This is a genomic window from Arthrobacter sp. TmtSoilC77, from assembly GCF_059739415.1.
The window spans coordinates 4757314-4813311 of record NZ_AP046050.1 but is presented as its reverse complement, the minus strand read 5'-3'; the positions used below and the strand labels follow the sequence as shown (position 1 = coordinate 4813311).

Sequence of the window (55998 nt, the reverse complement as noted above, 5' to 3'; positions counted from 1 at the left end):
GGGGTCTCTGAAACGCGAATTTAGAAAAACTTTGGCTAAATAGTGAATTGCACTGGTCAAGACTCCTATTCATGGGGTAGCTTATATCTTGTTCCCAGAGCGACCCGCCGGGAACAAGGCGCGCATTTACCCCGGTTAATCAGTCGGGACGTAATGCCACAGCGGAAAAGGAGGTTGGGAAAAATGATTACTTTGACTAGCGGATGGAATGTGACCGTCACTGCTACCCCGGCCTCCTGCGCTGATCGACGCCATTTTTCGAAGCATTTTTCGAACCACTGACCACTCCCTGAACCACCGGACCGGCTCCAACGCCGGCGGTCTTCATGGCCACCCCTCAAGGGTGGCATTCTGAGCGGTCAGTTGTAGGCGCAGACCCACGCAACAAGCCACGGGTGCGCAGTTTCCCCAAAGTTCGGAACCAGCTTCTTGTTGGGGACGACTGCAGGAAGCACACGCAATTGTGCACGGTCATTCGCTGCTCCCGCACAGGTCTACTCACACCCCTTATTAGCGTCGGGCTATTTGTGCGCTCTTTTATGCCTTGATTTCCCTGAATTCAATTGGCTCTATTTGTTGTGCCCAATTCCGGCAATTTTCTGCAATGAAAGGAGGTGAACCACATGCCAAAGCGCCCTAAGGACCTGCGCTTCTACAAGAGCAGCGATGCTCCCAAGGAACGCACGCTGTTCAACGACCAGTTGCTCAAGCAAGGCCGTGAAGACGTCTTCGTCGTTCTGCACCAGATGGGACTCATCCGTTGATGCCCTTCAGCCCTTCCGAAGGAGTTTCCGGTGCCGCACATGCATGCTGAACCGCAGGAAGCCCACGCGGCTACGCGTGGGCTTCCCCCTTTTAACCGGTCGGCCAGAGCTGCTCCAGTGGCGTTACCCAAGCTGCCTGACGGTAAGCTCGATTTATGCAGGAGACGAAGCCGCACCGGCAGCGAAAACGTGCCCGCTTTGTGGTTCCAAGCCGCAGCGACTCCCTGCTTCGTAACTTCACGGAGGTTGTAGGTGGGCCCTTGGGCCGCCACTCTGCTCCAGGACAGATCTCCCCCGCGCCGTTCACGGTTGAACGCGTCCTCGTTGTCCTCACAGTGATCGCTGCCCTGCTTGCCGTGCTCGCGAAGGACTATTGCCGCGTCAATGGCTGGGAGACGCCCACACAGTTTTACGCCACGTGCTACTCCGACTTCCCTGAGCTCTTCCGCAACCGTGGCCTGGGCGATGGCGTGTTCCCCTTCTTCACGCAGGGCAGCTTGTTTGAGTACCCGGTCCTCATGGGGATCATCGCAGGCTTGACCGCGCTGCTCGTACCGGGACAAGGGCCGGGCGCGGAACGCATTCTGGGCTACTTCGACGTCAACGCAATGCTGATTGTTGCCGTATGGATAATTACCGTCCTCCTGACCGCCCGGATGAACAAGCGTCGCCCCTGGGATGCCGCCATGGTGGCCCTGGCCCCCGGAATCGTGCTTGCGGGGTTCATCAACTGGGACATGTGGGCTGTGGCTCTGCTCGCGTTGGCCATGTACTTCTTCTCCCGCGACAAGTTGATCCTGGCGGGAATCTGCATCGGGCTGGGAACGGCCACCAAGCTGTACCCCGTCCTCATTCTCGGTGCCATTTTGGTGTTGGCGCTACGCACTGGTCGTCTTCGGACCTTCTGGATGACTGCCGCTGCAGCTGCCGGGGCATGGCTGGCCGTCAACCTGCCCATCGCCGCGATGAACCCATCAGGCTGGCGCTACTTCTTTGAATTCACCCAGGAACGGCCCGCCGGATACAGCTCGCCGTGGTTCGCGTTCAACCTCGTGGCCGATCGGCTTCATTGGACCCAACTTGACGCCGCCACTATCAACTCGCTTGCGCTGAACCTCTTTGTCATTGCGTGCGCATTGATCGGTGCACTGGCTTTGACGGCGCCCAGGCGCCCCCGCATCGCCCAGCTGGCCTTCCTGATTGTGGCGGCGTTCATCCTCACAAACAAGGTGTACTCCCCCCAGTTCGTCATCTGGCTCATTCCCCTCCTTGCCCTTGCGAGACCGCGCTGGCGGGACTTCCTGGTTTGGCAGGCGGCTGAAGGCCTGCACTGGGCTGCCATATGGATGTACCTGGGCATGGCCACCAGCGGTGGATCCGTGCAGCACAACATTGATATGTCCTACTACGTCCTGGCTGTGGCGCTGCACATGGTTGCAACGGCGTACCTGATGGCCAGGGTGGTGATGGATATCCTGGATCCATCGCAGGATCCCCTACGCGCTTTGGGCGAAGACGATCCCCATGGCGGGCCTTTCGAAGGCACCAGGGATTGGCTCAGGATTAACCTTCTTCATCCGTCCATGTCGGTTCTGCCCTGGCGTTCAATGGTTGAGCCTGCCGCACCCAAAGCACCCCAACAGTCGGAGGTGGGTAGCGATGGCTGATGTCGCCGTCGTTGGTTCTGGTCCCAATGGTTTGGCCGCGGCAGTGACCATGGCCCGCGCCGGGCTGGAGGTGCATCTGTACGAGGCCGCCGATGCCATCGGAGGCGGGACCCGGACAAGCGAGCTGATCGAACCGGGATATCTGTACGATGTATGCTCCGCGGTGCATCCAATGGCATTGGCGTCTCCTTTCTTCAAGGAATTCAACCTGTCGCAGCGCATTGAGCTGCGCGTGCCTGACGTCCAGCACGGCACGCCGTTGGACGTGGGAGGTGCCGCCCTCGCGTACCAGTCGTTGGAACGGACCACCATGGAGCTGGGGGCGGACGGCCCAGCGTATCGTCGCCTGATTGCGCCGCTCCTGGCACGAGTGAATGGCGTCGTGGACTTTACGTCGAACCAACTTCTCCGCGTGCCCAGGGATCCCCTTGCTGCTCTGTTGTTTGGTCTCGCGACCCTTGACCAAGGAACACCGTTCTGGGGCCGGCGCTTCCGTGAAGAAGCTGCTCCGGCTTTGTTGACCGGCGTAATGTCCCACGCGTTGGGTTCCCAGCCCGCGCTTAGTTCCACGGGTGCCGGACTCTTGCTCGCCGTCCTGGCCCACGCCGGCGGATGGGTGGTGCCCGTGGGCGGATCCGCGGCTATCGCAGGTGCGATGGCCGAGGACCTCATTGCCCACGGCGGCACCATCCACACCGGTGAGCGCGTGGATTCTTTCGACCAGGTCAGGCCGGCAAAAGCCATCCTGCTGGATGTTGCTCCTCCGACGCTCGCACGTCTGGGTGGTGCTGAAATACCGGACAACTATCGTCGGGCATTGGGTGCATTCCGCTTCGGGAATGCAGCCTGCAAAGTCGACTACATCCTCTCCGAGCCTGTTCCCTGGCTTGCCCCTGGCCTGAAGCGGGCGGGGACTGTTCACGTGGGCGGTTCGCGAATGGCCATGGCCGAATCCGAGAACCTCGTGGACATGGGCAAACACCCAACGGAGCCCTACGTGCTGGTTTCCCAGCCGTCCCTCGTGGACTCATCGCGGGCACCGGCCGGGCGACACGTTCTGTGGACGTATTGCCATGTGCCGGCTGGCTCAGATGTGGACATGGCCGAAGCCGTCACTGCACGGATTGAGCGATACGCCCCAGGCTTCCGGGACGTGGTGGTTGCCTCGAAGACCACGACGGCGGCTGATCTGGCCGCGTACAACGAAAACTACGTGGGTGGCGACTTCAGCGCAGGTTTGTTGGATATGCGGGGACTGGTGCAGAGGCCAGTAGTGTCCAATGTTCCGTGGCGTACACCGATGCCGGGCGTCTACTTGTGTTCTTCATCCACCCCGCCCGGGCCCGGTGTTACAGGGATGCCCGGGTACCATGCGGCGAAGCATGCCCTCAAGGACATATTCCAGATGCCGGTACCCGGGCTCGGCCTGACCGTGGGTTAGCTGGTTTGCAGCCGCGGAGCGTTAGTTTGCAGCCGTGAAGCGTGCCCGGCGGTGGGCCGGGCTTTCGATTTCATCCAGCATGGCGACAGCGTAGTCCTGCGAGGAAATGGTGGTGCCGGCAGGAGTGTCCTTGGCCACGTTGTATTTGCCGGTACGCTCACCGGGCTGGATAACGGGAGCGGGGGCAAGGACCGTCCAGTCGACGTCCTCGGGAGTCTGCTTGACCGCTTCCAGTGCCTTCGCGGCGGTGGTGGCTTCCGCCTTGTATGCCTCGGGGAAGTCCGGGGAATCGAGAAGTCGGACGCCGTCCACCTCGAGAGTGCCTGCACCGCCAACGATCATGAGGCGGGTTCCTTCGGCGTTGCTGTATGCAGTGGCCATGGCATCGAGCCACTCTCCATGGTCGCCGCCGGTGCGGCTGGGACCCGTAGCCAGCACAACGACGTCGTGGTCCTTTGCAATGGAGGCGAAGACCTCCGCGTCGGCCAAATCGGCTGCCTGGGCCGTTGCGCCGGTGATCTCGGCGCCCTTGCGGGAGATGGCCGTGACTTCGTGGCCGCGGGTGATGGATTCATTGACGATTTCACTGCCGACCATGCCCGTTGCGCCGTAGACTGCGATTTTCATGACTCTCCTTTGGGTTGCTATCCTTGCGATAACACGAAGGTATCTATTGGATACTGATAGCTTCAAAGGAACTGAGTTACCTGATGGATACTAATGCCCTGCCAGGGAACATCCTGGATCCCAATTGCCCATCCCGCGTGATCTTCCAAAGAATCGGCGACAAGTGGGCGTCTTTGGTGATCCAAGTCCTCGGTGACGGGCCCGTGCGGTTCTCGGAGCTGCGCAAGATGGTCCACGTTGTCACGCCGAAGGTCCTGACGCAGACGCTGCGTGCCCTGGAACGCGATGGGCTCATTACCCGGACTGTCCACGCCCAGGTGCCGCCGCGGGTGGATTACGAACTAACGCCGATGGGTGAATCCCTCCTGCAGCCCCTCACCCTTCTACGTCAGTGGGCGGAGAGCCACGTCCCTACGATTCTCGAAGCCCGCGATACGTACGACGAGGCGCAGGACGATCTGTTGCTCGGCTCACCCAACTAAGTAGCAGTTAAGCGCGTTCTGAACGTCCAAAACGCGTGTGAAGTCTCAAGACTTAATGGACACTTATGTCTCATGACTTCGTGGACAGTGTGTCTCAGGACTTCGTAGACACTCGGTGCGGGTTTGCTCGGTTTCATGAGCAAACCCGCACCGAAGTTGAGCGTCCGTCAAGCAGTCGCGTTGTGGCCGACTGATGCCCCTCGGGGTGAAGTCAGCAAGTTCTGCAAGAAGCACGGGGTCTCACGGGCTTGGTTTTACAAAGTCCGGGCAGAAGCCGAAATTGCGGGCCCGGTGGAGGCCTTGGCAACGAAGCGGCCAGTTCCGTTCACGAGCCCCACGGCGACGGCCCCGGCGATGATCGAACTCCTCTTGGCCACACGGGCAGCGTTGGAAAAAGGAGGCTACGATCACGGCCCTTTGTCGGTGATCGCGACCCTGTCCCGCAAAGGCTTCGCGCCACCATCCAGAGCGACCGTGGCCAGGATCTTCAGCCGCGCCGGTGTCGTCATCCCCGAGCCGCGGAAGAAGCCACACAACGCTCAGAAACGGTTCGTCTACCCGCAGCCGAACGCATGCTGGCAGATCGACGCAACCGAGTGGCCGCTCGCGAACGGGAAGAAGGTGGCGATCTTTCAACTCATCGATGACCACTCCCGCTTGGCCTTGGCATCTCTGGTCGCGACCGGGGAAACGAGCGAGGCCGCCATCGCCGTCGTGTCCCTGGCCATCGAACGTCACGGCGTGCCGGAGAAATTCCTCTCCGACAACGGTGCAGCGCTGAATCCAACCCGCCGCGGACGCACCGGAGCGCTCGTGGAATACCTCAAATCCCATGGGGTCGAACCCATCACCGGCAAACCTGGGAAGCCGACCACCCAAGGCAAGAACGAACGCTTCCACTTCACCCTGCACCGCTACCTGCGTAAGCAGCCACCGGCCACGACCATGGCCATCCTGCAAGCCCAGATCGACACCTTCGACCAGTACTACAACACCGAACGCGAACACCAGGCACTGCCAGGGAAACAGACCCCGGAGGAAGCCTGGCACGCGACCCCGAAGACTCCTGCTCCCGCCCTGCCCGAGCCTGCGGTGACCATCCATGAGCAACGTCAAAGCGAACAACGCCGCGTCACCAAGGGCGGCCGTGTCACCGTGTTCGGGACGGCCTTCAACATGGGCAAGGAACTAGCCGGCACCGCCGTGCACATCATCTACGACAGCACCACGGTGATGTTCTTCGATGCCCACGGCACCGAGATCATCACGCACCCCATCCCCGTCAAAGGCACGCTCTACGTCGGCAACGGCAAACCCTCAGGAGTCGCTGCTGACCCTCGAGGCACACGAAGCAAACGAACCAAATACCCGCCACTAAAAGACCGCCGGAAACCGCTCAACCACGAAGTGTCCACGAAGTCCTGAGACATGAAGTGTCCACAGTGTCATGAGACATGAAGTGTCTACGAAGTCCTGAGACATCACAAACGTCCAAAACGCGCTCTACTGCGACCTAGTTGGGCAGAACGGACGGGAGGATGGCGGGGCTGATTCGTCCGTCACGCATGGTGGCCACTGAGTCTGTGAGGGGCAGGAATTCGGCGTCGTGCGTGACCATCACAGTAGCGGTGGAGAAGTCGTCCGTAATCCGCCGCAACAACCTGACGATCGATTCACTGCGTTCGTGGTCCAGGGCTGCGGTAGGTTCGTCCACCAGCAATACGGTGGGCCGACCCATGAGCGCCCTGGCGATGTTCACCCTCTGACGCTGCCCGCCCGATAGCTGGTGCGGCCTCTTGTTTGCCGATGCGGCCAAGCCCACGATCTCCAGTAGTTCATGCGCTTTGCCAAGGGCCCCTCGGACAGCCTTGCCGCGCAGGTGGTCCCGGATCAGCAGCTGCTCGACGGCGGTCAAGGACGGAAGAAGATTGGGCTGTTGAAAGATGATGCCCACCTTGTCGCGCCGCAGGGCTGTGCGTTCGGCATCCTTGAGCGCGGAAACGTCCTGGCCATCGATGACGACGAGTCCGGAGGTGGGCTTCACGAGCGTGGCCGCAACAGCCAACAGCGAGGATTTGCCGGAACCGGACGGACCCACCAATGAGAGGAACTCGCCGCGCCCAACTGCAAGGCTTACAGCGTCCAGGGCCTTGAGCGTGGAATCGCCGTCGGGGTACTCCAGAGTGATGTTGATGAGGTTCAAAGCAGGGGTCACCATTTATGCCTTTCTGGGAATATTCAAGACCTAGTTACCGCCGAGGGCAAACAGTGGATCGACTTTGGTGACATTGCGGACCGCGAGGACAGCGCCGCCCAGGCCCAGGACAACGACGCCGGCAACGGGCACCAAGGTGGTCAAAGGCGTGACGAGGAAAGGGGCCGCGCTGGCCGCGAAAAGTCCGCCCGCCAAGCCCAGCAAACCGCCACATGCTGCTCCGGTCAGCAGCACGATTGCGGCCTGGCCCAACGCATCACGGAGGACGTACCCGGAAGAGCCGCCGAGTGCTTTGAGGACCGCGATGTCACGAGTCCGCTGCACTGTCCACACGGTAAGGAAGGCCACGATCACCAAGGCAGAGATTCCGTAAAGAAATGCCTGCATGAGCATGAGTGAACCGTTCTCACTCTTGTACGAGGCCAGAGCCTGGAACGAGCCGACGGGATCCATGCTCACCGTGCCGGCCGCAGCGTTGGCGGCATCAACGCTGACTGAAGCACCGGCGTCGTAATTCACGGCCAGGACCGTGGCGGTGCCCTCAGGAGCGTGGGCGATCTTCCGCCAGGTATCGAGCGTCGTCCAGGCAACGCCGGTGTGCGAGTACCACTGGTCCTGCACAACTTCTGAAACAGTCAGCTCCGTCCCGCCGACGCGGACACGGCTGCCGACCTGGAGCCCCAGGTCCTTGGCCACGGTTTTGCCGATCACAGCCGTCCCGTCCTGGACGGGGGCAGGAGCCGTCAAACCGCCAAAGATTGCGACATTTGCGGTCCCGTTCGGAGCACCACCGCCAGCCAAGGATTGGATGCGGGTTTGGCTGATGCCAACCGCGTGTGCTGATGAAACGCCGGGTTGCTCCCGCCAGGCCTCGAGCTGGGCATTGGAAACCTCAGACTCGGTGTAGGAGGCCTTCGGCTCCCCGCCCGCCGGTGCACCGAAGACGATCTGCTGTGCGGGCAGTGATTCAATAGCCGATGTCGACTGGTTTCCGAGTCCGGCTGTTAGCCCCGAAAGCATGACCAGCAGCAGGGTAATAAGGGCCACAACACTTCCCATGAGCGCGAAGCGGCCCTTGGCGAAGCGGATGTCGCGGATGGCTAGAAACATCAGAATCCTTTGCTTGGATGCGGGCTTGGTCCCGGCTGAATCCACTCTTCCGTCCAATGGATCCGGGCACATCGGGAACCTGGTGGATTCGCGCACTTCAAGGGGTTGAACCGGCCATCATCCGATTGGTTGATTCCTGCCCCGGGACGCGGAATTTCGAGGGAGTGGAGTGACGGGCGGGGATAGGCTGGGACGCATGCAGGAGACTCCTACCGGCACCGCCACCATCCTCCGTGTGCTGCGGATAAGTCTCCATGTAGGCTTCGCCGTGCTGCTGCTGGTGGCAGTGGTGCGGCTCCTGGCAGGCACTGCGGGCAGTCCGTCGCCGTTGGCGGTCATTGCTGGACTGGCACTGTCAGCCGCCTTGGCCCTGGTCTACCTCGTGGGAACCGTCCTCGAGAAACGCCACGCCGGCAACGTCACCCGGTTCGATCCCACACCTTACTCAGGCTGGTGGCTTGGTGCCGTGATGGTCCTATGGCTGTTGCTTCTGCTGGTCAGCGGCGATTTCACATGGGTTGCCTTCCCACTCTTCTTCCTCCAATTGCACATACTCCCCCGGCGCCTCGCCTTGCCGGCAATCGTGGTTAGCACGGCTCTGCTGATTGGTGCCCTCTGGTTTCACAGCCGGGGCCCGGCCGACGGCGGTCTGCAGCTCGCGATGGTCCTGGGACCCATGTTCGGGGCTGGTTTTGCTGTGGTCACCGGACTGGCATACCGTGCCTTGTTCCTGGAGGCCGAGCACCAACGCATTGTTGCTGACGATCTCCGACGAACACGGGCAGAATTGGCCAAGACCCAGCACGACGCCGGGGTCCTGACAGAGCGCGAACGGCTGGCCCGGGAAATTCACGACACCTTGGCGCAGGGATTCTCCAGCATCATCCTGATGGGCAGGTCTGCGGGGAAAGCGTTGGACGAGGGGGACATGAAGACCGCGAATGAACGGTTGAGGATCGTACAGGAGACCGCGTCGGCGAACCTTGCCGAGGCCCGGAGCTTTGTCCGTGATCTTCGGCCGCCCGCTTTGGAAGAGTCTGATCTGGTGGATACGTTGCGGAGGCTTTGCGAAAAGACCGAGACCGAAGCAGCCGCCCGGGGAACAGCACTGCGCTGCCGTTTCGAGCTTGTGGGCACGCCCTTGGACCTGCCCAATGCTTACCAGACCACCCTGCTCCGGGCCGCCCAGGCTTCCCTTGCAAACGTGTGGGCGCACGCCCGCGCAAGTGCCGTCGTCGTGACTTTGTCCTTCCTCGACTCGGAGGTAACCCTGGATGTTTTCGACGACGGCATCGGTTTTGAACCGTCGACGGCGGCCGGTACAGCGCGCGGCGACGGCACCGGCGTCGGGCTTCAAAGCCTTCGCGAACGCCTGGCTGCGCTGGATGGCAGCCTGGATATCGAATCGGCGCCTGGCGAGGGAACAGTGGTTGCCCTTCGGGTGCCGCTGCCTACCCGGGAGGGCGGGGCATGAGTGACATCCGCATCCTCCTGGTGGACGACCATCCTGTTGTGCGGGCCGGACTCCGGGCGATGCTCGCCGATTTTCCTGGTGTCAGCGTGGTGGCCGAGGCCGCGGACGGTGACGCGGCGCTGGCCGAACTGGGCAGGTTGAACACCCTGGGTGAGCCTGTGGACCTGGTGCTGATGGACCTGCAAATGGGTACCGGTATGGACGGCGTTACCGCCACAGGCAGGATCAAAGCAGGGCTGGCCGGGACTCCCCCGCCGCCCGTCCTTATCCTCACCACCTACGACACGGACGCTGACATCCTCGCCGCTGTTGAGGCCGGCGCCAGTGGCTACATGCTGAAGGACGCCCCGCCTGAACAGATCCAGCAGGCTGTGTTATCCGCGGCCGCCGGTCAAACCGCGCTGGCACCGGAAGTGGCGGCCCGGCTCATGGGCAGGATCCGAAATCCGTCACCTGCATTGAGCCCGAGGGAAGTCCAGTTGCTGGAACTCCTGGCCACCGGAATGGGCAACCGCGCCATGGCGAAGCAGTTGTTCATTTCCGAGGCAACAGTGAAGACGCACCTGGTGCATATCTACTCCAAGCTGGGCGTTGATAACCGAACGGCGGCGATAGCGGTGGCGGCGCAACGCAGGATCATTCGCGGCCACTGACGGCCACTGACGGCCAGGCGGCTTGAGGGACACTAGACGTCCCAATGAGGCCCCAGCAAGGCAAGTGCCGTCCCCAGTGGCGAAGAAATTCTTTGTTAAACGATTGACCTTTTGCCTTTTTGCAGTGACGATTAGTGCACGTTTCGCCATGAGTTAGATCACAAAAAGTCACTCGTCGAAAGTTGGCCCCCATGTCCGCACCCCTCAAGGGCTTATTCAGTGCTGCGCCCAACAGCCCTGGATGCGTCCGCAATTCCTTCCTCAAGAAAGCAGCGTCCCTCGGATTGGCGTCGCTTCTGCTTGCTGGCGGCATCCCCGCCCTGACCTTCGCAACGGCAGCAAATGCCGCTCCCGGCGACCCCTCCCCCATCAAGGCAGTCACCCCTGAAGTACCTGTCGATGCAGCGGGAGTACCCCTCGGAGCGGTAACCGGATTCACCCAGTCCGGAAACGTCGTCGACCTCTCCACCGAGCGAGGCGCCATCCGCGTCACCTTCCTGGACGACGGCAACTTCCGCCTCGAAGCCGATCCCAGCGGCAAGTTCACCGACCCCGCCAACACCGATCAAGGGGACCCGGCACGGACTGCCAACATCGTGGTGGGGAAGGACAAGTTCCCCGGCAGCGCACCAACAGTCACGGACGGTGACTGGCTGGTCCTGAAGACTGCCAAGATCAGTGTCGAGATCAACAAGGCCACCACCCAACTCCGGCTGCTGAGGGCCGATGGGTCCCTGGTCTTCCAGGAGTCCGCCCCCATCACCTTTGGTGCGAACTCGGCAACACAGCACCTGGCCCCGCAGGACGGCGAGCAGTTCATCGGCGGCGGCATGCAAAACGGCCGCTCCGTCCACACCGGCGCGCTGATCAACATCGCCCGGAATTTCGACTGGGACGACGACGGCTATCCCAATGCGGTTCCGTACTATATGTCTTCCAAGGGATATGGCGTCCTGCGGGACACGTTCGCCCGCGGCTCCTACAATTTCGGCGGGCAACCCAGCACCACCCATGAGGAAAAGCGCTTCGACGCCTACTACTTCGTGGGCGACTACAAGCAGTCCCTGAACGCTTACACCACGTTGACCGGCAAGCCGATGATGCCGCCGGTCTACGCCTTGGAATATGGCGACGCCGATTGCTACAACCGCTCCAATCCCGGCTATTCGTCGTCTGGATTCGGCGATCCCGACGGCGCCAAGCAGCGCACGCCCGACGCCATCAAAACGGCACGGAAGTTCGTTGAGAACGACATGCCTGCGGGCTGGATGCTGGTCAATGACGGCTACGGCTGCGAGTATCAGCAACTTCCCGAAACCGTGAGCAACATCGAGGAAGAAACAGACCTCAAAGTTGGTCTGTGGACCCAGCGCTCCTTGACCAATCAAGAGTACGAAGTTGGCGATGCAGGTGTACGGCTGCGCAAGCTCGACGTCGCCTGGGTGGGCCAGGGCTACCGTCAGGCACTCACCGGCTGCGAAGCTGCGCATGGAGGGATCGAGCAGTACTCGAACGCCCGCGGCACGTCCTTGATGGTTGAAGGTTGGGCCGGCTCGCAGCGTTGCGGCATGCAGTGGACGGGTGACCATTCAGGAAACCTCGACGCCGTTCGCTGGCAGGTCCCGGCCCTCACCGGTGCCGGCAACTCGGGCCTGGCGTTCACCACCGGCGACGTGGATGGCATCTTCGGCGGATCCCCGGAGTCTTACGTCCGCGACCTCCAGTGGAAGGTCTTCGCCCCGGCGCTCTACTCGATGTCCGGCTGGGCAGCGACGGACAAGCGTCCATGGCTTTACGGCGAGGAAGCCACTGCCATCAACCGTCAATACCTTCAGCTTCGGCAGCAGCTCATGCCCTTCATCTACTCACTCGCGCACAACGCTTCTGACACAGGCGTCTCCATGATGCGTTCCATGGCCCTCGAATTCCCTGACCAACAGTGGTCTTACGGCGCCGAGGCGAATAACCAATTCATGCTCGGATCCGACTTCCTGGTGGCCCCGGTCTTTACCCAGACCGACGTCCGCAACGGCATCTTCCTTCCTGCCGGCGAGCAGTGGGTGGACTACTGGACAGGCAAGCTATACCAGGGTGGCCAGATCCTCAACGGCTACAACGCGCCACTCGACAGGCTGCCGGTTTTCGTTCGCGCAGGTGCGGTGATCCCACAAGGTATCGTGGCCCGCAACGCCTCCTTGGTTCCCGAAGATTCCATGATCACTTTGGATATCTACGCCAAGGGGCAAAACACTTTCACCCTGTACGAAGATGACAAAGTCACGCGGGAATTCAAGGACGGAAAGTCTTCCACCCAGCTCCTCGCCGTGGAGGCACCCGGCACGGGCAACGGCAGCGTTATGGTAACTATCGGTGAGCGAAAGGGCGAGTACACGGGCAAAGCTGCCGCCCGCCCCTACCAGCTCAAGGTCCATGCAGGTGCGGCGCCCAAAGACGTCAAAATTGGAGGCACCACACTGGCCCGGCACGGCACCAGGGACGCCTACGATGCCGCTGCCGCCGGCTGGTTCTTCGATGAGGCCAACAACGGTACCGTCCTCGTGAAGACAGGTGTGATCGCCTCCAACCAGTCAGCCACCATCCAGCTTCAGCAGGCCGGACCCCTGGGCGGCAAGAGCCAGGAAGATACGGCAGCCGAGGTGCGCGTAAGCACTGGCCAGCAGGTATTCCAGGACCAGGAAACCACCGTCACTGCAGCTTTCGTAAACACCGGGATCAAGGCCAAGACAAACGTTGTGCTGACGCCGGTGCTGCCCGACGGGTGGACCGTCATCTCCTCCTCCGGGGCAACTGCCGCGAAGGTTGAGGGCGGCGCAACAACCACGGCGACATTCGTCATCAAGCCCGGCCCCACCGCGAAGGCGGGTCAGCAGACCGTGCAGGTCTCGGCGTCATACGCTGCTTCTGACTCAAGCGAGCAGTCGGTGACTGGGGGCAACCAGATCTACGTGGCCTATGGCTCCTTGGCAGCTGCATACAACACCGTCGCCGTGACCACAGTGGCGGGGAAGGCGCTCGGAAACTTCGACGGCGGAGGGGCCACCTTCGCTGCCGAGCAGCTGGCTGCCGCTCCCATCCCGGCAGGCGGCGTACGGCCGGGCAGCACTGTGACAGTGGAAGCGGGCACGTCCAAGCAGGTGGACTACACGTGGCCAGCGGTGGGCCCCGATGTCCCCAACTCGGTTGCACTGTCCGGACAGACCATTGCGGTCAAGGGCAAGGGAACACACCTGGCTGTTCTCGGATCAGCGGCTGTTGGCAATGGAACAAGCCCTGAGTTGACCCTGACATATGCCGATGGAAGCATGGAAAAGCAGTCGATCTTCTTCCCCAACTGGTTGCAGCCCTCAGTGCTGAACGGCGCTGTGGTGGCGGTGTCCGAACAAGGCCGCAACAACGCCAACGGACCGTCCCCGGAATACACGCAGTACAAATACCAGGCGTTCTCCAACACGGTCCGGCTCAACCCCACGAAGGAACTTGCCTCTGTCGCGCTGCCTACAGACGCGCGGGTGAAGTTCTTTGACTGGAAGGTCACGTCGCAGCCGCTGCCCGACGTGCCGCACGGATCGGTCTACGCGTCTGAAACTCCGTGGATCCAGGCCATCAACGGCTACGGCGTGATCGGCAAGAATGTGGCAAACAAGGATTCGGCGTCATCACCGGACAAACCGCTGACCATCAACTACACCGATCCTGCAACAGGCCAGCAGCCTTCCTTCGCAAAGGGTCTGGGCGTTCACGCGGCCTCCAGGATCACGTATTACCTGGGCGGAAAATGCACGTCGTTCACCTCGCAAGTAGGCCTGGAAAGCGGCTTCGGTGGCAACATCATCTTCAAGGTCAATACCGACGGCGTGAACAAGTACCAGTCGCGAACGTACACGCCCGGGTTCGCTCCGGAAGCCGTTTCCGTAGACCTGACGGGTGCGGCATACGTGGAACTCGTGGTGGACCCCTCCGGATCCATCAACGGCGCGCACGGTGTCTGGGGTGATGCCAGGTTCACGTGTGCCCCGTAATCTGACTCGCCAGAGCCCGCCCCGCCCAGCTCCTTTGGGTGGGGCGGGTCCGGGTTGTGGTCGCGGAGAGAAACTGTCGGGGGAACGGGGCATAATGTCGCAAATGGGGAAAATGAGAACACGGAATCTTGTCCTTGGCTTGGTAGCGCTGGTGATGGTTGGTTCGCTGACGGCCTGCGATGACGGCCGCGCCGGTGCGGAAAGTGCAGCGAAGCAGCTCGCCTCCTCTCTGGCCGCGCTCGACGTCGGTTCACTCGCCGTAGAGGGCAAGGACGCTTCCGCGGCCAACGATCAACTCAAAGCGGTGTTTGAGGGACTCGATGCCAAGCCATCGGTTCAGTCAGGTGACGTGAAGCTCGACGGCGAGACCGCCACCTTCCCTTTGAACTACAGCTGGAACATTGGCTCAGCAAAATGGGAGTACAGCTCCGAGGCTACGTTGAAAAAGTCCGGCGATAAATGGGCTGTCCAATGGAATCCCCAGCTCCTTGCCCCGGAACTTTCGGACGGCGAGACGCTCTCCGTCAAGACGGTTCCTGCCCAGCGCGGACAGATCCTCGGCGCAGGGGATGCCCCCATTGTCCAAGACCGTCCGGTTTTCCGCGTTGGTATCGACAAAACCAAGCTTGCCGCTGATCAGGCGGATTCCGCCGCGCGGGCAATGGCTGCTTTGCTCGGCCTTGACGTTGAAGAGTATGCCAAGCAGGTGGCAGCCTCGGGTCCACAGGCTTTCGTGGAGGGCATCGTCCTCCGCGCTTACACCCCCGAAATTACCGAAGCAAAGATCACTGCCATTCCGGGAGGCGTGAGCATTCTGGACTCCATGGCGTTGGCACCAACACGCACCTTCGCCAGAGCACTCCTGGGAAGTGTGGGCCAGGCCAGTGCAGAGCAGATCGAAAAGTCCAACGGCGCCTTGCGGGCGGGGGACACCACAGGAACCGGCGGCCTTCAACAGAAATACGATTCGCTGCTCCGCGGGAAGGACGGCGTGGAGGTGGTCGCCAAGCAGGAAGCGAAGTCGGAAGGCGAGACCCCTGCAAGCAAAGTATTCTTCTCGTCCCTCCCTGTGCCCGGAACAACCCTCAAGACCACGCTTGACCTGAAGCTGCAACAACTGGCCGAAGAGACTCTTGCCGGGGTTGGGCCGGCGTCCGCCATTGTGGCGCTTAAGCCTTCCACTGGAGCTGTTCTCGCGGCGGCATCAGGCCCCGGCAGCAACGGCTACAACACGGCGATGCTTGGCCAATACGCTCCGGGGTCCACGTTCAAGATCGTCGATTCCCTGGCGCTGTTCCGCGACGGCGCGACGCCTGATTCCAAGGTCGAATGCACCCCGACGCTGACAGTAGACGGCAGAACCTTCAAGAACTCCGAGGGCTACCCGGAAAGCTCCTTGGGTTCCGTAACGCTGCGGGACGCTTTTGCCCATTCCTGCAACACCGCTTTCATCAATGCCCGTGACACGGTCAGCCAGGACCAGCTCGAGTCTGCCGCCATGGCATTGGGCGTGGCCGTGGAAGCGCCCAAGCTGGGCGCCGACGCCTTCCTCGGTTCAGTCCCCGGCGCCGCAGAGGGAACCGAGCACGCGGCATCCATGATCGGCCAGGGGAAGGTGCTCTTCTCCCCACTGTCTGCGGCGATCATGGCAGCCTCCGTTGGCAACGGCGCTCCGGTGTCCCCTCAACTCGTGCTGAACCCTGAAGCCGGGAACTCCAGCGCGGCAGCTACGCCCACGGAAAGTGGCAGCGCGCCGGCGTCGTCCGCTTCCGTTAGCGCAGCGCCCGCGTCACCGCCCTCAAGCAAGCCGATCACCAAGGAAGAAGCGGCCGCGCTATCCGACATGATGCGGGCGGTGGTTACCTCCGGGCATGCTGGATTCCTCGCCCAGGTGCCGGGAGCGCCCGTCGGGGCAAAAACGGGTACTGCTGAGTTCGGCAATGAGGACCCGCCCAAGACCCACGCGTGGATCGTTGCCGTTCACGGAGACCTGGCGGTTGCTGTGTTCGTGGAAGACGGCGGCCTGGGGGCAACCACCAGCGGACCGTTGTTGAAGTCGTTCCTCACCGCCGCCGGTTAAATCGGGAGAAGCTATGGAAAGCAGCACGCAGTGCGTTGTGGTTGGCGGAGGTCCGGCCGGGATTGTGCTGGGCTTGCTCCTTGCCCGGGCCGGAGTTGAAGTCACTGTGTTGGAGAAGCACGCCGACTTCCTGCGGGACTTCCGTGGCGATACTGTGCACGCCTCCACCATTCGCCTCCTCGACGAATTGGGGTTGGGCGAAGGGTTCCGGCAGCTACCGCAGAGCAAGCTGGGTAATTTCCAGCTGCCTGCAGGGACCGGGGATTCCGTGATCCTCGCTGATTTCGGGCTCCTCAAGGAGCCGTACAACTATGTGGCAATGGTGCCGCAATGGGACTTGCTGAACTTTCTGGTGGAGGCAGCCAAGCAGGAACCCACGTTCACGTTGCGGATGAACACTGAGGTCACAGAGCTGCTCCGCGACGGGTCCGGCGCAGTATCGGGTGTGGCGTACAGAACCCGGGACCCCCTCACCGGCGAAAACCTGGGGACGGGCGAACTGAAGGCTGCATTGACGGTGGCGTGCGACGGCCGTAGTTCGGTGCTTCGTGCACGGGCGGGTTTGGTCCCACGCGAATTTCCGGTGCCGTTCGACACGTGGTGGTTCCGGCTTCCGAGGAATGCCGATGAAAGGGATCCCGTGGCGTCGATTGCCCCGAGTTTCGGGACTTCGGACGTTCTGCTGAGTTTGACCCGCAAGGACTTTTATCAGATCGCCTACCTCGCGGCCAAGGGACTGGATCCGAAGTTGCGGGCAGAAGGCGTAGAAGCGTTTCGTGCACGCGTCGCAAGGTTGCGGCCAGACCTATCAGACCGTGTGGACAACATCCGCTCCGTGGATGATCTCCACCTGTTGGACGTGAAGCTCAACCGCTTGTCCGAGTGGCACAAGCCGGGCCTGCTGCTTATTGGCGATGCTGCCCATGTGATGTCCCCCGCCGGTGGGGTGGGGATCAACCTGGCGGTGCAGGACGCCGTCGCAGCGGCCCGGATCATTGCTTCGCCGCTGCTGAGTAAAACGCTGGACGACCGCCACCTCGCCGCCGTTCAGAAGCGGCGCTGGCCTCCAACCGTGATTGTGCAGACGTTTCAGCGGGTGCTGCATCGCGTTATCTTCGCACAGGTCATGGCGGGCAAGCAGCCAAAGCCCCCCAAGCTGTTGCTCATTGTGCTCCGTAACTTTCCCGGCCTCCGGAAGTTGCCTGCACGGATGATTGCCTTCGGCCCACGACCCGAACATGCACCGCAGTTTGCCCGGCGAAAGCCTGACGCTTAGCTCACTCGGGGCACCCAGGCCAAAGTTCCGCCGTCGGGCCTTAATACCTGGGCGTGGGAAGATTGGGCGGTGGCCCATATTGACGTTTCCGGCATCGACTACTTCCTCTCCGACGGCACCCAGTTGCTCAACGGCGTGACCTTCAAGGTGCCTGATGGCACTAAGACCGCGCTGATTGGGCCCAACGGAACCGGCAAAACGACGCTGTTCAAGATCATTTCCGGCGACCTCACACCCGACGAAGGCGTCGTAGGCAAGTCCGGGAACATGGGCATCATGCGGCAGTTCGTGGGCCAGGTCCGGGATGAATCAACCGTCCGGGACCTGCTGGTCTCCACGGCCCAAGCCGGGCTGGCGGCAGCTGCCAAGGCGGTTGAAGAGGCCGAACTCGCCATGATGGAACACGACGACGAACCCACGCAGATGAAGTACGCCCAGGCGATCGTGGATTGGGGAGACGCCGGCGGTTACGACGTCGAGACGGTCTGGGACGAAGTCTGCATGGCGGCCTTGGGAATTTCCTTCGACAAAGCACAGTTCCGACGCGCCTCTACGCTGTCCGGCGGCGAGCAGAAGCGACTCGTCTTGGAAGCCCTCTTTGCGGGACCGGATGAACTCCTGCTCCTGGACGAACCGGATAACTACCTTGACGTCCCCGGCAAGCGCTGGCTGGAGTCAAAGCTCAACGAATCCAAGAAGACCGTGCTGTTCATTAGCCACGACCGCGAGCTGCTCAACAACGCCGCCGGACGAATAGTGACGCTTGAACCAGGCATAAACGGTGCCGGTGCGTGGATCCACGGTGGCGGTTTCGGCTCCTACGTGGAGGCGCGTGCCGATAGGAACGCCCGGTTCGAGGAACTCCGCAAGCGCTGGGACGAGGAGCATGTGAAGCTCAAGGAACTCGTCAACATGTACAAGAACAAGGCTGCGTTCCGGTCCGACATGGCCAACAGGTACCAGGCAGCGCAAACCCGTCTTGCAAAGTTCCTTGAGGCTGGGCCGCCCGAGGCCCTGCCAATCGAGCAGAACGTCAAGATGCGCCTCAAGGGAGGGCGAACAGCCAAACGCGCCATCGTGGCGGAGAAGCTTGAACTCACTGGGCTCATGAAGCCGTTCTCCACTGAAATCTGGTTCGGCGACCGTGTGGGCGTACTCGGTTCCAACGGTTCCGGAAAGAGCCACTTCCTGCGCTTGCTCGCCACGGGAGGCACCGACCCTGAGCGGGAGCACTTGCCGGTGTCGGACGTTGTCATTGCTGAAGTGCCGCACGAAGGAACTGTGAAGCTGGGCGCCCGTATCCGCCCGGGATTCTTCGCACAGACGCACGTTCGCCCGGATCTGCTGGGCCGGACTTTGTTGGAGATCCTGCACCGCGGCGATGAACACCGATCGGGCCTTCCCCGCGAAGCTGCCGCAGGTGCCCTGGACTCCTACGGTTTGGCCGGCCAATCGGAGCAAAAGTACGAGTCCCTGTCCGGTGGCCAGCAGGCGCGGTTCCAGATCCTCCTGCTGCAGCTGTCCGGAGCAACCCTCTTGCTCCTGGACGAGCCTACCGACAACCTGGATCTGCACTCCGGCGAGGCCCTGGAGAGAGCAATCGATGCTTTCGAGGGAACGGTCCTGGCCGTCACCCATGACCGCTGGTTCGCCAAGTCCTTCGACCGCTTCCTGATCTTCGGCTCCGATGGAAAGGTCTACGAGTCCGAGGAACCCGTCTGGGATGAGAAACGCGTGGAGCGCGCCCGCTAGTCCACACGTTCTCTCACATCATTGCCCTTTTCGCCCGATGCTCTCTCAGTTGATGAGAGAGCATCTGCGCTCGTCAAGTTTGTGAGACAGTTCTCGTTGTTGTTGGTTAGGCGGCCAGGGGTCCCTGAACGGTGGTTTGGTAAGCGGTGTGGGCTGTTACGGGTGGTGCGCCGCCGGCCCGGCGGTTGGGTCGGCGGCGGTTGTACCAGCCCTCGATGTAGTCCATCACGGCGGTCCGGGCGGCGAGCCTGGAACCGAAGCGGTGGTGGTGGTAGAACTCGGTTTTGAGGTGGGAGAAGAAGTTCTCGGCGACCGCGTTGTCCCAGCACACCCCTACCTTGCCCATGGACTGAGTGACCGCGTTGGTGCCGCACCATTGCTGGAATTCGTCAGAGGTGTACTGGGCGCCGCGGTCGGAGTGGAAGACCACAGAATCCTCGGCGAAGCGGCCGTGGTTCCGGGCCATCTGCAGGGCCGCGGTGCACAGGCTCGCACGCATGTGTCCGGCCATGGACCAGCCAATGACCATGCCGGAGAACAGATCGATGACGGTGGCCAGGTAGAGCCAGCCTTCGCCGGTGCGCAGGTAGGTGATATCGCCGACCAGACGGGTCCCGGGCACGGTGGAGGTGAAGTCGCGTTTGCCGTCGGTGTCGAGCATGTGGTTCTCGATGTGGGCGGTCTTGGCCTGCGGGTCCTGGACCGTGGTCTGTTTCCAGGCCCGAGTTCGGATGGCACGCAGACCGGTCTCGCGCATGATGGCTCCGACGGTTGGGGCGGAGACCTTGGTCCCGGCCGCGTTCAGCAACAAGGCCAACTGGTCCCGTCCGGCACGGCCTTCCTCCTTCGTATAGAGGTCGGTGACCGCGGTGACCAGATCCTCATGCCGCACGGCACGTGGTGAGGGCCCGGCGGGGTTGCGCCACCGATAGAACGAGGCCCGGGAAACCTTCAATGCCCGGCACAGCCACACCACTGAATGGTTGGCCTTCTCCGCTTCGATGAACTCGTAGAAATCCTCTACTTTTGCTTCGCGGCAAAGAAGGCGCTGACTTTTCCCAGGAACTCGACCTCGGCCTTCAACCTGGCGTTCTCGGCCAAGGCCTTTTGGTGTTCTTCCCAGGCAACCGGGCCCCTGTCCTCGGACGGGACAGGGGCATTTGGTTGACGTTCCCGATGTCGGTGAAGCCAGTTCCCCAGCGTGCTTTCCTTCACCCCGATCTCCTCGGCGACCTGCTTCACCGAACGGTTCGTGGACAGCACCAGCCGCACTGCTTCCTCACGGAAAGCGGCATCATATTTTCTTCTGGGCGTGGTCATCTGAAACGAATCTCCCATCAAGCTGTCTCAGAAAACCATACGGCCGCAATCGTGGTTTAAGGGGGTGGGATGTGAGAGAGCATCGTGGTTTTAAGGGGGTGGGATGTGAGAGAGCATCGTGGGTTTAAGGGTGGGATGTGAGAGAGCATCGTGGTTTTAAGGGGGTGGGATGTGAGAGAGCATCGTGGGTTTAAGGGTGGGATGTGAGAGAGCATCGTGGTTTAAGGGGTGGGATGTGAGAGAGCATCGGTGATCAAATGATCACATTTTATGATTAAGTGAGCGTCGGCCTGATACCGTTGAACTATGGGAACTCCTGACCGCCATCGGCTCATTGGCGAGCTGCTGCGCAAACGCGAAGAAGTATCAGTGGACGAGCTGGTAGCAGCCACTGGAGCCTCGGGCGCGACGATCCGCCGGGACCTGGAAATTCTTGCGGCCAACGGAGTACTGAAGCGGGTGCACGGCGGCGCCCGTAGTTTGGTAGCGCGGGGTGACAACCCGGGCTATGGGCAGCGCGAACTGGAAGACCACGAGGCGAAGCTCAAGATCGCAGCAGCTGTTGACGCTCTGCTGAAGGACCGCGAGCACGTGTGGTTGGACAGCGGATCCACCGCCACGGAAATTGCTCGGCGGCTGAGCCAGCGTGAACTCACGGTGATGCCGATGTCCTTGCACGGCGTCGAGGCACTGACCCACGCCAAGGAGGGCCGCCGGCCGCAGCTCATTCTCCCCGGCGGAAGCCTCATTCCGGGCGAACAGTCTTTTCGCGGACCCATGACCGAGGCGAACATACGCTCGTTGCGATTCGACACCGCGGTGGTCACGCCGTGCGCCCTCAACCTCAAGGACGGACTGCTGGCCCATGACCTTGACGACGCCGCGGTGAAGCGCGCCGGCCTTGAATCGGCGTCGCGGGTCATCGTTGCCTCCTCCGGCAGTAAGTGGAATGCCAGCGCGGTCGCCCTGGTTGCCGCGATAGAGGCCGTGGACGTCATCGTGACAGACCTGAAGCCATCCTCCGAAGATCTTGCCCGGCTCGACAAACTCTCTGTGGAAGTTGTGATTGCATGACCACCAGCACCAGAAGCACCACCAACGTCAACGCCGCGGCGGTGGCGACGTTCCTGATCTTCGCCATGAACGGCCTGGTGTTTGCAAGCTGGGCGGCACGCATCCCCGCCGTCACCGAAGCCCTCAGCCTAACGTCCGGCCAGATGGGCACCCTGCTGCTCTGCACCGCCGTCGGGTCCTTGATGGCTTTGCCGTCCGCAGGTTGGGTGGTGGGCCGAATCGGTACAGCCGGCACGGTTCGCCTCGCCGGCATCGTGGCGGGTGCCGCAGGTGCTGCGATTGCCATCTCCCTTATGGCTGCATCGGTTCCGGCCACGGCCATCGCCCTCTTCTTCTTCGGCATTGGCATTGGGCTGTGGGACGTAGCCCAGAACATCGAGGGTGCCGACGTCGAACACCGGCTCAAGCGGACCATCATGCCGCAGTTTCACGCAGCGTTCAGCGGCGGGGCGTTTGTGGGCGCTTTGATCGGTGCGGGGCTCTCGCACCTTGGTGTTGGCCTCCCTGAGCACCTGCTTGTGATCGCCGGACTTGCTGTCCTCCTCGCACTAACCGTGCCGCGCTACTTCCTGCCGCACGAAGCGTCAGTGGCTGAAACGCTCGACGACGGTGCGCCGGCTCCCAAGGGACCCACGGCTTGGCGGGACGGCCGGACGCTGCTCATCGGTGTGGTGGTTTTGGGTGCGACCCTTACGGAAGGGGCCGGCAATGACTGGATTGCCAAGGCGGCCGTTGATGGACTCGGTACCTCCGAAGCGACCGGCGCCCTGCTCTTTGCGCTCTTCGTTGCTGCCATGACCGGGATGCGGTTCCTCGGCGGCAAGGTCATCGACAGGTTCGGCCGCGTGGCTGTACTCCGTGCCAGTATGGCAGCGGCCGCGCTGGGCTTGGCGTTGTTCGTCTTCGCCGGCAACGTGGTGCTGGCCGGCCTTGGTGCGGCACTTTGGGGCGTTGGTGCGGCGTTGGCCTTCCCCATGGGCATGTCCGCTGCGGCCGACGATCCCAAGCACGCAGCGGCACGCGTTTCCGTGGTCTCAACCATTGGCTACGTGGCTTTCTTGGCCGGCCCGCCGCTTCTGGGTTACCTCGGTGACCAAACCGGAATCCACATGGCACTGCTGGCGATCGGATTGCCTATTCTTGTTGCCCTGCTTCTTGCTGGCGTTGCACGGCCCTTGCGCGCCAAATAGCCGCCCGGCCAGCGGTTTCATTCTCCTGAATGCATATGTTGCAGAACGGCCACCACAACAGCAGGACGACACCGGCTGCTAGGCACGCACCGCCGAGGACATCACTTAACCAGTGAGCGGACAGGTAGGTTCGGCTGACCATCATCGCGAGTATGCCAAGAACTGCCACCACTTTCGCCCACTGCCGGCCGATGAGCAACGCCATCACGACGAGGAAGGCGGTGGTCGCGGAAACATGCCCCGAAGGGTATGAGCCTGTATCAGAGAGGACCCTGGCGCCTTGAGGCCGATCACGCCCAACAAGTGCCTTGGCCAGTTGAGTGAGGCCCAGGGCAGCAAGGCCGGCGAGTGCACAGAAGGCAGCAGCCCTGGGACGTCGCCAGAGGAGTAGCGCGGCCGCCAAAACACCATGCAGCACCAGCATGCCCACATACCCGCCCCAGTTGAGCGCCACGTTTACCGCGTCCCAGAACGGGGCGTGCAGGGTGAAGGAATAGGCCTGCCATGTTGTATCAATTCTATTGAAGGCGGGCTCCCCTTGACCGGCCACAATCATGCCTCCCGGTACCGCGAACGCGCACAGCAAAAGCAGGGCAGGCGTGACAATCTGCCAGCTGGGCCGCTGGCGTGGACGCAGGACGCGAATCATTCACTCATCGTGGTCACGGCCGTTGGGCAAGGTTGCTGGAGTTCTGGAATGCCGCCGGGTCCTGCCGCCGGGCTCGCGCTACTGTGGTGGAATGCGAGGTTTCCTGGGCAAAGGCCCCAAGCACGTGGCAAGGTTCGATCATTTCCTTGTCAGGGCGGTTTCGCGCCAGCCGCAAGGCGAACATGATGATCTCTTCCGGCGGCTCTCAGCAGCGGCCACCAAGGGAAAGCTCTGGTTTGGCATCGCGGGAATCATGGCCACGGTTCCAGGAAAACCGCGCAGGGCAGCCCTGCATGGACTGCTTGCCTTGGGCGTGGCCTCCGGGGTCACTAACCTCATCTTCAAAACGGCGCTCCCCCGGCGGCGGCCCTTGCCGGAACACCTGCCCGTTTTCAGGTTCGTACACCCGCAGCCGGTCAGTTCCTCCATGCCATCCGGACACTCAGCTTCGGCCGTGGCTTTTGTCGTGGGAGCAGGGATGGTTTCGCCCGTCCTGGGCGCCGTACTTGCGCCCATCGCCGCGGGCGTTGCGTATTCCCGTGTGCACACAGGTGCGCACTGGCCGTCAGACGTCGTGTTTGGTTCTGCACTTGGCGCGGGTGCTGCCCTGCTGACACGCACGTGGTGGCCAGCCAAGCCCGCCGAACCCAAACCCCGCCGGACGCCGGCAGGGGCCCCGGGAATTTCCGACGGCGAGGGGCTGAGCATCGCTGTTAATGTCCTGGGCGGTTCCTACTCCCCCGAAACCGGCGAACTGCTACAGGAGGTATTCCCCAAAGCGCATATTCATGAAATCGCTGAGGGCGAGGATGTCGCCGCTGAGATTGAAGCAGCCGCAGCCCGGCCAGGCACCGTAGCGCTTGGCGTGTGGGGTGGTGACGGGACGGTTGGCACCGCGGCCGCTATCGCCGTCGAGCATTCCCTGCCTCTTCTGGTATTGCCGGGTGGCACGCTCAACCACTTTGCCCGTGACCTCGGGACCAATTCCATTGACGCCGCAATCAAGGCAGTCACAGAGGGGCAGGCCGCGCTTGTGGATTTCGGGCATGTTGCCGTCCATCGAGGTTTGCCTGACAACCCTGAGTCCAGTGAGATCGCCATGCTGAATACGGCCAGCGTGGGTGTTTATCCGAACCTCGTTCGACGCCGGGAGCGACTGCAGCCTGCCATGGGTAAACCCCTGGCCAGTTTGGTGGCATCGCTGCGGACTTTCGGAGTGAACTCGCCCACGACGCTCACCGTTAACGGCGTGAAGCACAAGCTGTGGATTCTGTACCTGGGACGTGGGCGTTACTACCCCAGCGACCATGCCCCACTTCGACGCCCTGTGCTGGACGACGGCGTCTTCGATCTCCGCATGATCACTGCGGATGAACCATTTGCCCGTGCCCGGCTCCTTTGGGCCGTCATGACAGGCACCGTTGCTGCTTCCAAAGTCACGCATCTGACCGAGGCAACTACCGTCACCATTGAGGCGATCGGAGAACCGTTGGTCCTGGCCGTAGATGGTGAGCCCAAGCCCGGGGTGCGCAGTGCCGTGTTCACCGTCAAGAGCCACGAGCTACGCGTGTATTGTCCGCTGCCGGTTGACCCAGCTTCGTAGCGTCATCCGGCTTCGTAGCGTCATCCGGGAGGACTACCCTGACTGGACCCTGAATCATCCCTGAGACAGGCGATTTCCGCACCCTCTGTGACTAGCGTTGTCAGTACAGTCAACAACTCATCCGCACGTACACGTGCTCCGAGGAGGGAACGCTTCCATGATCGAAGCAACAGGCCTGACGAAGGTCTACGGCGAGAAGACCGCCGTCGGCGGTGTCAGTTTCACCGTCCAAGCCGGACGGGTAACGGGTTTCCTGGGCCCGAACGGTGCCGGCAAGTCAACCACGATGCGCATGATCATGGGACTGGACACTCCCACCGCGGGTTCCGTGACCGTGAACGGTGAACCGTTCGCCAAGCACGTTGCGCCGCTGCGTGAAATCGGTGCGCTGCTGGATGCCAAGGCAGTCCATACCAGCCGCACGGCGTACAACCACCTGCTCGCCATGGCCGCGACGCACAGCATCCCCAAGAGCCGGGTTCGGGAGGTCATCGAGATGACCGGGCTGGGAGAAGTCGCCAAGAAGAAGGTGAAAGGTTTCTCGCTCGGCATGGGCCAGCGCCTGGGCATTGCGGCAGCGCTGCTGGGTGATCCGCAGACCATCATCCTGGACGAGCCCGTCAACGGCCTGGATCCGGAAGGCGTGGTCTGGGTTCGCAACCTGGTCAAGTACCTCGCTTCCGAGGGCCGCACCGTGTTCCTGTCCAGCCACCTCATGAGTGAAATGGCATTGACTGCAGACCATCTGATCGTGATTGGCCGCGGCAAAATCATTGCGGATGCACCCATCGCAGAGATCATCACCGGCAAGGGCCACGCCCGCACACGAGTCCGCACGGATCAGCCGGAGCAGCTCATGCAACTGCTCGCAGGCACGGGTGTATCCGTGGAAGTCCACGAGCGTGAGCTGCTGGAAGTTTCGGGCCTGGATCCTCGCGGAATCGCCCGCACGGCCCTGGAGAACCAGATCATGGTCTACGAGCTGACCCCGCTCCAGGCAAGCCTCGAAGAGGCATACATGGAGTTGACCAAGGACGAGGTGGAATACCACTCGCACATCACCGCCGGGACCTCTGTTCCCGTTCAGGCCGGAGGGAAATAGACATGAGCACCACTACTTTGGACCGCAAGTCCATGCGTAACTCCGTTGGGCCGGGACCGGCCTTCCACCGCGTACTGAACTCCGAGTTCATCAAGTTCCGCACGTTGTTGTCCACGCTGATTCTCCTGGCGTCCACGGCGTTGGTCATGGTTGGCTTCGCAGCACTCTCGGCTTGGGGTACGGGACAGTTCGCCGAGCAAGCTGCGAGGGATCCCGAAGCCGCCGCAGCCATTGCTGCGCAGGGCGGCGACATCGCAGTCAGCATCCCCACCTCCGGCATCGCATTCGCCCAGTTGATCCTCGGTTCATTGGGCGTCCTGCTCATGAGCTCGGAATTCACCACGGGAATGGCGCGCTCCACTTTCGCTGCGGTCCCGAAGCGGCTCTCGCCGTTCCTGGCCAAGCTGATAGTCGTGATGGTCAGTGCATTCCTGTTGACGGCTGTGTCCACCTTCATAGCCGGCCTCGTGTCACTCCCCATCGTGGATAACTACGATCTCAAGCTGGACCTCAGCAGCTCGCAATCGGTCAAGCTCTTGCTCGTCAACAGCATTTACGTGGCAGCCGTGGCAGCGATTGGCATGGCACTGGGAACCATCGTCCGCAACTCGGCAGGAGGCATCATGAGCCTCGTGGGCCTGTTCTTTGTGGCCCCGATTGCATTCCAGCTCATTCCCGGCGATTTCTTCGTGGAAGCCCGCAAGTATCTTCCGGGCAACACCATCAACCCGATGACCGCCGTCGAGCATGTTCCTGACACCCTGGAAGTCTGGCAGGCCGCCCTGGTTCTCGGCGCCTGGGTTGTGGTGCCTGTGGCCTTGGCCATGGTCCTGTTGAAAAAGCGGGATGTCTAGGCCGTTTAGGCTCAATCCATGACTGAAGCTTCCCAAGTGAAGGACGCGCCGGCTGTAACAGCTGACGCGTCCTTCGCTGAAATTGCCCAGCGCCGCAGGGGCCGGATCCGTCGCTATTTTTTCGAACGTCCCCGTGCCATGGATGCGGTGGTTGTCCTTTGCTACATCCTTTTGGCCTTGCCCACCATCATTACTTCGATCATCGAGGGCAAGTGGCTCGTCGTCGGGCTCTTGCTGCTGATCGCGACGGTCCTGACATTCCGGCGGCGCTACCCGCTTCAGGTGGTTGCCGCCGTCGTGGTTCTGGAAGTCCTGGCCACTGTGCTGAATCCGTGGGGCTCGAACGTGTCCGCGGGGTTGTGGTTTGCCCTCTACGCGGTCGCCACAACCCGGAAGCGGCCAATTTCGCTGGTGGTGTTTGGCGCTGCGAGCCTGCCGCTCAGCCTGTTGTACCTTTTCATGTGGACAAGTCCCAGCAGTATGAACACCCTGCAGGACGTCCCCGAGAACTTCCACCTCATCAACAACATCGCCACCGCCGTGACCATCATGTTGTCCAACCTGCTGGCTACGGGCATTGGTATCTCGGTCCGCCAGAGGCGGGAGCATGAGGCCGAGATCGCCGCATGGGCGGCGCGGACAACGCAGCTGGGCAAGGTCACCGAGCGCAACAGGATTGCGCGGGAAATGCACGACGTCGTTGCTCACTCCCTGACGGTAATGATCAGTTTGTCGGACGGTGCGGCAGTGGTGGTCAAGAAGGACCCCGACCGCGCCGGCGACGTCCTGGGTGAGCTGTCCCGAACGGGCAGGGCAGCGCTTGCGGACATGCGGCGGGTGCTCGGAGTCCTGCGCGACGATTCCGGCCGCCCGGCGCCACTGACTCCGCTCGAGTCCGGGCTTAACCTCGCCAAGCTGCTGGATGGTTTCCGTACGGCCGGCCTGCCGCTGCACTACGCGCACACTGGCCCCGCGCTTCCGGCCGATCCTGCTTTCGAGCTCACCGTGTACCGGATTGTGCAGGAATCGCTGACCAATGTCCTCCGCTACGGACGCTCGCTCAGCCGCGTGGACGTGCAGGTAGCCCGCGACGGCGATCTGGTCACCATCGACGTGCACGACGACGGCCGTGGAACCCGGGAGGGTGGCGAGTCGATGGACAGCCTGGGAACACGGCAAGGCATTGCCGGAATGCGTGAACGGGCTGGAATCTATGCTGGAATCGTTACTGCCGGTCCGGGTAAAAGGGGAGGCTGGGCGGTCCACGCCGAGCTGCACTGGAACGGCGAAAAGGGGGAATAGTGGTAGATCAGGGCGTCATCAAGATCCTGCTGGTGGATGACCAGCCACTGCTGCGGATGGGCTTTCGACTCATTCTTGAAGGTGAAGTGAACTTCCATGTGGTGGGCGAGGCATCAGACGGGAACGAGGCCGTCCGGAAGGTTGAGGAGCTGCAGCCGGATGTGGTGCTCATGGACGTCCGAATGCCCACCATGGATGGCATAGAAGCGACGCGCCGCATTTCGGACGCCGGTTCCGATGCCCGGGTCATCATCCTCACCACCTTTGACCTGGATGAATACGCCTTTTCGGGACTGCAGGCGGGTGCTTCTGCATTTCTGCTTAAGGATGTGGCCCCGGTTGAACTCGTGCATGCTGTGCGGCTTGTGGCCAGCGGCGACGCCGTTGTGGCCCCCCGCGTAACGCAGAGGTTGTTGGAGACGTACGTACGCGGCGGCAGCGTGCCCGGCCAGTCGCCCAGCCCACACCGCGATCCGTTATTGGACGATCTCACACCACGCGAGACCGAGATCCTCACGACCATCGCTGAGGGGCTTTCCAATGCGGAGATAGCCCATAAGTTCTTCCTGTCCGAGGCAACTGTTAAGACCCATGTCCGCCGCATCCTCAGCAAGCTGCAACTGAGGGACCGGGTGCAAGTGGTTGTGTACGCGTACGAGACCGGACTTGTTGTGCCGAGCAACCCGGACTACTAATGCGTTAGGCACTTGGCGTGCAACATATGCATTAACAAATGTTTTTAATGACCACATGCGGCGAAAATGTGTTACCTTCGTCACTACAGACGCCCTCTTTGGCACCTTAAGTCCGGATGTCCTCAGGCGTACCGTTCGCATCTGTCATTAACCGGAGACACCACATGGAACCTTCAGCACCCCTGCAACTGGACCATCTACCTGATGCTCCCGCCTCGTCCACCGCTCCTGCCGAAACCGGCCTCCGCCGAACGATGGGTCCGCGGCACCTCATCATGATCGCGATGGGAGGTGTTATCGGATCGGGCCTGTTCCTCAGTTCGGGCTACACGATTTCCCAGGCAGGCCCGCTCGGTGCTGTCATTGCCTACCTCGTGGGGGCATTCGTGGTCTATCTGGTGATGGCCTGCCTTGGAGAACTCGCGATCGCCTACCCGGTATCGGGCGCCTTCCACATTTACGCCGCACGATCCATTGGTCCGGCCACGGGCTTCACCACGGCCTGGCTCTATTGGCTTTGCTGGGCGGTCGCGATCGGCTCCGAATTCACGGCGTCAGGACTGCTCATGCAGCGGTGGTTCCCTGGCGTCGAAGTCTGGGTGTGGTGCGTTGTGTTCGCAGCAGTCCTCTTCGGATTCAATGCCATCTCCTCCCGGTTCTTCGGAGAATCTGAATTCTGGTTCTCCATCGTCAAAGTGGGGGCGATCATTGCCTTGATCGTCCTTGGCGGAGCCGCACTTTTTGGATTCCAGCCCCTCGCGGACTCCGGTAACCATCCGTTCCTCTTTGAGAACTTCAACACCTCAGGCGGACTCTTTCCCAACGGCTTCTCCGGAGTACTGGTTACTGCCCTGGCGGTCTTCTATGCCTTCTCCGGGTCTGAACTCATCGGGGTTGCTGCCGGAGAAACCACCGATCCTGCGCGGAACATCCCCAAGGCCATGCGTAGCACTGTCGTCCGCCTCCTGATCTTCTTCGTCGGTGCCATTGCCGTCATCGCAGCAACTGTTCCTTTCGATCAGGTGGGACTGGATGAGAGCCCGTTCGTCACAGTGTTCTCCTCTGTGGGTATCCCCTACGCGGCCGACATCATGAACTTCGTCATCATCACGGCACTGTTGTCCGCCGGAAACAGTGGCCTGTTCTCCTGTGCACGCATGCTGTACTCGTTGTCTGATGAAGGGCACGCACCAAAGGCCCTGAAGCGACTGACGCGGCGCGGTATCCCCCTCGTTGCCCTTTCTGTAAGCATGCTTGGCGGGCTGGCATCGCTGATCAGCAGCGTGGTTGCACCGGAAACGGTGTACCTGGCCCTTGTTTCCGTGGCCGGATTCGCTGTGGTGGGCGTATGGATGTCAATCACGGCATCGCACTTCTTCCATCGCCGGGCCTTCGTCCGAAAGGGTGGGCAGGTGGCCGACCTTGCTTACAAGGCCCCGTTCTTCCCGCTGGTTCCGATCCTTGCATTCACTCTTTGCCTGATCTCACTGGTAGGTATCGCGTTCGATCCAAATCAGGTTGCTGCTCTCTACTTCGGTATTCCGTTCGTAGCCGCCTGCTACATCTACTTCCACTTCAGGCACGGGCGGCGTGCAGTTAAACAGGTCGCCTGATCAACCCAGCACAGGGCGCTGCATGGCCGGACTTCAGGGAGAGTCCGGCCGTGCAGCCTTTTCATCGTCCTGCCCATGAGGTCCTGATTCCTGCCGCTGACACGGGCGTGTGAGAATGGCGTGAGCGCTTGGCGGAAGGAGCGGGATTCTTGGAGGTGTCACCGGAGGCGTCGTCGTTGGCGCAGGGGCTTCGTCTCGTTCGGTTGGTTACTGACCGCGAAAAGCAGGGCCGTCAGCTACTTGGCGTATCCCAACTCGCGGCCGAGCTGGACATGGAGCAGAGCAGGGTTTCGCGCCTGGCCCAGGAACTGTGCGATTTGGGGCTGCTCGAGCGGCTGGAGCGCGGGCCTTTCCGTGCGGGACCTCGGTTCTTCAGCCTGGCCGCCTCCCTCAATGTTGGCTGGGTCCATGATTCGCGTGCGGAGCTGGAGGAGTTGGTCTCGTCCCTGGGACTTAGGTCCCGGCTGTCAGTGCGGGATGGTGTCAGGGTTCTGCTGCTGCGTTCCTCCACCAACAATTCAGTCCTGGGCGGGTTCGCAAAGCCGGGAATGGTCACGCCCGTGTGGTGTACGGGTTCCGGGCGGGCGTTGCTGTGGGACCACTCCCGGAACGAGCTGGAAGCCCTGCTTAAGGACGTCAACTTCATCGGCGTCGGCGGGCCTGCTGCAGCACATTCCCAAGGGGAAGTCGACGCCCTCATGGAGCGCGACAGGCCCAGGGGTTTTGTGTTGGCGGCTGAGGAGTTCGAATACGGTGTATGGGAACTGGCCGTACCTGTCCGGGATCCTTCAGGCGGCATCGTTGCTGCCCTCAGTGTCCTGGGTACCCGTTCCGATATTGAGGGGGCCGCATCGGAGCTTGCCCCGCTGCTGCATTCGGCAGCGCACCGGCTCGGTTCCGGGACTTAAGCTCTGGGCGGCTATTGAAGCCGTCCGCCAACCATCGACTCAAGCCACTCCCGCCAAGCATGGAGGGCGACTGCGTAAGTTTCGCGGTGGGGCTCAATTCGAGACTTCGGGCCCACTATCTGTAGGGCTGCAGCAACCTCTCCCTTGAAGTCGCGTATGGGGGCGGCCAGTGAGTAAAGTCCCGGCTCAGCTTCTTCGTCCACGATTGAGTAGCCGCGCACGCGAGCTTCCTTGAGCCGCGCCAGGAAGTCCTCCACAGAGGAAGGCGTATTGGGTCCATGCTTCACGAACTCAACAGATTCGAAGATCTTGCGGACTTCTTCGTCCGGGGCGTCCCACAGAAGTGCTTGGCCGGCGTCACTGCAATAGGCAGGATACGGACGTCCAAGCCACGATCCCACGAGGTTGGCGCTGGCTGGCACCTGTTCACCGATGGTGACGGTACTGTTGCCGCTGAGCACGCCAAGGAAGCACGCCTCGTTGGTTTCAGAAGCGAGACCCTCGAGCGCGGTCAGCCCGTCCGTCTTCAGCCGTTGTTCAGCGACCAATTGGGCGTCCGTGAGGATAGTCCAACCCAAGCTGTACTTCCGCTGATCCCTGCGGGCCAGGAATCCCTCCTGCAAGGCACCCTTGAGGCTTCGCGATACTTGGCTGCGGTCCTTGTCCAGGTCGGCCGCGACGTCGGCGACCGTCCCGCCGTCGTATCCTTGCGCGTGACGGGCACCGACCGCAAGGATGGCCATCATGCCCCGGCCCATGCTTGAGGTCTTTGACATGGATTGATTCTAGCTTTTGGGCGGAAGGTTCTTCGGGACCGGCACCGGGGACCAGCCCCGGGGGACGGCCCCGACGGTGGGCCCGAACGGGCGGGTTCTAGTGGATGGCGAAAACCCTGGCCGGAAATCCACTGCCTTCCAAGGGCTTGGCCCATGTTGCCACCAGGACGCCGCCGGCCTCGGGCACGTTGTCCAGATTGGCAAGAAGTTCAATCTGCCACTTGTCCCGGGCCAGGACATAAGTTTCCAAGCTGAAGTCCTGCTGGGAGGTGGCGACCCCGGGATCAGTGTCCGTTTGTTCGTGGCCCACGGCAGCCACGGCACGGGTCTGGATCAGGAATTCCAGAACCTCCTGTGACCAGCCGGGAGTGCGGCTGATGCCGGCTTGGTCCTTGTTTGCCATTGCTTGGGCATCAGGCCAGCGATGGCTCCAACCAGTCCTGAGCGCCACAAATGAACCTGCGGGAATCTTCCCGTTCCGCTCCTCCCAGGACTGGACGTCGGCGAGTGTTGGAGTGGCATCTTCATCGAGGCGAACACGGTCACTGATATCCAGGACAACCAAGGGCAAGAGCATTTGTTCCACGGGTATCTGGTCCAGTGTTCGGCCGCCCCGCACAAAGTGCGACGGCGGATCCACATGGGTTCCCCATTGGCCGACGATCGAGTACTGGTGGGCAGTAAAGCCGTCCCCCTTTTCCATGTCAAAGAGGGCTTCGCGGGACTCATCCGGAAAGGCAGCGAAGCGCGGCTGACCAGGATGGAACGCATGCGTCAGATCGGTGTACTTCCTGCCTTCGAGCAGGGGCGCGAGTTGCTGCCATAACTGGGAACCCATCAGGCCACCCGGCTTTCAATGGCAGGAGCGTGGGCACTGCTGGAGACACTCAGCGGCCCGGAGACTTCAATGACGGGAACTTCCCACGGGTGGATATCCACGATCCGCTGGACGAGTTCATGAACGGCCTGGTCCGGGAGCGAGTCGTCGAAGTATGTGGTGAAGACAAAAGTCGGCGAGATGGTCCTCTGCCCAACGCTTCCCAGCGTGGGATTGGCGCCTTCCGCGACGGTAAAGCCCTCGAACCCCGCCGAGGACTCGAAGACGTGGTGGTAATTGCCAAAGCCTCCCAGCTCCGGCGTTGCGGTGAGTGCTTGCAGCAGGGAAGCGATGCCGGCGTCGGATTCCAGGGCGCCCAGATCGCCACTGGCCAGTTGCGTCATCGTGTCCAGCGGGATGGGCCAGTGGATGCGCAGCTTTCGCACGGCTTTCAATTCAATGTTCATGGGGGCGATGCCTTCCGTGGGTGTGCTTACTGGGAGCAATCGTGGCACAAGGTGACGAGCATTACAAGCATATAAAAATGTTTATATTGCACATAAGGCCCTTGGAGGCTGATAGTCGCCGCTTTCACAGCTCCACCACGGGTTTGGCATGTACAAGTCACAGCGCCCGTGGGTTTGATGGACGCATGACGTCTCCGCAGCCTCATCCAGACCACGATCGCGGCCTCGAATTCGATCTCTCCACGCTCCTGAGCCGTCGGCGAACGCTCGGCATCCTGTTCGGCGCCGGGACGGCAGCAGCCCTGGCTGCCTGTACGCCGGGTTCCGGAGGTGGCGGCGCATCGCCGTCGTCGTCTTCCAGCGCTGCCGCTACCGCAACACAAAGCACGACGGCGGCCGTATCACCTTCCGCTACCAGTACCGTGACGCGCGCACTCGCCGAATGCGGAGTCGAGATCCCTGAGGAAACCCTCGGCCCCTATCCCGGCGACGGTTCCAACGGGCCGAATGTGCTCGAGACATCGGGAGTAGTTCGAAAGGACATCACTTCAAGCTTCGGCAGCTCCACCACCAAGGCCGCAGGCGTCCCGCTGACTTTCACCCTCACCCTGCTGGACAACGCCAACGGTTGCTCACCGCTGGCAGGTGCGGCGGTCTATGCCTGGCACTGCGACCGGAACGGCAAGTATTCCCTTTACGATTCAGGGCTGAAGAACGAGAACTATTTGCGCGGCGTCCAGGAGGCCGACAGCAACGGCCAAGTCACTTTCACTACCATCTACCCCGGTGCCTACAGTGGGCGATGGCCTCATATTCACTTTGAGGTATTTGAATCCATGAGCAACACTTCCGCGGCGGGGCAGGTGTTGGCGGTTTCCCAGATCGCCCTGGCTGAGGCCGCGTGCAAGGACGTGTACGGCTCGCCGGGATACGAGTCGAGTGCCCGAAACTTCGCAAGAAGCACCCTGGAAGGGGACAACGTCTTTGGTGACGATGGAGGCATATATCAGCTGGCCACCATGTCCGGTTCGGTCCAGGGAGGCTACACAGCCGCGCTGAACGTCACGGTTTGATGCGAAGCGGTCAACAAGCGCAGCTAGACTCGGGGCATGCCTTCGAATGCCCCCGCAGCAGCTGACCACATCCAGGACCTCGGCGCGTATGTTTCGGCTTCGCCGTCCAGCTTCCATGCAGTGCACGAGGCCGGCAGGCGGCTTGATGACGCCGGCTTCACCGCGCTGGATGAACTGCAGTCCTGGGAAGGTGGCGCGGGTAAGTTCTATGTCATCCGCGACGGCGCCCTGATCGCGTGGGTCACTCCCGAAAGTGCCGGTCCCACCACGGGCTTCAATATCCTGGGTGCCCACACGGACTCCCCCTCCTTCAAGCTGAAGCCGAAGCCCACCACCGGGAAGTTCGGTTGGCTGCAGGCCGGCGTCGAGGTGTACGGAGGGCCGCTCCTTAACTCCTGGCTGGACCGTGAGCTGCAACTGGCCGGCCGTCTGGTGTTACGCGACGGCACGCAGCACCTGACCGCAACCGGCCCGCTCCTGCGCTTCCCGCAACTCGCCATCCACTTGGACCGTGCGGTTAATGACAACGGCCTGCTTCTGTCCAAGCAGCAGCACATGAATCCGGTCTTCGGGCTCGGTGATCCGGCCAACGAAGATCTTTTGGGCCTGCTTGCCGGGCGCGTCGAGGGCGCCACTGTTGATCCAGTAGATATCGGAGGTTACGACGTCGTCGTGGCGGACACGCAGGCACCTGCGGTTTTCGGCGCCAACGGTGAGTTCTTCGCCTCCGGCCGTTTGGACAACCTTTCCTCCACACACGCTGGCCTGGTGGCATTGATCGAACACGCGAAAGCCGGGCCGAAAGACGGCCCCATCGCTGTCCTCGCGGCGTTTGACCATGAAGAGATCGGTTCCAACTCGCGCTCCGGTGCCTGCGGGCCCATCCTTGAGGACATTTTGACCCGAATCTCTGACGGTCTTGGCGCCTCGGTGAGCCAACGGCGGCAGTCCTTGGCGGCGTCGTTCTGTGTTTCCGCGGACGCCGGCCACGCCGTCCACCCGAACTACGCCGAGAGGCACGATCCCGTCAACCGTCCGCTACTCAACGGTGGGCCGCTGTTGAAGATCAACGCAAACCAGCGTTATGCCACCGATGCCACGGGGGCTGCGCTTTGGGCGCGGTTGTGCGGGGAAGCAAATGTGCCGTACCAGGAATATGTATCCAACAACGACCTTCCTTGTGGCTCCACCATTGGTCCCCTGACTGCGACGCGGCTGGGGATAAGGACAGTGGATGTCGGCATCCCCCTGCTGTCCATGCACTCGGCTCGGGAATTGTGTGGTGTGGAGGACCCGTTCCGGCTGTCCTCCGTGGCGGAGCGGTTCTTCCGCACTGAGGTCTGATTTCCCGGGCGCGGCTAACAAAGCCTCAAAGAGTCATTTCAAGGGAGTTTCTAAAGTTTCCTATATGAAACTTTAGATGCTTATAGTCATACTTTTTGTGCATATTTCCTTTTTTGGGATCGCCAAAATGTACATCCGCACAGGATTTTGCCCTGCGCGGATGGCTACTGTGGGAAAGCCATGTGGCCCGCTGCACATCAACTCGGGCCCCTCTCCAAAGACACTAAGGACGGCGCCGACCCATGCACGCTGACCAACAACTTTCAAAGTCCCTGAAGCCACGACACCTCTCCATGATCGCCATCGCCGGCGTAATTGGTGCTGGGCTGTTTGTGGGTTCCGGCGCCGCTATCCAACAGGCTGGCCCGGGTATCCTCGTCGCCTACTTGGCTGCGGGCCTGGTGGTTATCCTCGTCATGCGAATGCTCGGCGAAATGGCTGCCGCCAACCCGGAAACCGGCTCCTTCTCCACATATGCGGATAAGGCCCTGGGCCGCTGGGCCGGGTTCAGCATTGGCTGGCTCTACGCCTGGTTCTGGATCATCGTGCTCGGCATCGAGGCCACCGCCGGCGCTGCCATCATGCATCGCTGGGTGCCGGGCGTCGACCAGTGGGTTTGGGCACTGGTGCTCATGGTGCTCCTGACATTGACGAACCTTGGCTCCGTGAAGTCGTACGGCGAGTTCGAATTCTGGTTCGCGTCCATCAAGGTGGCCGCAATCGTCATCTTCCTGCTCGCAGGCATTGCCGCCATCCTTGGCTTGATCCCTGGCGTTTCCGCGCCGGGCGTCGCCAACCTCCTGGACCAGGGAGGCTTCATGCCCAACGGTCCGGGTGCGGTCCTTGCCGGCATCCTCGTGGTGGTCTTCTCGTTCTTTGGTGCCGAGATTGCGACGATCGCCGCGGGTGAATCCGAAAACCCCGTAGACGCAGTCAAGAAGGCTGTGAAGTCCACCGTATGGCGCATCTTGATTTTCTACATCGGCTCCATTGCCATAGTGGTCACACTCCTGCCGTGGAACAGCGCTTCGGTCGCCAAGAGCCCGTATGTTGCCGTGATCGAGCTCTACGGAATCCCGGGTGCCGGCACCATCATGGACATCGTGGTCCTCACCTCGGTGCTCTCCTGCCTGAACTCGGGCCTGTACACGGCAAGCCGGATGCTCTTCTCGCTCTCGCAGCGTGGCGACGCCCCCAGGTCCTGGACGAAGATTTCCAAGCGCGGCGTGCCTGCGGCAGCAGTACTTGCCTCCACCGTGGTTGGGTTCATCACTGTCGGCCTGAACTACGTCGCTCCGGACACCGTGTTCCTGTTCCTAGTCAACACCTCCGGCGCCATCGCCTTGTTCGTGTGGCTGGTCATCGCCAGTTCGCAGCTCATCCTCCGCCGACGCATGGGCGCCGCCGCCAAGGATCTGGACCTCAAGATGTGGTTCTTCCCGTACCTCACATGGATCGCGATTGGAAGCATCGTCGCGCTCATCATCGGCATGGTGATACTTGAATCCACGCGGGAATCGCTCTTCCTCTCGTTGGCCCTTGCCGCGGTCGTCGTCGTCATTGGCGTGTTCCGATACCGCAAGGGCGGCACCCCTTCCGCCCCGGTGGATGACGGGGAAGCCGAGCGCGTCACGCTAGGTTCCGGACCGGCGTCGTAAGCGTCCTTTTCGTCCGGGGCAGCCGCCGTCAGCGTTCGACGGCGGCTGCCCCGTTCGTGTTTAAGGCACCTCAACGGGGAGGTACTGGATGGGTCCGGGGCATTGTGCGCCGGTGGTATCCGGAACACCCGGTATGGCAGGGATGTCGAAGACTGCGTCCCGCTGGCGTTTGCCTGTCTCCTTGACCACAACGCGGACCTTGGCCACCACGGCAGGCGGGGAGGCTGTTCGCCCGGCAGGTAGATACGGAGGCTCCTGAGGGACGAGCCAGCGGCCATCCGTCTGCTGTTGGACGGGCCGCGGTGTGCAGCCGTCTCCGAAACATGCTTGGACGCGGCTCGGCGTCGAGCCTATCTTCAGCTCGATGGGAGTGTCGTTTCCCATGGCAGGGCACACGCGCGACTTGTCCACCGCGAACCACACAACTACGCCGATCGCGGCCACCAAAATGATCGCCGCAACCCAAATCAGCCGGGGCTTCATGGCAAGTAGCCTACGCCTGGGCGCGCCCGGGAACCGGGCATTTCGGGCGCCGGGAACTTCTGTGGGCTACTGGGCCAAGCCGATGACCAGGTTGATGGTGACGGCCAGGATGACCGTGCCAAACAGGTAGGACAGAAGGCTGTGCTTCAGGGCCTCGAGCCGGATCCGGTGGTTGCCCAGATTGGTGTCTGAGACCTGGTACGTCATGCCAAGGCTGGTGGCGAGGTACGCGAAATCGGTGTACTGCGGCGGGCGATCCTGGTTGAAGCTGATGCCGCCCATTTCACCACCGGCATCGGCTTCAGGGCTGTAGTACAGCTCGGCATAACGCAGGGTGAAGAGGGTTTGGACAAGCATCCAGGACAGGGCTACGCACGCAAGGGAGAGCGCAGCCGAATAAAAGCGGGTGTCCGTACCTTCAGTGTGCGAGTTGACGATCACTGCGGCAGCGGCGGCGATACTGGCCAGGTTTGCGATGAGGATCAGTACATCGGTAACCCCGCGGGAAGGGTCCTCGGAGGTTGCGTGTTGCTGGGTTTCAGAGGGGTCCATCCGCGCTATCACCAGCCACACCCAGGCAACATAGATCAGCGCTGCCGTGGCCCAGCCGACCGCCGGGGCGTCGACCCAGCTGCCTGCGAGGCCCGTGACCACGAAGGCCGCGGCACCGGCAGCCACCATGACAACGAAACGCACCCGGCTGCGCCTCACTCTTAGTGCATCCATGCCCCCACCCTAGCCCGGGTTCCCCGTTCAATCCGGCGTATCGGGATGCAGGAATCCACGAAATGGGCATCCTCGTGTTAGTGTCTTTGTCGCTGTTACGGAGAAAAGCGAAACACTGTTTCTCCGAATCACCCTGCGCGGGTGGCGGAATGGCAGACGCGCTAGCTTGAGGTGCTAGTCCTCGAAAGGGGGTGGGGGTTCAAGTCCCCCTCCGCGCACAGGAAACCCCTGGAAGATCGCTGATCTTCCAGGGGTTTTGTCGTTTCCCGGCTTTGATTGGAGGCTCCGGTCAAGAGCCGGGCCGCGGCGCGAACATGATGATCCCGACGCCCACAATGCAGAGCACTGCGCCAACCACGTCCCAGCGGTCCGGCCGGAAACCATCGACGAGCATTCCCCATGCGAGGGAACCGACAATGAAGACCCCTCCGTACGCGGCGAGGACGCGGCCGAAGTGGGCGTCGGGTTGGAACGCCGCGACAAAGCCGTAGATGCCCAACACCACCACCCCGAGACCGGCCCACCACCAGGCCTTTCCCTCACGGACCGACTGCCAGATGAGCCAGGCGCCACCTATCTCTGCGACGGCGGCAAGAATGAAGAGGATGGTGGACTTCAGGACGGTCATGCTCCCAGTATTCACGGTCGCTGGACTCAGTTATCCACATACGTCGATTGGCAGGTTCCGGTCGTGGATTCCACCGAATAGCTTTGAGTGCAGGAGATGCACTAAGATATTGAAGTCTGTGTTGCGCCCTCCTTCCGAGTCTTCGGCGGGGGAGCGAGCCACAGCATCGCAAATGAACCTCCTGTTACGGAAATACCGTAACCGCTTAGCCCAAAGGAGGTGGGTTCACATATGCGTCCTTACGAATTGATGGTAATCATCGACCCCGAGGTCGAAGAGCGTACCGTAGAGCCGTCGCTTCAGAAGTTCCTCAATGTCATCACCACCGATGGTGGAACCATCGAAAAGGTTGACATCTGGGGCCGTCGCCGTCTGGCATACGACATCAAGAAGAAGTCCGAAGGTATCTACGCAGTGGTGAACTTCACCGCTGAGCCGGCTACCGCCAAGGAACTTGACCGCCAGCTGTCTCTTAACGAGACGATCATGCGCACCAAGATCATCCGCCCCGAAGACCAGAAGGTCGTTGCTGAGTAATCAGCCCCTTCCAGATCTTTACACCGCAGGAACGAACAAGGAGGCAGTAGATGGCAGGCGAAACGACTATTACGGTCATCGGTAATCTCACCAATGACCCGGAGCTGCGGTTCACCCCGTCTGGCTCAGCAGTAGCGAACTTCACCATCGCTTCTACTCCCCGGACCTTTGACCGTCAGTCGAATGAGTGGAAGGACGGGGAAACCCTGTTCCTCCGCGCTTCCGTCTGGCGCGAAGCTGCCGAGAACGTGGCCGAGTCCCTCACCAAGGGCATGCGCGTCATTGTTTCCGGCCGTTTGAAGAGCCGTTCCTACGAAACCAAGGAAGGCGAGAAGCGCACCGTTATCGAGCTTGAGGTCGATGAAATCGGCCCGAGCCTGCGTTACGCAAACGCCAAAGTCAACCGTACCCAGCGCTCCGGTGGCCAGTTCGGCGCCGGAAACGGTGGCCAGGGTGGCTTCGGTGGCGGTAACGCCGGTGGCTTTGGAGGAGGCGCTGCAGCTGGTGCAAGCCAGGGCGGCAACTCCGGTGGAAACTGGGGCGGCAACCAGCCCGCACAGCAGGATGACCCCTGGGCTACGCCCGGTGTCAGCAATGCAGGCGGCTGGGGCAACGGCCCGGATTCCGAACCTCCCTTCTAAACACCAAGAAAAAGTCCGACGCCGGAACCCGCCGGGATTGCCGCAAGGCACCCGGGCGACTACCGCCGTCGAACACCACCATCCCGTGGATCAATATCCACGGGCTCCATAGAAAAGGAGCTCCACGATGGCTAAGGCTGAACTCCGTAAGCCCAAACCAAAGTCCAACCCCTTGAAGGCCGCTGACATCACTGTCATCGACTACAAGGACGTAGCACTGCTGCGCAAGTTCATCTCCGACCGCGGAAAGATCCGCGCTCGTCGCGTTACTGGCGTTACCGTTCAGGAACAGCGCAAGATCGCCCAGGCAATCAAGAACGCCCGCGAAGTTGCTCTGCTGCCTTACTCCGGCGCTGGCCGCGGCTAAGGGAAGGGATTAACTAACATGGCAAAGCTCATTCTGACCCACGAAGTAACCGGTCTCGGTGCTGCTGGCGACGTTGTCGAGGTCAAGGACGGTTACGCACGTAACTTCCTGCTGCCCCGCGGCTTCGCTCTGACCTGGACCAAGGGTGGCGAGAAGCAGGTTGAGTCCATCAAGGCTGCCCGCGCTGCTCGTGCCCACGCTTCTGTTGAAGCTGCACAGGCACAGGCTCAGGCTCTGTCCTCCAAGAAGGTCAAGCTCGAGGTGAAGGCCGGCGAGTCCGGTCGTCTCTTCGGCACTGTCAAGCCTGCTGATGTCGCTGCTGCTGTTGAGGCCGCTGGCCTTGGCGCCATCGACAAGCGCAACGTTGAACTGCCGAACCACATCAAGTCTGTCGGTTCGTACCAGGCCAACGTTCGCCTGCACGAGGATGTTTCCGCTGTTATCGACCTCGAGGTCGTAGCAGGGAAGTAGTCTCTGACTGCTAAGAAGGACCCCCGTCACCGGTTTCCGGTGGTGGGGGTCCTTTTGCTTACGCGGTCGGTGTGTGGAGCTCCGACATGACGTGTTGGTAGCCCGTCCTGATCATTTCTGCGAGGACCTCACGGTCCACGTCGTCCAGCCGGTTGATGTACAAACATGCAGCTCCGGTCTTGTGCTTCCCCAACTCAGGAAGCAGTCGATCGGCGTCGGGACCGTACGTGAGGCCATAAAGTGCCAGGTTTGCCTTGCGCGGTGAGAATCCGACGGCGGCGGAGTCACCTTCGCGTCCACTCTCGTATTTGTAGTGGTAGCTGCCGAATCCGACGATCGTCGGCCCCCACATGACGCCTTCCTTTCCAGTGATCTCCTGCATCATCCGCCGCAGCTCCAACCCGTCGGCGCGCCGGCCGGGGTGCTCCACCGCGGACAGGAATTCATCCACGGACATGCCCGTGGGCTGGGTCTTGTTCTCTGCCATGGTCGTAGTTTCGCAGACACGCGGTTGGCCGGCCACCCAGTGATAGCCTGCAGCGGTGACTTCAGAATCCTTGCGTATCCGCCCCTTCCACCAGGTCGACGTCTTCTCGGCCCAGCCGTATCGCGGTAATCCCCTCGCAGTTGTGGTTGATGCAGAGGGACTGAGCAGCGAGACAATGCAGCACTTCGCCAACTGGACCAACCTCTCGGAAACCACCTTCCTTCTTCCTCCCACGGATCCGCGTGCCGATTACCGTGTGCGCATCTTTACTGGCAGCGAGGAGTTCCCGTTCGCCGGGCACCCAACCCTCGGTTCCGCCCACACCTGGCTGCAGGCCGGTGGAGAGCCCAAGACGGATGGCGTGCTGGTGCAGGAATGCGGCGCAGGTTTGGTTCGAGTGAAGCACGACGCCGGAAGGCTGGCTTTCGCTGCACCACCACTGACCCGCTTCGAAGCAGTGGACGCTGCCGTTCGTTCCCAGCTGGCAGCCGGTCTGAGGCTTTCGGAGGACGCCTTGCTGGACGCATCATGGCTGGTAAGTGGCCCGGAGTGGGTTGGTGTCCTGCTTGAGTCTGCAGAACAGGTCCTGGCGATCGAACCGGATCTCGTGGCGATGGGTGACCTCAAGGTCGGGGTGATCGGCCCACACGAGCCTGGGTCCGACGTCGACTTTGAAGTGCGCACGTTCATTCCGGGCGACGCCATGGTGGAAGATCCCGTGACCGGAAGTTTCAACGCCGGTGCAGCGCAGTGGCTGATCGGCACGGGGCGGGCACCTGATGAATACGTGGCGGCGCAGGGCACTGCCTTGGGCAGGGCGGGGCGCATCCATGTGAAGGCTGAGGACGGTGACATCTGGATCGGAGGGGCATCGGCTACGTGCATCCAGGGCACCGTGCTGCTCTAGCCCCCCAAGTAGGTAGCAGCTGATGCCCTTATGAACGCTCAAAACGGCATCACCTGCTACCTAACTGGGGGATGGATTGGCGTCCCCCCGGGCGAGCGTTTAGCGTGAGACTTATGTCAGCATCCGATGCTTCCGCGAAGGCCAACGGCAACCCTTTGCTTGTCCTTGGCAAGATCACGTCCATCCTGGACGCCTTCTCCCTGTCGAAGCCGGTGCTGCAGCTGAGCGACATTCGTGAGCACACGGGGATGCCGACGTCCACGGTGCAGCGTCTCGTCACCAACCTGACGTCCCAAGGATTCCTGGACCGGGAAGGCGACGCGTACCGCATTGGCATGCGGATGGCGTATTGGGCAGCTCCGGCCACCCGTGGCATGGAGGTGGTGGACATTCTAAGCCCGCTGCTCAAGACGTTGCGCGATACTACCGGTGAGACTGCGTGCTTCTTCAAAGCAGAACAGCACTACCGCGTTTGCGTCGCCATGGCAGATACCCGTCACGCGCTCCGGCGCGAGATGCACCTTGGCAAGATCATCCCGCTTCATGCGGGTTCGGCGGGAAGGGTCCTGCTTGCTTGGTCTCCTGAACTGATGGAGGCTGTCCTTCAGGACCCGTTGGAGCCGATCACGGACTACACCATCACCAGTGCCGAGGAATTGGAGACAGCAGTCAAGAAGACGCGGGCGGATGGCTTTGCCATTACCGTGGGGGAGCGGGAAGACGGCGCCTCCGGGCTATCGGCGCCTGTGTTCGATTCAGCTGCTGCCCTGGTGGGCGCAGTCACCATCAGCGGCCCCACGCTGCGGATGCCGCTGGAGACGTGCCAGGCGTGGGTGGAACCTTTGCTCGCAACAGCAGAACACATGACCAGACTCATCGGCGGGCGGTTCCCGGGGGAGTCGTAAGGGCTATTAAGAGCTAATGGGTAGTAACCAAACGGGCGTACACGCAAGGAGCACATTATGCATTCTGCACGGAATTTTGAATCGATCGCCATTATCTTCAATCCCAACAGCACAGGTGATGCACCCGAACTGGCTGAGCAATTACAGGTCAAGCTGAAGGACATGCTCTCCTACGCCCCAGAGATTACCCTGCAGCCTACTGAACACGCTGGACATGCCGTTGAGCTGGCCAGGACGGCGGCGGCAAAGGGAGGCGACGTCCTGGTTGTCTCCGTGAGTGGTGACGGTGGCTATAACGAGGTTGTCAACGGAGTAATGCAGGCTGGGAACCCGCAAGCCGTGTGTGCGGTCATGGCTGCGGGCAACGCCAACGATCACCGACGGATCACGGGAACCAAGCCACTGGAAGAAGCTATTGCTGAGGGCCACGTCCGGAAGATTGACCTCTTGAGCATTCACACAGGCCAAAAAGAAGGCCAGCCTTTGGAATATGCGCATTCCTATATCGGATTTGGTCTCACACCTGTTGTGGCCACCGAGCTCGAAAAGGGCAGCAAGGGAGCCCTGACTGAAATGGTCTCCGTCATTAAGACGTTTTCAAAATTCGAGCCATTCGCCATCCGCACATCCGATGGCAAACGCAGGAAATTCGACAGCCTGGTTTTCGCCAACATCCCCGAAATGGCCAAGTACGCCACGCTCAGCGAGGCTGAAGACCACCCCTCTGACGGAAAATTCGAAGTCATCGTCTTCCCACACATGCCCAAATGGCGTGTGCTGCTGACGGCCCTCCGCGCAACCACCCAGGGCCTGGGCGATCAGCCGAGCGTGAGCAGCTACGAATTCACTACGCTCAAACCCTTGCCGTACCAGATGGACGGTGAAGTGAAGACGGTGGAAGCCAATGTGAAAGTCAGGGTGGAATGCGCTCCGGCCGCTCTGGCTACGGTGGGCTAAGGCCAGCTTCACTGGGCTGCAAGATCGGCTACATGGATTCGGCGGTCTACTCGTTCATAGTGAGTCTCTGGAACGTGTTCTGCTCGTCCGGTTCATAGGCAAGAATCGCCGTTCAATGCGTATGAAATTCTACGTGTTGCCATCGATCAAATCTCAACGCTGCGGCACTAACGGTCAAGCTGGCCCGACATGCCATTCGAGCGCATAGGCCGCACTCCCAGCGCGGCCTATGTCTGCCAGTTCTTGAGGGAAACTCCGGCTCGATGATGCCGCAAAAAAATTCTCCTCGATCCTGGGTAATGAGAACTGCGTCACGTTTCCGTGTGCGCGCACACCTAGTAGGTGTCGGCACGTCAGTGTTGGCCTGGTGACGCGGGCGGAGTGAGGCAGTGACGGCCGTATTCTATTGTGCGAAAACGTATATAGGGAATTTAGGTAGTAAGGCGAGTTTTGAATTCGAGTCATCGGAGGATTTTATGCGTCTCTTACAAAAAACATTACTGGCAGGAAGCCTAGCGACAGCCCTGGCACTGTCGCCCACTGCTGCGCACGCGGGTAATGCGCCCGGAGATCGAGGTGTCTACACGGTTAGCGGAATTCAATATTGGAATCAGGCCAACGTCATCGTGCAAAGTACTCAGGCTTGGGGAGAAACGAGAAGCGGACCGGACACGCATTGTGTCTCAGCAGGTTCGATCGCTGCTAAAGCGAAGCTCTTTGAGAGTTCGGCGAGCGGCACTGGCGCTGCTTTGAGGTCTGAAGGTCCTTGGTACTACACCGAGGTCACCCTCTGTCCTGGCGAGTGGCGGGGGTACACGGCTTACTACAACTTTGGTGGAGGAATGCGGTACTTCTACAGCCACGATGAAACCATGGCTTGGAACACGTGGTCAAGCTCCTATAACCAGTACTCGACTATTCCAGGGAAAGTCCAGAACCCATGATTTCGGAGCGGCAAATGAAACGTCTGTTGAAAACCCGAACCACAACTGTCCTTTTAGGAGCAATTCTTCTCGGCGGTGCCGGAATCGGAGTTGCCAGCGCTACATCTCAGCCCACAGTCACACCCGAAGTATCGCCCCAATCGCCCGCCGTCGTGTTGAGTGACGCCCCCTTCGAGAAAAATGCCGCTGGCCAAACGTATGGGCTTCCAACTGAGGTCGAGGGGGTTTCCGTTGAACCGGACCTGATTCGGGCCTATGCAACCAACGATCGAATTGGGTACGTCAAGAACAGCGAACGAAAAGTAGCAAGTGGCGATCCGTCGCTATTCAAGTCGCCAGAAGAAGCATTGCATTGGCAGGCAAACCGACCGAAGGGTCCGGTGAGTATCCCGGTCTACGACCTCGACGGCGTCACGGTCATAGGTGAGTTCGTCTTCTCAGAGGGGACCGTCACTTCGAGTACTGACAAATAGATAAGGCGGGATTGAACGGCTCACCCCGGAGCGCAGCCAGCTTCGGGGTGACGTCTGTCCTTCCGGCAATCGACATCAAGCGAACCCTCACTTTCCACCGCAGGCCGCCGTCACGAAGTCGTAGATACGCCCACGTAACTCATTCGGTGCTGCAACCTTCAGCACGCCTTCCCGTGCGCCCACCGAAATCCTCAGCGGCAACAGCGTTCCCACCTTATCCTCGGCCACTGCATGCGGGTCGCATCGCGCCGGACGGATCGTCACGGGTAACTCCCGCATGGCCGCGTCAGAGGCTATCGTGATGTCGCGGGGCCAGGGATCCGCAGGCGATTCGGCCAGCAGGGTGGTTCCGTCGATGGACTTGATCATGAGCTTTTGGGGCGACTGACCGGGGGTGCTCACAGGGGTGATGACAAGACGCACGACGGCGGTGCGGCCATCCGGGGCCACCTCAAGGGCGGGGTCCAAGACGATGGCGGCTACGGAGGAAGCATCGGCTCCCAAACACAGCTCGTCGCTGTTCCGGGGCAGGACGTTGAACGGATCCCGCGCCTCAACCGAGGTTTCCGTGGGTCCCTGAGTTGGTTCCGAATATTGAACGACGGCCTTGACGGGTTCAGAAGATAACTGCCTGCAATGCGGAGCAGGCAAATTGGCGGGAAGGCTCTTGGGCTGCCGGGGTGGTAGCTCCAGAACGCCCGTTGTTGGCTCCCAGATAATGTCTTTCTCAAACAACGGGGAGCTCAGCCGCGCACCACTCACGGTAAGGGGATTGTCTGTGGTGTTGGTGAGCTGTATGAGGATGGCTTGCTTGCCGTATTGGTCGCGGGACTGATTGACCTCCACGATGATGGGCTGATCCTTGGAGGTGGTCGGCGGTTCCTGGCGGCGGACACCGTCACATGACGCCAGAGGCAGCATGGACACCAGAGCTACGCATGCCGCCCAGTAACGCCACTCCCTGATGACCATGCCAACAGTGTAGGCGGGCTATGGCAGTCAATTTGTAAGCATGCTTAGCTTAGTCTCACCACAGATGCCGAAGGCACACAGAAGGGAAATCCATGTCCACCGTTACCCAGCTGTTCAACACAACTGCCGCCGACGTCTGGAATGTCATCGCCGATGGCTGGCTCTACTCCGGGTGGGTAGTTGGCGCCTCAAGGATTCGTGCGGTGGATGATCATTGGCCACAGGTCGGTTCAAAGCTGCATCACTCCGTGGGAGCCTGGCCGCTCCTTCTCAACGACAGCACCAGCGTCACCGCCGTGGAACCTGGACGGAGCCTGGAACTTTTAGCCCGTGGCTGGCCCGTAGGTGAGGCAAAAGTGCGCATTACCTTGAAGGATCTGGGTGGCAACCAGTGCCGCGTTTCCATGGCTGAGGACGCCACCCGGGGCCCGGGAAAGGTGGTGCCGAAGGTGCTCCGGGATCCCATCATCACCGTCCGCAACCGCGAGACACTAAAACGGCTGGAGTTGATGGCAGCCGGCGGAGCGGGGAAGCCAAGCTAGAGCCTTGCGACGGCCAGCCCGGCAGCCCGCATCGCCTCGGCATCAGTCGCTACCAACACCGAAGCAAAGTTCTCCGCATATCTGCCCAAGTCGTCTGCGACGCACCCCACTACGGCCACCACCGGGATCTCCCGCGGACTCTTCCGAACGCGTTTGAGGATGGCGGAGATGATCTTTCCCTCTCCGGTTTGCGAATCCAGCCGGCCTTCACCAACCACCACGGCCTCAGCCGATTCAAGGAGCCTGTCAAAACCGGAGGCGTCAAGCACCGCCTCCGCTCCGGATACGAGTTCTGCGCCGAAGTGCGCCCAGAGGCCGCCGGATAGCCCTCCGGCCGCGCCGGTGCGCGGCACGTTTGAAGGGTCTCGAGGAAGGGACGTGGCGAGCTGCCGCAATCGTTCTTCCAACAGCTGAACCGTGGCGGGATCGGCGCCTTTCTGCGGTCCGAAGATCCTTGGCGCATCCAGGAACGAGGTGGTCACGTCGGAAAGCACAGTGATCCTGGCGCGGCCAAGGCCCCCATTTTCCTTGATGGCTCGAACGGCTCCGAGGCCTCCATCTGTGGTCGCGGAGCCGCCCGCCGCCACCAGAACACTCGACGCTCCAACGTCCACGGCAGCAGCAATCAGGAGCCCCGTCCCATAGGTGCTGGCGGACATACTGTCCTGGGGGCTGTTCCGCGCGGCAGATATCCCGCTCGCCTGCGCCACCTCGACGACGGCGGTCCCGTCGGGTGCCATCCCCAGAATCGCCCGGAGCGGCTCGCCCCAAGAATTGACGACGTCGACACTCACCGGCGAGGCGCGAAGGCTGCGGCAGAGTGCTTCGAAAGTCCCCTCACCGCCGTCGGCGACAGGTAGCTGAGTAGCCGAGCCGCCGCCGTCGTGAATTCCTGCTGCGATAGCAGACGCAACCTCAGCAGCCGTATGCGTGCCCTTGAAACTGTCCGGGGCAACCAGAATGCTCATGCTCTGGCGGGAGGGTTGACGGCGTGCAGTGGCAGGTTGCCCTCGGCGATAGCGATCGCGTTGAGGGCGCTGAGCCTGGCCATTTCGGCGCGGACAGGGACGGTTGCGCTGCCGACGTGTGGCAGGAGAACCGTGTTGGGCAGGTCGGCGAGTCCGGGCGAGAGGCGGGGTTCGTCCTCGAACACATCCAAACCAGCCCCGGCGATGACGCTGTTGCGGAGGGCCTCCACGAGAGCGGCTTCGTCCACCACGGGACCTCGGGCTGTGTTGATGAGGATGGCATGGGGCTTCATCCGCGCCAGAACATCGGCGTTTACCAGATGTTGGGTCTGTTCGTTCAGCGGAACGTGCAAGGAGAGGAAGTCGCTGCGCTTCACCAGCTCGAGCCAAGGCACTTGCCGGACCTTTCCTGCGAACTCACCGAGTTCCTGGTCGGAGACCGGACGGTCGCCGGGTGGTCGTGGAGCGAAGAGCACTTCCATACCGAAGCCCAGGGCCCGCCGAGCTACGGCGCGGGCGATCCTGCCGAAACCAGCCAGGCCCAGGACGGCGCCTGAGACGTCCCGCCCGAGCATGAACTCCGGTTCCCATCCGAGGAACTTTCCTTCGCGGACAACCCTGTCGGCTTCCACCACGCGGCGTGCAGTACCGAGGATGAGCAGCATGGTGATATCCGCCGTCGCGTCGGTCAGGACGCCGGGTGTATTGCCAACGAGGATGCCGTGCCGGGTGGCGGCTTCGACGTCGATGTTGTTGTAGCCCAGGGCGTAGTTTGAAACGCCTTTCACCCGCGCCCCGGCCAGCAGTGGCTCGTCGATGACGTCGCGTAATTGGGTGAGGACAACGTCGTGGTCTCCCGAAGCGCACAAGCTTGAAAGTGTTGCGTAATCAGGCGGCTGGGGAAGGACCGTGACGTGGCCGGCGTCGGAGAGCAATTGCAGACCGGGCTCAGGGATGGCCGTAGTGACAAGGAAGTGGTTGCCCACGGTTAGTTGCTCCCTGTGGAGGACGGGATGACCCAGTCGAAAGCTGCAGCCCGGGAGCGCGCGCCCTGGGCAGCCTTTGAACGGTTGGGCTCGCCCAGCTCGGCAAGCAGCTTCTCTGACAGGACCACGAGTTCGCCAAACACGTCCGGCGTGAGCCATTCGGGACGTGTGGCGAACAGGATGTCCTCGCTGGAGGTGTTGCCGCTGGCGCCGGGCGCGAACGGGCAACCGCCCAGGCCGCCCAAAGCGCCGTCCACCATAGCGGCGCCCGCCTGGATTGCAGCGAGGGTGTTGGCCACGCCCAGGCCCCAGGTGTCGTGACCGTGATAGACGATCCGCCGGGCAGGGGATTCATCCCGTACCCGCGTGATCAGGCTGGACACCTGGGCGGGAACGGCCTGCCCCAGGGTGTCGCAAATGACGATGTCCGTGGTGCCCTCGGCCCGGGGATCGTTGGCGATCGAAAGGATCCGCTGCTCCGGAACGTAGCCCTCGAAAGGACAGGTGAAGGACGTTGCGATGCAGAGTTGTATCTGGCCTCCGACTGCCTGGGCGTACTCAACCGCCTCGGGCAAAGCCGCCAGGCTTTCGTCCGTGGTGCGGCCGATGTTCGCCTTGTTATGTGAATCGGAAGCAGACAGGCAGTATTGGAAATTCCGTGCGCCCGCAGCTGATGCCTTGGCAACGTGGCCGGGTGTCGCTACCCAGATCCAGCACTTTTCCAGTTCCTCGGGAGTGAGCGCCTGGACTACTTCCAAGGTGTTCGCCATGGTGGGGACCAGGTCAGCCCGGGCCATGGATCCCAGCTCAATGGCCGGCACGCCCAGCCGCAGTAACTCACGCACCGTTTCGATCTTCTGCTCAGTGGGCAGGAGTTTTCCGGTGAGCTGCAGCCCGTCCCTCAAGGTGACGTCCCGAAGGATGGCGTTGCCCAGAGTGTTGCCCAGTGTTTTGGCAAGGCGGCTTTCAAAGCTGGTCATGGTCGGAGAGCCTCCTCGCGGCCCGAAGCCGCATCGATTTGCGCAGCATCCAAGTGAAGGAGCCCGCCAAGGATTTCTTCAGTGTTTTCGCCGAGGTCCGGTCCCAGGTTGCGGATGGGCAGGGACTGGTCTCCGATCACGGGAACGATGCCCGGGAAACCTACCCCCGGAAGGATCTCCTCGCCAGTGGAAACGTCGAACTTCTGGATCATGTTGCGGGCCGCGTACTGGCTGTCCGTGCTGATGTCCGCGGCTGTGTAGATGGGACCAGCCGGAACCCCAGCGGCATCCAGGGCTGCCAAAGCTTCAGGAGCTGTCAGCTGCGCGGACCATTCGCCGATGGCTTGGTCCAGTTCCTCGCGGCGTGCCCAGCGTCCTGCATTGCTCTGCAGCTCCGGGTCCTTGGCGAGGTCCGCCCGGCCGATGGTTTCCATGTACCGCTGGTAAATGGAGTCCCCGTTGCCGGCCACCACAATGCTGGCACCGTCCTTGCAGACATAGGCGTTGGAGGGAGCGATCCCTTCCATGCGGCCGCCAACGCGCTGCCGGTCCACGCCATAGGCCTGGTAATCCGGAATGAGCGATTCCATCATGGAGAACATCGCCTCATTCAGCGCGACGTCGATGATGCGCTCGGTGAGCGGCACAGCGCCAGCCGAGTCCCGGCGTCGTGCTTCACGCTGGTACAGGCTCATCATGGAGCCGAAGGCGGCGTAAAGGCCCGCGATCGAGTCTCCGATGGAGACGCCCACGCGGACGGGCGCGCGGTCCGGATCGCCCACCAGGTTGCGGAACCCGCTATACGCCTCGGCGACGGCGGCAAAACCGGGCCGCTCGGACAGTGGCCCCGTCTGCCCAAAGGCGGAGATGCGGGTGACGATGAGGTCCGGATTGGCCTGGTTGAGGACTTCGGGGCCGAGGCCCCACTTTTCCAGCGTTCCAGGACGGAAGTTCTCCAGCAGGATGTCGCATTTTGCAACGAGCGCCAACACGGCCTGCCGGCCCGCTTCCGTTCGGAGATCCAGGACCACTGACTTCTTGTTGCGGTTCAGCGTGCGGTAGAGCATCGAGGTGTTGCCCTTGTGGAGGCGCCAATTGCGGAGCTCGTCTCCGGTGCCTGGACGCTCGACCTTGATGACTTCAGCGCCGAAATCGGCGAGCAGCCTGCCAGCCGTGGGAGCGGCGATGTAATTGCCGAGTTCGAGGACTCGAACGCCGTCCAATGGGGCGATTGTTTGGTGTGTCATGGTCTTCTCTCGTGCGTGCTTCGTGATGGGACGGTTGGCGGGGCGATTAGAACAGCAGGCTCATGGGCAGGATCAGCAAGATCGCGACCACCGAGGCTACCGAAACTCCCACGGTGACCGATTTCAATGCACCCCTCACACTCTGGCCCAAAAGGGACTGCAGGAGCCAGAACGTGTTGCTGGTGACGTGAACCATGAAGAGCGATCCGGCGCCGGCTGCGAGGGCGAGCAGTACTGGATCCAGGCCGATCGCGGGAGCGATGGGTGTCAGCAGGCCGGCTGCCGTAATGGCGGACAGGGTGACAGACCCGACGGCGATGTGCAGCACTGCGGCGATGGCCCAGACCACCAGGAGCGGGGCGACGGTGCTCGCTGAGAAGAAGCCACCAAGGATATCGCCGAGGCCGGCGGCCTTTACCGTGGCCGCCAGGGATCCGCCCACACCGGTGAGGATCAGGATCTGGCCGCTTTCCTTGAAGCCGACAGTGATGGCCTCCTCAACCTTCTTCTGCCCGATGGATGCGCGCGTGACAAGGCACGTACCAATGAGTCCGATGAGAAGGGCGATGACGGGTTCGCCAAGCAATTGGAGCCAGGGCAGATCAATCTTGAAAATCTGCAGGATGGCTCCGGCGCCGATGAGGATCAGGGAAGTCAGGAGCGGTGCAAAGAGCATGATCAGCGGCTTCTCTTTGCTCTCGCGTTCGGCAACAGCAACTGCAGCGCCGATTGGCTTCGTGTTGGAGCCGACTGGGGACTTGCCGGCGGTATTTGTTGCGGGGAGGGGGCCGCCTGTGGGCTCCTCGCCCTCGCTGTCTTCCTCGGCCACGAAGGTGTGGTCCTCGTCCTTGGTTTCATTCCAGAAACCGCGGCGGAAGAGGAACGTCATGATGGCAATGGAAATGATGATGGTCGGAATAACCAGCAACAGGCCGAAGAGCAGCATCTTGCCGAGTGGAACGTTGAGAAGGCCTGCCAACGCCAGCGAGGCAACGCCCGGAACCGTAAAGACAATGCCGCATTCCAGGGCGATGGCCATGGCGGTTGCCATGCGGGCCGTACCCAGCTTTCCGATTTTCGGGGCGAGTTTGCGGGCCAGCGGGGCTGAGATGACGAGCAGGACGTCAAGGAAGATGGACTGGAGGAGCGTGCCTATTGCCAGGCCCATCGTGTAAGGCAGGCGTTTCGGGCCAAAAGTCTTGAGCAGATGCTCCACAAGGCGCCGGATGGCGCCACTCTGATTGAGGATGGAGCCCATTAAGACGCCGAAGGCGATGAGCAGGCCGACGTCCACCATGATCTCACCGAAGCCGGAGGTGATGGTTTTGACGGTCTCTTCGACGCCGAGGCCGACGGCCAGGCCCAGGTACACGGAGGCGATGACCAGGGAGATGACGGGGTTGACTCTGAAGCGGACGATCAGCACGACGGCGGCCAAGACCGCTACAGCTGTGTTGATCAGAACAGCAATGTCTGACATGGGGGAATCCGATCGTTGGGCCTTCCACTCTGAAGGCTTGGAATTGATGCGCGCCGTGAGACAGGCCACATCACTGATCCCATATTATGAGTTTAAACTCATAATGCAAGCCTCCTCAACAAATTAGACTGAGCCAATGGCTCTCCTGATACGTCCGGCCCTGGAGAATGACGTTGCGGCCATGGCCGGTGTGGAGGTCGCCGCGGGTCGCACTTCCGCAGGTGCTGCCAGCCGTTTTGAAGCAGCGATCCGTGCCGCGATCAGCGACCCTCGACGGCTCGTCCTGGTGGCCGAAACGCCGGCGGACGTGCCCTGGAACCCAGGTTCCGCCGTCGTGGGTTGGGCCAAAACACACTTCCATGACTGCGGTGCCGGCCGCGCGCCGGCTGGCTATTATCTAGGCGGAATTACCGTGGCGCCGGATTTTCGGCGCCAGGGAGTTGCGGCGGCCCTGACGGAGAAGAGGCTGGAGTGGATATGGGCGAGGACGGACGAGGCCTGGTATGTGGTCAATGCCGGCAATGCGGCGTCGCTCAAACTTCACCAACGCTGGGGCTTTCGCGAGGTCGCGCGCGGGTCCGGCTTTCATGCGGTGACGTTCGACGGCGGTGAAGGGCTTTTGCTCAAGGCGGCCCGCCCGCTGCCCTGAACTTGCGGGACGCGGGGGATCTCAATCGGCGGGTCCTTCATGATCCAGCCCCGCAGACTTAGCATGGTCCACAGGTGCACCAACTGGGGGAGTGTGTAATGGGGCCATTGGAATCGACTCAAGCCAACGTGACTGGCGCGGCAACAGCCCGGACGGATGAGGGAGGTGGTTCCCCTTTAGGTCCCGGTTCCAGGGCAGCTGTGCAGGCCAAACGACGGCGTCCTGCCCGAGTGAGGAAACTCGACCTCGCCATCATTCTGATCTTGGTCATCCTGCTTGCCCTGTCGGCCACTCCTTGGCCCTCCGCCATGTTGATTCGCAGTGTTTTTGAGCGCGGAGCGCAGTCCACCATTGACGAGATGGCGCCCTACGTCCCGGACACTCCGTTGGAGGAGCGGGCCGGTGTGGTTTATAAGCCCGGTTCTACTTTCGATGTTTTCAGTCCTGCCGGCACTACCGAGGCGCTCCCGACGATCGTCTGGATCCATGGCGGTGCGTGGATCTCGGGGGCTCAAGGCGATGTGGAACCCTATCTTCGGATTCTTGCTGCCGAGGGCTACACGACCATTGGGGTGAGCTACCCGATCGCGCCGGAGGCCGTCTACCCCACCGCGATACGGGACATCAACGATGCGCTCGGCTACATCAAAGCGCACGCCAGTGAATTGAACGTGGACACCACCCGGATTGTTCTGGCTGGCGATTCAGCAGGCGCGCAGTTGGCCAGCCAAATGACCACTCTCACTGTTAACCCCGAGTATGCCAACCTGATGGGGATCCAGCCCGCGCTCCAGAAATCGGACCTCGCGGCCACCATCCTGCATTGCGGTGTGTATGACCTGCGGGCCATGGCCGACCTCAATGGCCTGGTTGCGTGGGGCTTCAAAACCTCGCTGTGGGCCTACACCGGAACGAAGGACTGGTCCTCCACATATGCGGGCAGCACCATGTCCACCATTGATTTTGTAACCAAGGATTTCCCGCCGACCTTCATCAGCGGCGGCAACGGCGATGGTCTGACGTGGCTTCAGTCGGTTCCCTACAGCAATCGCCTGAAGGAAGCGGGTGTTCCGGTGACCGAATTGTTTTGGGCCGCGGACCACGATCCCGAACTGCCGCATGAGTACCAGTTCCACTTGAACTTCGCCGAGGCGCGCGATGCCAGGGACAAGACCTTCGACTTCCTGTCCACGCACGCCGCCAGGTCGAAGTGAGCTAAATGTGGGGAAGAGTGGAGTACGGCCGGCTTGGGAGGTGTCCCGCTGACCATGGCCGAACCGGGGGTTCCAGTGGAATCTCCCCGCGACCGTCGCGGATCACCAACGCCACCGTGCCTATCGCCGCGGCAAGGGAAGCCGCACCCAACAAGACCAGGACAACAACAAAAGCCATAGACATCGCCATGCACCTCTAGCCTTAATTTTACCGTCGTTCGTCGCTCGACGTCCGGATGGGACCTGGCTCTTCAGCTGGGGAAGCCCTGACCGTACCTATGGGAATACTTCGTGATGCTCCCTCGTTCACTCATTTAGATGCATATGCATGTAAGCTGGGAATGAACGAGCAACAGGAGAATGCCATGGAAACCCGCCGCATCACCGTCCTTTCCGCCGGACTCGGCG

The 55998-nt window shown here is 61.6% G+C and carries 55 protein-coding genes and 1 tRNA gene (2 of these 56 cut by a window edge); 37 read left to right on the top strand and 19 right to left on the bottom strand.

The annotated features are described in order from the left end of the window. From AC6I99_RS22290 to AC6I99_RS22275, 4 genes are all read left to right on the top strand, one after another. A protein-coding gene (locus AC6I99_RS22290; RefSeq protein WP_216924419.1) for a histidine phosphatase family protein crosses the window boundary here: on the top strand, positions 1-11 show its 3' portion. The gene continues 571 nt to the left of window position 1, outside the view; only the last 11 of its 582 coding nucleotides appear in the window; its start codon lies beyond the left edge, outside the window; the stop codon is at positions 9-11. A 612-nt stretch (positions 12-623) separates the two neighbouring features. Further along, positions 624-764 (top strand): hypothetical protein, encoded by a 141-nt coding sequence (locus AC6I99_RS22285; protein WP_223935169.1) that lies wholly within the window; start codon positions 624-626, stop codon positions 762-764. Between the two features lie 155 nt (positions 765-919). Next, the gene (locus AC6I99_RS22280; RefSeq protein WP_497961894.1) at positions 920-2431 is read left to right on the top strand and encodes a glycosyltransferase family 87 protein; all 1512 of its coding nucleotides are present in this window, start codon (positions 920-922) and stop codon (positions 2429-2431) included. Beyond that, complete coding sequence (locus AC6I99_RS22275) at positions 2424-3872, top strand: phytoene desaturase family protein (protein ID WP_497943967.1); 1449 nt, start codon at positions 2424-2426, stop codon at positions 3870-3872. Before AC6I99_RS22280 ends, AC6I99_RS22275 begins: the two co-directional genes overlap by 8 nt. 21 nt (positions 3873-3893) lie before the next feature. Here AC6I99_RS22275 and AC6I99_RS22270 read toward each other — a convergent pair whose 3' ends face one another. Beyond that, the gene (locus tag AC6I99_RS22270) at positions 3894-4499 is read right to left on the bottom strand and encodes an NAD(P)-dependent oxidoreductase (protein ID WP_224165919.1); all 606 of its coding nucleotides are present in this window, start codon (positions 4497-4499) and stop codon (positions 3894-3896) included. Between the two features lie 83 nt (positions 4500-4582). On the opposite strand from AC6I99_RS22270, the gene AC6I99_RS22265 reads away from it, so the two are divergent. Then, the gene (locus AC6I99_RS22265) at positions 4583-4981 is read left to right on the top strand and encodes a winged helix-turn-helix transcriptional regulator (protein WP_224092459.1); all 399 of its coding nucleotides are present in this window, start codon (positions 4583-4585) and stop codon (positions 4979-4981) included. Positions 4982-5116: 135 nt separating this feature from the next. Continuing rightward, positions 5117-6406 carry a DDE-type integrase/transposase/recombinase gene (locus AC6I99_RS22260; RefSeq protein ID WP_497943955.1) on the top strand — a complete coding sequence of 430 codons (1290 nt, stop codon included), beginning with the start codon at positions 5117-5119 and terminating at the stop codon, positions 6404-6406. Positions 6407-6494: 88 nt separating this feature from the next. Here the strand turns inward: AC6I99_RS22260 and AC6I99_RS22255 are convergent, their stop codons facing one another. Then, on the bottom strand, positions 6495-7199 hold the full coding sequence (locus AC6I99_RS22255) for an ABC transporter ATP-binding protein (protein WP_497943968.1): 705 nt from the start codon (positions 7197-7199) through the stop codon (positions 6495-6497). A gap of 27 nt (positions 7200-7226) precedes the next feature. Then, complete coding sequence (locus tag AC6I99_RS22250) at positions 7227-8306, bottom strand: ABC transporter permease (RefSeq protein ID WP_497943969.1); 1080 nt, start codon at positions 8304-8306, stop codon at positions 7227-7229. Positions 8307-8502: 196 nt separating this feature from the next. Here AC6I99_RS22250 and AC6I99_RS22245 point away from each other — a divergent pair, with 196 nt between their 5' ends. The 6 genes from AC6I99_RS22245 (at position 8503) to AC6I99_RS22220 (ending at position 19581) form a co-directional block, all read left to right on the top strand. Beyond that, positions 8503-9780, top strand: a complete 1278-nt coding sequence (locus tag AC6I99_RS22245) for a sensor histidine kinase (RefSeq protein ID WP_497961892.1) — start codon at positions 8503-8505, stop codon at positions 9778-9780. Then, on the top strand, positions 9777-10433 hold the full coding sequence (locus AC6I99_RS22240) for a response regulator (RefSeq protein ID WP_497961890.1): 657 nt from the start codon (positions 9777-9779) through the stop codon (positions 10431-10433). Before AC6I99_RS22245 ends, AC6I99_RS22240 begins: the two co-directional genes overlap by 4 nt. A gap of 191 nt (positions 10434-10624) precedes the next feature. Next, positions 10625-14473, top strand: coding sequence for an NPCBM/NEW2 domain-containing protein (locus tag AC6I99_RS22235; RefSeq protein WP_497961888.1), 3849 nt, complete (start codon positions 10625-10627; stop codon positions 14471-14473). Between the two features lie 103 nt (positions 14474-14576). Next, positions 14577-16553: a penicillin-binding transpeptidase domain-containing protein gene (locus AC6I99_RS22230; RefSeq protein ID WP_497943973.1), complete on the top strand. Its 1977-nt coding sequence runs from the start codon at positions 14577-14579 to the stop codon at positions 16551-16553. A 13-nt stretch (positions 16554-16566) separates the two neighbouring features. Then, on the top strand, positions 16567-17829 hold the full coding sequence (locus AC6I99_RS22225) for an FAD-dependent oxidoreductase (RefSeq protein WP_497943974.1): 1263 nt from the start codon (positions 16567-16569) through the stop codon (positions 17827-17829). A 69-nt stretch (positions 17830-17898) separates the two neighbouring features. Beyond that, complete coding sequence (locus AC6I99_RS22220) at positions 17899-19581, top strand: ABC-F family ATP-binding cassette domain-containing protein (protein WP_497943975.1); 1683 nt, start codon at positions 17899-17901, stop codon at positions 19579-19581. Positions 19582-19687: 106 nt separating this feature from the next. Here AC6I99_RS22220 and AC6I99_RS22215 read toward each other — a convergent pair. Beyond that, a protein-coding gene (locus tag AC6I99_RS22215; RefSeq protein ID WP_497943976.1) for an IS3 family transposase occupies positions 19688-20901 on the bottom strand; the annotation gives its coding sequence in 2 pieces (ribosomal slippage) (positions 19688-20640 and positions 20640-20901; 1215 coding nt in all). Positions 20902-21207: 306 nt separating this feature from the next. Here AC6I99_RS22215 and AC6I99_RS22210 point away from each other — a divergent pair. Both AC6I99_RS22210 and AC6I99_RS22205 read left to right on the top strand, forming a co-directional pair. Next, positions 21208-21975 carry a DeoR/GlpR family DNA-binding transcription regulator gene (locus AC6I99_RS22210; RefSeq protein ID WP_224165909.1) on the top strand — a complete coding sequence of 256 codons (768 nt, stop codon included), beginning with the start codon at positions 21208-21210 and terminating at the stop codon, positions 21973-21975. Beyond that, the gene (locus tag AC6I99_RS22205) at positions 21972-23165 is read left to right on the top strand and encodes an MFS transporter (protein ID WP_497961887.1); all 1194 of its coding nucleotides are present in this window, start codon (positions 21972-21974) and stop codon (positions 23163-23165) included. The genes AC6I99_RS22210 and AC6I99_RS22205 overlap by 4 nt, the downstream gene beginning before the upstream one ends. On the opposite strand, the gene AC6I99_RS22200 is transcribed toward AC6I99_RS22205, so the two are convergent. Then, a complete protein-coding gene (locus tag AC6I99_RS22200) occupies positions 23110-23814 on the bottom strand; it encodes a phosphatase PAP2 family protein (protein ID WP_224165907.1) in 705 nt (234 codons plus the stop codon). The genes AC6I99_RS22205 and AC6I99_RS22200 overlap by 56 nt on opposite strands. 91 nt (positions 23815-23905) lie before the next feature. On the opposite strand from AC6I99_RS22200, the gene AC6I99_RS22195 reads away from it, so the two are divergent. From AC6I99_RS22195 to AC6I99_RS22165, 7 genes are all read left to right on the top strand, one after another. After that, positions 23906-25417, top strand: a complete 1512-nt coding sequence (locus AC6I99_RS22195; protein ID WP_224167598.1) for a bifunctional phosphatase PAP2/diacylglycerol kinase family protein — start codon at positions 23906-23908, stop codon at positions 25415-25417. A gap of 157 nt (positions 25418-25574) precedes the next feature. Further along, a complete protein-coding gene (locus tag AC6I99_RS22190) occupies positions 25575-26519 on the top strand; it encodes an ABC transporter ATP-binding protein (protein ID WP_224092489.1) in 945 nt (314 codons plus the stop codon). Positions 26520-26521: 2 nt separating this feature from the next. Next, positions 26522-27373 (top strand): ABC transporter permease, encoded by an 852-nt coding sequence (locus AC6I99_RS22185; protein ID WP_224092491.1) that lies wholly within the window; start codon positions 26522-26524, stop codon positions 27371-27373. A gap of 18 nt (positions 27374-27391) precedes the next feature. Further along, positions 27392-28675, top strand: coding sequence for a sensor histidine kinase (locus AC6I99_RS22180; RefSeq protein ID WP_497961885.1), 1284 nt, complete (start codon positions 27392-27394; stop codon positions 28673-28675). A 56-nt stretch (positions 28676-28731) separates the two neighbouring features. Next, complete coding sequence (locus AC6I99_RS22175) at positions 28732-29370, top strand: response regulator (protein ID WP_263422317.1); 639 nt, start codon at positions 28732-28734, stop codon at positions 29368-29370. A gap of 164 nt (positions 29371-29534) precedes the next feature. Continuing rightward, entirely contained in the window at positions 29535-30983 is a 1449-nt protein-coding gene (locus AC6I99_RS22170) for an amino acid permease (protein ID WP_497961884.1), read from the top strand. Positions 30984-31132: 149 nt separating this feature from the next. Continuing rightward, entirely contained in the window at positions 31133-31891 is a 759-nt protein-coding gene (locus AC6I99_RS22165) for an IclR family transcriptional regulator (protein WP_497961883.1), read from the top strand. A gap of 11 nt (positions 31892-31902) precedes the next feature. Here the strand turns inward: AC6I99_RS22165 and AC6I99_RS22160 are convergent, their stop codons facing one another. From AC6I99_RS22160 to AC6I99_RS22150, 3 genes are all read right to left on the bottom strand, one after another. Beyond that, positions 31903-32667: an IclR family transcriptional regulator gene (locus AC6I99_RS22160; RefSeq protein ID WP_309930471.1), complete on the bottom strand. Its 765-nt coding sequence runs from the start codon at positions 32665-32667 to the stop codon at positions 31903-31905. Between the two features lie 97 nt (positions 32668-32764). Then, positions 32765-33505 (bottom strand): cyclase family protein, encoded by a 741-nt coding sequence (locus tag AC6I99_RS22155; RefSeq protein ID WP_497961881.1) that lies wholly within the window; start codon positions 33503-33505, stop codon positions 32765-32767. Further along, positions 33505-33951, bottom strand: coding sequence for a YqfO family protein (locus AC6I99_RS22150; RefSeq protein WP_224165898.1), 447 nt, complete (start codon positions 33949-33951; stop codon positions 33505-33507). The genes AC6I99_RS22155 and AC6I99_RS22150 overlap by 1 nt, the downstream gene beginning before the upstream one ends. 185 nt (positions 33952-34136) lie before the next feature. Here AC6I99_RS22150 and AC6I99_RS22145 point away from each other — a divergent pair, with 185 nt between their 5' ends. From AC6I99_RS22145 to AC6I99_RS22135, 3 genes are all read left to right on the top strand, one after another. Continuing rightward, positions 34137-35024: an intradiol ring-cleavage dioxygenase gene (locus AC6I99_RS22145; RefSeq protein WP_497961879.1), complete on the top strand. Its 888-nt coding sequence runs from the start codon at positions 34137-34139 to the stop codon at positions 35022-35024. Positions 35025-35060: 36 nt separating this feature from the next. Next, a complete protein-coding gene (locus AC6I99_RS22140; protein WP_497961878.1) occupies positions 35061-36368 on the top strand; it encodes a M18 family aminopeptidase in 1308 nt (435 codons plus the stop codon). 242 nt (positions 36369-36610) lie between these two features. Then, on the top strand, positions 36611-38026 hold the full coding sequence (locus AC6I99_RS22135; RefSeq protein WP_224165895.1) for an amino acid permease: 1416 nt from the start codon (positions 36611-36613) through the stop codon (positions 38024-38026). A 60-nt stretch (positions 38027-38086) separates the two neighbouring features. Here the strand turns inward: AC6I99_RS22135 and AC6I99_RS22130 are convergent, their stop codons facing one another. Together AC6I99_RS22130 and AC6I99_RS22125 are read right to left on the bottom strand one after the other, a co-directional pair. Then, the gene (locus AC6I99_RS22130) at positions 38087-38509 is read right to left on the bottom strand and encodes a hypothetical protein (protein WP_224165894.1); all 423 of its coding nucleotides are present in this window, start codon (positions 38507-38509) and stop codon (positions 38087-38089) included. Positions 38510-38575: 66 nt separating this feature from the next. Beyond that, positions 38576-39235, bottom strand: a complete 660-nt coding sequence (locus AC6I99_RS22125; protein ID WP_224165893.1) for a DUF1345 domain-containing protein — start codon at positions 39233-39235, stop codon at positions 38576-38578. 135 nt (positions 39236-39370) lie between these two features. Between AC6I99_RS22125 and AC6I99_RS22120 the strand changes: the two genes are divergently transcribed. Then, positions 39371-39453: transfer RNA gene (locus AC6I99_RS22120), tRNA-Leu, on the top strand. Positions 39454-39524: 71 nt separating this feature from the next. On the opposite strand, the gene AC6I99_RS22115 is transcribed toward AC6I99_RS22120, so the two are convergent. Further along, positions 39525-39863 carry a YnfA family protein gene (locus AC6I99_RS22115; RefSeq protein WP_224165892.1) on the bottom strand — a complete coding sequence of 113 codons (339 nt, stop codon included), beginning with the start codon at positions 39861-39863 and terminating at the stop codon, positions 39525-39527. 231 nt (positions 39864-40094) lie between these two features. On the opposite strand from AC6I99_RS22115, the gene rpsF reads away from it, so the two are divergent. The 4 genes from rpsF (at position 40095) to rplI (ending at position 41879) form a co-directional block, all read left to right on the top strand. After that, the gene (rpsF, locus tag AC6I99_RS22110) at positions 40095-40400 is read left to right on the top strand and encodes a 30S ribosomal protein S6 (protein ID WP_021473324.1); all 306 of its coding nucleotides are present in this window, start codon (positions 40095-40097) and stop codon (positions 40398-40400) included. Between the two features lie 50 nt (positions 40401-40450). Continuing rightward, positions 40451-41041, top strand: coding sequence for a single-stranded DNA-binding protein (locus AC6I99_RS22105; protein WP_216924481.1), 591 nt, complete (start codon positions 40451-40453; stop codon positions 41039-41041). Positions 41042-41168: 127 nt separating this feature from the next. Further along, positions 41169-41408 (top strand): 30S ribosomal protein S18, encoded by a 240-nt coding sequence (gene rpsR / locus AC6I99_RS22100; protein ID WP_003800144.1) that lies wholly within the window; start codon positions 41169-41171, stop codon positions 41406-41408. Positions 41409-41426: 18 nt separating this feature from the next. Then, positions 41427-41879, top strand: a complete 453-nt coding sequence (gene rplI / locus AC6I99_RS22095; protein ID WP_223935139.1) for a 50S ribosomal protein L9 — start codon at positions 41427-41429, stop codon at positions 41877-41879. Between the two features lie 58 nt (positions 41880-41937). On the opposite strand, the gene AC6I99_RS22090 is transcribed toward rplI, so the two are convergent. Then, positions 41938-42366, bottom strand: a complete 429-nt coding sequence (locus AC6I99_RS22090; protein ID WP_497961875.1) for a DUF1801 domain-containing protein — start codon at positions 42364-42366, stop codon at positions 41938-41940. Between the two features lie 55 nt (positions 42367-42421). On the opposite strand from AC6I99_RS22090, the gene AC6I99_RS22085 reads away from it, so the two are divergent. From AC6I99_RS22085 to AC6I99_RS22070, 4 genes are all read left to right on the top strand, one after another. Then, a complete protein-coding gene (locus AC6I99_RS22085; RefSeq protein WP_497961874.1) occupies positions 42422-43273 on the top strand; it encodes a PhzF family phenazine biosynthesis protein in 852 nt (283 codons plus the stop codon). Positions 43274-43386: 113 nt separating this feature from the next. Further along, positions 43387-44178, top strand: a complete 792-nt coding sequence (locus AC6I99_RS22080) for an IclR family transcriptional regulator (protein WP_497961872.1) — start codon at positions 43387-43389, stop codon at positions 44176-44178. Between the two features lie 57 nt (positions 44179-44235). Continuing rightward, positions 44236-45135, top strand: a complete 900-nt coding sequence (locus AC6I99_RS22075; protein WP_224165890.1) for a diacylglycerol/lipid kinase family protein — start codon at positions 44236-44238, stop codon at positions 45133-45135. 958 nt (positions 45136-46093) lie between these two features. Beyond that, the gene (locus AC6I99_RS22070; protein WP_224165889.1) at positions 46094-46552 is read left to right on the top strand and encodes a hypothetical protein; all 459 of its coding nucleotides are present in this window, start codon (positions 46094-46096) and stop codon (positions 46550-46552) included. Positions 46553-46639: 87 nt separating this feature from the next. Here the strand turns inward: AC6I99_RS22070 and AC6I99_RS22065 are convergent, their stop codons facing one another. Beyond that, complete coding sequence (locus AC6I99_RS22065; protein ID WP_497961870.1) at positions 46640-47524, bottom strand: hypothetical protein; 885 nt, start codon at positions 47522-47524, stop codon at positions 46640-46642. A 92-nt stretch (positions 47525-47616) separates the two neighbouring features. Between AC6I99_RS22065 and AC6I99_RS22060 the strand changes: the two genes are divergently transcribed. Continuing rightward, on the top strand, positions 47617-48066 hold the full coding sequence (locus tag AC6I99_RS22060) for an SRPBCC family protein (RefSeq protein WP_224165888.1): 450 nt from the start codon (positions 47617-47619) through the stop codon (positions 48064-48066). Here AC6I99_RS22060 and AC6I99_RS22055 read toward each other — a convergent pair. Genes AC6I99_RS22055 through AC6I99_RS22035 form a run of 5 tightly spaced genes read right to left on the bottom strand, consistent with a single transcriptional unit; the run spans position 48063 to position 53727 of the window. Beyond that, on the bottom strand, positions 48063-49034 hold the full coding sequence (locus AC6I99_RS22055) for a glycerate kinase (RefSeq protein ID WP_497961869.1): 972 nt from the start codon (positions 49032-49034) through the stop codon (positions 48063-48065). The two genes, AC6I99_RS22060 and AC6I99_RS22055, sit on opposite strands and share 4 nt — an antisense overlap. Continuing rightward, positions 49031-50020, bottom strand: a complete 990-nt coding sequence (locus tag AC6I99_RS22050; protein ID WP_497961868.1) for a 2-hydroxyacid dehydrogenase — start codon at positions 50018-50020, stop codon at positions 49031-49033. The genes AC6I99_RS22055 and AC6I99_RS22050 overlap by 4 nt, the downstream gene beginning before the upstream one ends. A gap of 2 nt (positions 50021-50022) precedes the next feature. Beyond that, entirely contained in the window at positions 50023-51000 is a 978-nt protein-coding gene (locus AC6I99_RS22045) for a hydroxymethylglutaryl-CoA lyase-like TIM-barrel protein (protein ID WP_497961867.1), read from the bottom strand. Beyond that, positions 50997-52247, bottom strand: a complete 1251-nt coding sequence (locus AC6I99_RS22040) for a CaiB/BaiF CoA transferase family protein (RefSeq protein WP_224092553.1) — start codon at positions 52245-52247, stop codon at positions 50997-50999. The genes AC6I99_RS22045 and AC6I99_RS22040 overlap by 4 nt, the downstream gene beginning before the upstream one ends. 46 nt (positions 52248-52293) lie before the next feature. Next, positions 52294-53727, bottom strand: a complete 1434-nt coding sequence (locus tag AC6I99_RS22035; protein ID WP_497961865.1) for a GntP family permease — start codon at positions 53725-53727, stop codon at positions 52294-52296. Positions 53728-53863: 136 nt separating this feature from the next. On the opposite strand from AC6I99_RS22035, the gene AC6I99_RS22030 reads away from it, so the two are divergent. Both AC6I99_RS22030 and AC6I99_RS22025 read left to right on the top strand, forming a co-directional pair. Next, positions 53864-54376: a GNAT family N-acetyltransferase gene (locus tag AC6I99_RS22030; RefSeq protein WP_497961864.1), complete on the top strand. Its 513-nt coding sequence runs from the start codon at positions 53864-53866 to the stop codon at positions 54374-54376. A 230-nt stretch (positions 54377-54606) separates the two neighbouring features. Continuing rightward, positions 54607-55590, top strand: coding sequence for an alpha/beta hydrolase (locus AC6I99_RS22025; protein WP_309931463.1), 984 nt, complete (start codon positions 54607-54609; stop codon positions 55588-55590). A 1-nt stretch (position 55591) separates the two neighbouring features. Here AC6I99_RS22025 and AC6I99_RS22020 read toward each other — a convergent pair whose 3' ends face one another. Beyond that, a complete protein-coding gene (locus AC6I99_RS22020) occupies positions 55592-55768 on the bottom strand; it encodes a hypothetical protein (protein WP_224165881.1) in 177 nt (58 codons plus the stop codon). Between the two features lie 187 nt (positions 55769-55955). Between AC6I99_RS22020 and AC6I99_RS22015 the strand changes: the two genes are divergently transcribed. Further along, a protein-coding gene (locus tag AC6I99_RS22015; RefSeq protein ID WP_224167597.1) for an FMN reductase crosses the window boundary here: on the top strand, positions 55956-55998 show its 5' end (the start). It continues 581 nt past the right edge of the window; the window shows 43 of its 624 coding nt (coding positions 1-43); it begins with the start codon at positions 55956-55958; the stop codon falls past the right edge of the window.

What these genes read in the sequence shown, in the direction of transcription:
- AC6I99_RS22285 (WP_223935169.1), top strand. Translation starts at nt 624, where the DNA reads ATGCCAAAGCGCCCTAAGGACCTGCGCTTCTACAAGAGCAGCGATGCT.
- AC6I99_RS22280 (WP_497961894.1), top strand. Translation starts at nt 920, where the DNA reads ATGCAGGAGACGAAGCCGCACCGGCAGCGAAAACGTGCCCGCTTTGTG.
- AC6I99_RS22275 (WP_497943967.1), top strand. Translation starts at nt 2,424, where the DNA reads ATGGCTGATGTCGCCGTCGTTGGTTCTGGTCCCAATGGTTTGGCCGCG.
- AC6I99_RS22270 (WP_224165919.1), bottom strand. Translation starts at nt 4,499, where the DNA reads ATGAAAATCGCAGTCTACGGCGCAACGGGCATGGTCGGCAGTGAAATC.
- AC6I99_RS22265 (WP_224092459.1), top strand. Translation starts at nt 4,583, where the DNA reads ATGGATACTAATGCCCTGCCAGGGAACATCCTGGATCCCAATTGCCCA.
- AC6I99_RS22260 (WP_497943955.1), top strand. Translation starts at nt 5,117, where the DNA reads ATGAGCAAACCCGCACCGAAGTTGAGCGTCCGTCAAGCAGTCGCGTTG.
- AC6I99_RS22255 (WP_497943968.1), bottom strand. Translation starts at nt 7,199, where the DNA reads ATGGTGACCCCTGCTTTGAACCTCATCAACATCACTCTGGAGTACCCC.
- AC6I99_RS22250 (WP_497943969.1), bottom strand. Translation starts at nt 8,306, where the DNA reads ATGTTTCTAGCCATCCGCGACATCCGCTTCGCCAAGGGCCGCTTCGCG.
- AC6I99_RS22245 (WP_497961892.1), top strand. Translation starts at nt 8,503, where the DNA reads ATGCAGGAGACTCCTACCGGCACCGCCACCATCCTCCGTGTGCTGCGG.
- AC6I99_RS22240 (WP_497961890.1), top strand. Translation starts at nt 9,777, where the DNA reads ATGAGTGACATCCGCATCCTCCTGGTGGACGACCATCCTGTTGTGCGG.
- AC6I99_RS22235 (WP_497961888.1), top strand. Translation starts at nt 10,625, where the DNA reads ATGTCCGCACCCCTCAAGGGCTTATTCAGTGCTGCGCCCAACAGCCCT.
- AC6I99_RS22230 (WP_497943973.1), top strand. Translation starts at nt 14,577, where the DNA reads ATGGGGAAAATGAGAACACGGAATCTTGTCCTTGGCTTGGTAGCGCTG.
- AC6I99_RS22225 (WP_497943974.1), top strand. Translation starts at nt 16,567, where the DNA reads ATGGAAAGCAGCACGCAGTGCGTTGTGGTTGGCGGAGGTCCGGCCGGG.
- AC6I99_RS22210 (WP_224165909.1), top strand. Translation starts at nt 21,208, where the DNA reads ATGGGAACTCCTGACCGCCATCGGCTCATTGGCGAGCTGCTGCGCAAA.
- AC6I99_RS22205 (WP_497961887.1), top strand. Translation starts at nt 21,972, where the DNA reads ATGACCACCAGCACCAGAAGCACCACCAACGTCAACGCCGCGGCGGTG.
- AC6I99_RS22200 (WP_224165907.1), bottom strand. Translation starts at nt 23,814, where the DNA reads ATGATTCGCGTCCTGCGTCCACGCCAGCGGCCCAGCTGGCAGATTGTC.
- AC6I99_RS22195 (WP_224167598.1), top strand. Translation starts at nt 23,906, where the DNA reads ATGCGAGGTTTCCTGGGCAAAGGCCCCAAGCACGTGGCAAGGTTCGAT.
- AC6I99_RS22190 (WP_224092489.1), top strand. Translation starts at nt 25,575, where the DNA reads ATGATCGAAGCAACAGGCCTGACGAAGGTCTACGGCGAGAAGACCGCC.
- AC6I99_RS22185 (WP_224092491.1), top strand. Translation starts at nt 26,522, where the DNA reads ATGAGCACCACTACTTTGGACCGCAAGTCCATGCGTAACTCCGTTGGG.
- AC6I99_RS22180 (WP_497961885.1), top strand. Translation starts at nt 27,392, where the DNA reads ATGACTGAAGCTTCCCAAGTGAAGGACGCGCCGGCTGTAACAGCTGAC.
- AC6I99_RS22175 (WP_263422317.1), top strand. Translation starts at nt 28,732, where the DNA reads ATGGGCTTTCGACTCATTCTTGAAGGTGAAGTGAACTTCCATGTGGTG.
- AC6I99_RS22170 (WP_497961884.1), top strand. Translation starts at nt 29,535, where the DNA reads ATGGAACCTTCAGCACCCCTGCAACTGGACCATCTACCTGATGCTCCC.
- AC6I99_RS22160 (WP_309930471.1), bottom strand. Translation starts at nt 32,667, where the DNA reads ATGTCAAAGACCTCAAGCATGGGCCGGGGCATGATGGCCATCCTTGCG.
- AC6I99_RS22155 (WP_497961881.1), bottom strand. Translation starts at nt 33,505, where the DNA reads ATGGGTTCCCAGTTATGGCAGCAACTCGCGCCCCTGCTCGAAGGCAGG.
- AC6I99_RS22150 (WP_224165898.1), bottom strand. Translation starts at nt 33,951, where the DNA reads ATGAACATTGAATTGAAAGCCGTGCGAAAGCTGCGCATCCACTGGCCC.
- AC6I99_RS22145 (WP_497961879.1), top strand. Translation starts at nt 34,137, where the DNA reads ATGACGTCTCCGCAGCCTCATCCAGACCACGATCGCGGCCTCGAATTC.
- AC6I99_RS22140 (WP_497961878.1), top strand. Translation starts at nt 35,061, where the DNA reads ATGCCTTCGAATGCCCCCGCAGCAGCTGACCACATCCAGGACCTCGGC.
- AC6I99_RS22135 (WP_224165895.1), top strand. Translation starts at nt 36,611, where the DNA reads ATGCACGCTGACCAACAACTTTCAAAGTCCCTGAAGCCACGACACCTC.
- AC6I99_RS22130 (WP_224165894.1), bottom strand. Translation starts at nt 38,509, where the DNA reads ATGAAGCCCCGGCTGATTTGGGTTGCGGCGATCATTTTGGTGGCCGCG.
- AC6I99_RS22125 (WP_224165893.1), bottom strand. Translation starts at nt 39,235, where the DNA reads ATGGATGCACTAAGAGTGAGGCGCAGCCGGGTGCGTTTCGTTGTCATG.
- AC6I99_RS22115 (WP_224165892.1), bottom strand. Translation starts at nt 39,863, where the DNA reads ATGACCGTCCTGAAGTCCACCATCCTCTTCATTCTTGCCGCCGTCGCA.
- rpsF (WP_021473324.1), top strand. Translation starts at nt 40,095, where the DNA reads ATGCGTCCTTACGAATTGATGGTAATCATCGACCCCGAGGTCGAAGAG.
- AC6I99_RS22105 (WP_216924481.1), top strand. Translation starts at nt 40,451, where the DNA reads ATGGCAGGCGAAACGACTATTACGGTCATCGGTAATCTCACCAATGAC.
- rpsR (WP_003800144.1), top strand. Translation starts at nt 41,169, where the DNA reads ATGGCTAAGGCTGAACTCCGTAAGCCCAAACCAAAGTCCAACCCCTTG.
- rplI (WP_223935139.1), top strand. Translation starts at nt 41,427, where the DNA reads ATGGCAAAGCTCATTCTGACCCACGAAGTAACCGGTCTCGGTGCTGCT.
- AC6I99_RS22090 (WP_497961875.1), bottom strand. Translation starts at nt 42,366, where the DNA reads ATGGCAGAGAACAAGACCCAGCCCACGGGCATGTCCGTGGATGAATTC.
- AC6I99_RS22080 (WP_497961872.1), top strand. Translation starts at nt 43,387, where the DNA reads ATGTCAGCATCCGATGCTTCCGCGAAGGCCAACGGCAACCCTTTGCTT.
- AC6I99_RS22075 (WP_224165890.1), top strand. Translation starts at nt 44,236, where the DNA reads ATGCATTCTGCACGGAATTTTGAATCGATCGCCATTATCTTCAATCCC.
- AC6I99_RS22070 (WP_224165889.1), top strand. Translation starts at nt 46,094, where the DNA reads ATGAAACGTCTGTTGAAAACCCGAACCACAACTGTCCTTTTAGGAGCA.
- AC6I99_RS22065 (WP_497961870.1), bottom strand. Translation starts at nt 47,524, where the DNA reads ATGGTCATCAGGGAGTGGCGTTACTGGGCGGCATGCGTAGCTCTGGTG.
- AC6I99_RS22060 (WP_224165888.1), top strand. Translation starts at nt 47,617, where the DNA reads ATGTCCACCGTTACCCAGCTGTTCAACACAACTGCCGCCGACGTCTGG.
- AC6I99_RS22055 (WP_497961869.1), bottom strand. Translation starts at nt 49,034, where the DNA reads ATGAGCATTCTGGTTGCCCCGGACAGTTTCAAGGGCACGCATACGGCT.
- AC6I99_RS22045 (WP_497961867.1), bottom strand. Translation starts at nt 51,000, where the DNA reads ATGACCAGCTTTGAAAGCCGCCTTGCCAAAACACTGGGCAACACTCTG.
- AC6I99_RS22040 (WP_224092553.1), bottom strand. Translation starts at nt 52,247, where the DNA reads ATGACACACCAAACAATCGCCCCATTGGACGGCGTTCGAGTCCTCGAA.
- AC6I99_RS22035 (WP_497961865.1), bottom strand. Translation starts at nt 53,727, where the DNA reads ATGTCAGACATTGCTGTTCTGATCAACACAGCTGTAGCGGTCTTGGCC.
- AC6I99_RS22030 (WP_497961864.1), top strand. Translation starts at nt 53,864, where the DNA reads ATGGCTCTCCTGATACGTCCGGCCCTGGAGAATGACGTTGCGGCCATG.
- AC6I99_RS22020 (WP_224165881.1), bottom strand. Translation starts at nt 55,768, where the DNA reads ATGGCTTTTGTTGTTGTCCTGGTCTTGTTGGGTGCGGCTTCCCTTGCC.